Source organism: Janthinobacterium glycogeni (genome assembly GCF_051380725.1).
GTDB lineage: Bacteria > Pseudomonadota > Gammaproteobacteria > Burkholderiales > Burkholderiaceae_D > Janthinobacterium.
On record NZ_JBNYXP010000006.1, the window covers coordinates 1 to 57,671 of the forward strand.

42 protein-coding genes, 4 tRNA genes and 1 riboswitch (1 of these 47 running past the window's edge) are annotated in these 57,671 nt (G+C 61.8%); of the genes, 10 read left to right on the forward strand and 36 right to left on the reverse strand.

The genetic code is table 11. The features are described 5' to 3' along the window. Positions 1 to 543: 543 nt before the first annotated feature. The 17 genes from rpoC to ACQ4W4_RS15180 all read right to left on the reverse strand — a co-directional run bounded on the left by rpoC (position 544) and on the right by ACQ4W4_RS15180 (position 20,655). Entirely contained in the window at positions 544 to 4,785 is a 4,242-nt protein-coding gene (gene rpoC / locus ACQ4W4_RS15100) for a DNA-directed RNA polymerase subunit beta' (RefSeq protein WP_034753138.1), read from the reverse strand. A gap of 109 nt (positions 4,786 to 4,894) precedes the next feature. Then, positions 4,895 to 9,001, reverse strand: coding sequence for a DNA-directed RNA polymerase subunit beta (rpoB, locus tag ACQ4W4_RS15105; RefSeq protein ID WP_436542697.1), 4,107 nt, complete (start codon positions 8,999 to 9,001; stop codon positions 4,895 to 4,897). Between the two features lie 244 nt (positions 9,002 to 9,245). Then, entirely contained in the window at positions 9,246 to 9,617 is a 372-nt protein-coding gene (gene rplL, locus ACQ4W4_RS15110) for a 50S ribosomal protein L7/L12 (RefSeq protein WP_034753136.1), read from the reverse strand. A gap of 67 nt (positions 9,618 to 9,684) precedes the next feature. Further along, entirely contained in the window at positions 9,685 to 10,224 is a 540-nt protein-coding gene (gene rplJ, locus ACQ4W4_RS15115; protein WP_034753621.1) for a 50S ribosomal protein L10, read from the reverse strand. Between the two features lie 319 nt (positions 10,225 to 10,543). Beyond that, positions 10,544 to 11,239, reverse strand: coding sequence for a 50S ribosomal protein L1 (gene rplA / locus ACQ4W4_RS15120; RefSeq protein WP_034753134.1), 696 nt, complete (start codon positions 11,237 to 11,239; stop codon positions 10,544 to 10,546). Beyond that, the gene (gene rplK / locus ACQ4W4_RS15125; protein WP_034783246.1) at positions 11,239 to 11,673 is read right to left on the reverse strand and encodes a 50S ribosomal protein L11; all 435 of its coding nucleotides are present in this window, start codon (positions 11,671 to 11,673) and stop codon (positions 11,239 to 11,241) included. Before rplK ends, rplA begins: the two co-directional genes overlap by 1 nt. 115 nt (positions 11,674 to 11,788) lie before the next feature. After that, positions 11,789 to 12,415, reverse strand: a complete 627-nt coding sequence (nusG, locus tag ACQ4W4_RS15130) for a transcription termination/antitermination protein NusG (protein ID WP_010394310.1) — start codon at positions 12,413 to 12,415, stop codon at positions 11,789 to 11,791. Beyond that, complete coding sequence (secE, locus tag ACQ4W4_RS15135; protein ID WP_436543003.1) at positions 12,415 to 12,798, reverse strand: preprotein translocase subunit SecE; 384 nt, start codon at positions 12,796 to 12,798, stop codon at positions 12,415 to 12,417. The genes nusG and secE overlap by 1 nt, the downstream gene beginning before the upstream one ends. 32 nt (positions 12,799 to 12,830) lie before the next feature. Then, positions 12,831 to 12,906 (reverse strand) — tRNA-Trp (locus ACQ4W4_RS15140). Between the two features lie 66 nt (positions 12,907 to 12,972). Then, positions 12,973 to 14,163, reverse strand: a complete 1,191-nt coding sequence (gene tuf, locus ACQ4W4_RS15145) for an elongation factor Tu (RefSeq protein WP_034753125.1) — start codon at positions 14,161 to 14,163, stop codon at positions 12,973 to 12,975. Positions 14,164 to 14,251: 88 nt separating this feature from the next. Next, positions 14,252 to 14,326, reverse strand: a tRNA-Thr gene (locus tag ACQ4W4_RS15150). A gap of 43 nt (positions 14,327 to 14,369) precedes the next feature. Beyond that, positions 14,370 to 14,443, reverse strand: a tRNA-Gly gene (locus tag ACQ4W4_RS15155). Between the two features lie 63 nt (positions 14,444 to 14,506). Beyond that, positions 14,507 to 14,591, reverse strand: a tRNA-Tyr gene (locus ACQ4W4_RS15160). A gap of 232 nt (positions 14,592 to 14,823) precedes the next feature. Continuing rightward, positions 14,824 to 16,470, reverse strand: a complete 1,647-nt coding sequence (locus tag ACQ4W4_RS15165; RefSeq protein WP_436542698.1) for a response regulator — start codon at positions 16,468 to 16,470, stop codon at positions 14,824 to 14,826. Positions 16,471 to 16,603: 133 nt separating this feature from the next. After that, entirely contained in the window at positions 16,604 to 18,199 is a 1,596-nt protein-coding gene (locus tag ACQ4W4_RS15170; RefSeq protein WP_436542699.1) for a DUF3369 domain-containing protein, read from the reverse strand. Between the two features lie 63 nt (positions 18,200 to 18,262). After that, a complete protein-coding gene (locus ACQ4W4_RS15175) occupies positions 18,263 to 19,354 on the reverse strand; it encodes a J domain-containing protein (protein ID WP_436542700.1) in 1,092 nt (363 codons plus the stop codon). A 149-nt stretch (positions 19,355 to 19,503) separates the two neighbouring features. After that, positions 19,504 to 20,655, reverse strand: a complete 1,152-nt coding sequence (locus ACQ4W4_RS15180) for a class I SAM-dependent methyltransferase (protein ID WP_436542701.1) — start codon at positions 20,653 to 20,655, stop codon at positions 19,504 to 19,506. A 74-nt stretch (positions 20,656 to 20,729) separates the two neighbouring features. Here ACQ4W4_RS15180 and ACQ4W4_RS15185 point away from each other — a divergent pair, with 74 nt between their 5' ends. The 3 genes from ACQ4W4_RS15185 to ttcA are packed head-to-tail and all read left to right on the forward strand — an operon-like array spanning position 20,730 to position 22,925. Next, a complete protein-coding gene (locus tag ACQ4W4_RS15185; RefSeq protein ID WP_436542702.1) occupies positions 20,730 to 21,518 on the forward strand; it encodes an SDR family oxidoreductase in 789 nt (262 codons plus the stop codon). Positions 21,519 to 21,570: 52 nt separating this feature from the next. Continuing rightward, complete coding sequence (locus ACQ4W4_RS15190; RefSeq protein WP_436542703.1) at positions 21,571 to 21,969, forward strand: dihydroneopterin aldolase; 399 nt, start codon at positions 21,571 to 21,573, stop codon at positions 21,967 to 21,969. Then, positions 21,966 to 22,925 carry a tRNA 2-thiocytidine(32) synthetase TtcA gene (gene ttcA, locus ACQ4W4_RS15195; protein WP_436542704.1) on the forward strand — a complete coding sequence of 320 codons (960 nt, stop codon included), beginning with the start codon at positions 21,966 to 21,968 and terminating at the stop codon, positions 22,923 to 22,925. The genes ACQ4W4_RS15190 and ttcA overlap by 4 nt, the downstream gene beginning before the upstream one ends. A gap of 46 nt (positions 22,926 to 22,971) precedes the next feature. Here the strand turns inward: ttcA and ACQ4W4_RS15200 are convergent, their stop codons facing one another. Beyond that, entirely contained in the window at positions 22,972 to 24,669 is a 1,698-nt protein-coding gene (locus ACQ4W4_RS15200) for a methyl-accepting chemotaxis protein (RefSeq protein ID WP_436542705.1), read from the reverse strand. Between the two features lie 191 nt (positions 24,670 to 24,860). Between ACQ4W4_RS15200 and ACQ4W4_RS15205 the strand changes: the two genes are divergently transcribed. Both ACQ4W4_RS15205 and pepF read left to right on the forward strand, forming a co-directional pair. After that, positions 24,861 to 26,189 (forward strand): amidohydrolase, encoded by a 1,329-nt coding sequence (locus ACQ4W4_RS15205; RefSeq protein ID WP_436542706.1) that lies wholly within the window; start codon positions 24,861 to 24,863, stop codon positions 26,187 to 26,189. A 150-nt stretch (positions 26,190 to 26,339) separates the two neighbouring features. Continuing rightward, positions 26,340 to 28,220: an oligoendopeptidase F gene (gene pepF / locus ACQ4W4_RS15210; RefSeq protein WP_436542707.1), complete on the forward strand. Its 1,881-nt coding sequence runs from the start codon at positions 26,340 to 26,342 to the stop codon at positions 28,218 to 28,220. Between the two features lie 100 nt (positions 28,221 to 28,320). Here the strand turns inward: pepF and kefC are convergent, their stop codons facing one another. The 9 genes from kefC to hppD all read right to left on the reverse strand — a co-directional run bounded on the left by kefC (position 28,321) and on the right by hppD (position 43,941). Beyond that, positions 28,321 to 30,135: a glutathione-regulated potassium-efflux system protein KefC gene (kefC, locus tag ACQ4W4_RS15215; protein WP_436542708.1), complete on the reverse strand. Its 1,815-nt coding sequence runs from the start codon at positions 30,133 to 30,135 to the stop codon at positions 28,321 to 28,323. A gap of 63 nt (positions 30,136 to 30,198) precedes the next feature. Then, positions 30,199 to 30,783, reverse strand: a complete 585-nt coding sequence (locus ACQ4W4_RS15220; protein WP_436542709.1) for a dual specificity protein phosphatase family protein — start codon at positions 30,781 to 30,783, stop codon at positions 30,199 to 30,201. After that, positions 30,780 to 31,262: a hypothetical protein gene (locus tag ACQ4W4_RS15225; protein WP_436542710.1), complete on the reverse strand. Its 483-nt coding sequence runs from the start codon at positions 31,260 to 31,262 to the stop codon at positions 30,780 to 30,782. Before ACQ4W4_RS15225 ends, ACQ4W4_RS15220 begins: the two co-directional genes overlap by 4 nt. Further along, the gene (locus tag ACQ4W4_RS15230; RefSeq protein WP_436542711.1) at positions 31,259 to 32,410 is read right to left on the reverse strand and encodes an MGDG synthase family glycosyltransferase; all 1,152 of its coding nucleotides are present in this window, start codon (positions 32,408 to 32,410) and stop codon (positions 31,259 to 31,261) included. Before ACQ4W4_RS15230 ends, ACQ4W4_RS15225 begins: the two co-directional genes overlap by 4 nt. A gap of 98 nt (positions 32,411 to 32,508) precedes the next feature. After that, entirely contained in the window at positions 32,509 to 34,284 is a 1,776-nt protein-coding gene (locus ACQ4W4_RS15235; protein ID WP_436542712.1) for a M14 family metallopeptidase, read from the reverse strand. A gap of 125 nt (positions 34,285 to 34,409) precedes the next feature. After that, the gene (locus ACQ4W4_RS15240) at positions 34,410 to 37,133 is read right to left on the reverse strand and encodes a TonB-dependent receptor plug domain-containing protein (protein ID WP_436542713.1); all 2,724 of its coding nucleotides are present in this window, start codon (positions 37,131 to 37,133) and stop codon (positions 34,410 to 34,412) included. Positions 37,134 to 37,298: 165 nt separating this feature from the next. Continuing rightward, positions 37,299 to 38,747, reverse strand: a complete 1,449-nt coding sequence (locus tag ACQ4W4_RS15245) for a S41 family peptidase (protein ID WP_436543004.1) — start codon at positions 38,745 to 38,747, stop codon at positions 37,299 to 37,301. 169 nt (positions 38,748 to 38,916) lie between these two features. Continuing rightward, on the reverse strand, positions 38,917 to 42,513 hold the full coding sequence (locus ACQ4W4_RS15250; RefSeq protein ID WP_436542714.1) for an indolepyruvate ferredoxin oxidoreductase family protein: 3,597 nt from the start codon (positions 42,511 to 42,513) through the stop codon (positions 38,917 to 38,919). A 300-nt stretch (positions 42,514 to 42,813) separates the two neighbouring features. After that, on the reverse strand, positions 42,814 to 43,941 hold the full coding sequence (hppD, locus tag ACQ4W4_RS15255) for a 4-hydroxyphenylpyruvate dioxygenase (RefSeq protein ID WP_070313026.1): 1,128 nt from the start codon (positions 43,939 to 43,941) through the stop codon (positions 42,814 to 42,816). Between the two features lie 125 nt (positions 43,942 to 44,066). Here hppD and ACQ4W4_RS15260 point away from each other — a divergent pair, with 125 nt between their 5' ends. Beyond that, a complete protein-coding gene (locus ACQ4W4_RS15260; RefSeq protein ID WP_436542715.1) occupies positions 44,067 to 44,591 on the forward strand; it encodes an Lrp/AsnC family transcriptional regulator in 525 nt (174 codons plus the stop codon). On the opposite strand, the gene ACQ4W4_RS15265 is transcribed toward ACQ4W4_RS15260, so the two are convergent. The 4 genes from ACQ4W4_RS15265 to ACQ4W4_RS15280 all read right to left on the reverse strand — a co-directional run bounded on the left by ACQ4W4_RS15265 (position 44,592) and on the right by ACQ4W4_RS15280 (position 49,187). Continuing rightward, positions 44,592 to 45,305: a GNAT family N-acetyltransferase gene (locus ACQ4W4_RS15265; RefSeq protein ID WP_436542716.1), complete on the reverse strand. Its 714-nt coding sequence runs from the start codon at positions 45,303 to 45,305 to the stop codon at positions 44,592 to 44,594. A gap of 87 nt (positions 45,306 to 45,392) precedes the next feature. Beyond that, entirely contained in the window at positions 45,393 to 46,490 is a 1,098-nt protein-coding gene (locus tag ACQ4W4_RS15270; protein ID WP_436542717.1) for a multifunctional CCA addition/repair protein, read from the reverse strand. A gap of 12 nt (positions 46,491 to 46,502) precedes the next feature. Then, positions 46,503 to 47,219: a glutathione S-transferase family protein gene (locus ACQ4W4_RS15275; RefSeq protein WP_436542718.1), complete on the reverse strand. Its 717-nt coding sequence runs from the start codon at positions 47,217 to 47,219 to the stop codon at positions 46,503 to 46,505. Between the two features lie 12 nt (positions 47,220 to 47,231). Further along, entirely contained in the window at positions 47,232 to 49,187 is a 1,956-nt protein-coding gene (locus ACQ4W4_RS15280) for a lytic transglycosylase domain-containing protein (protein ID WP_436542719.1), read from the reverse strand. A gap of 65 nt (positions 49,188 to 49,252) precedes the next feature. On the opposite strand from ACQ4W4_RS15280, the gene ACQ4W4_RS15285 reads away from it, so the two are divergent. Then, positions 49,253 to 49,852 (forward strand): 5-formyltetrahydrofolate cyclo-ligase, encoded by a 600-nt coding sequence (locus tag ACQ4W4_RS15285; protein ID WP_495542791.1) that lies wholly within the window; start codon positions 49,253 to 49,255, stop codon positions 49,850 to 49,852. 135 nt (positions 49,853 to 49,987) lie between these two features. Here the strand turns inward: ACQ4W4_RS15285 and metF are convergent, their stop codons facing one another. From metF to metK, 4 genes are all read right to left on the reverse strand, one after another. Further along, a complete protein-coding gene (metF, locus tag ACQ4W4_RS15290; RefSeq protein ID WP_305050812.1) occupies positions 49,988 to 50,818 on the reverse strand; it encodes a methylenetetrahydrofolate reductase [NAD(P)H] in 831 nt (276 codons plus the stop codon). Continuing rightward, positions 50,805 to 51,161 (reverse strand): phage holin family protein, encoded by a 357-nt coding sequence (locus ACQ4W4_RS15295; RefSeq protein ID WP_436542721.1) that lies wholly within the window; start codon positions 51,159 to 51,161, stop codon positions 50,805 to 50,807. Before ACQ4W4_RS15295 ends, metF begins: the two co-directional genes overlap by 14 nt. A gap of 189 nt (positions 51,162 to 51,350) precedes the next feature. After that, positions 51,351 to 52,775, reverse strand: a complete 1,425-nt coding sequence (ahcY, locus tag ACQ4W4_RS15300; protein WP_436542722.1) for an adenosylhomocysteinase — start codon at positions 52,773 to 52,775, stop codon at positions 51,351 to 51,353. A gap of 27 nt (positions 52,776 to 52,802) precedes the next feature. Then, positions 52,803 to 52,871, reverse strand: a riboswitch (S-adenosyl-L-homocysteine riboswitch). A 123-nt stretch (positions 52,872 to 52,994) separates the two neighbouring features. Then, positions 52,995 to 54,161 carry a methionine adenosyltransferase gene (gene metK, locus ACQ4W4_RS15305; RefSeq protein WP_076565088.1) on the reverse strand — a complete coding sequence of 389 codons (1,167 nt, stop codon included), beginning with the start codon at positions 54,159 to 54,161 and terminating at the stop codon, positions 52,995 to 52,997. Between the two features lie 188 nt (positions 54,162 to 54,349). Here metK and ACQ4W4_RS15310 point away from each other — a divergent pair, with 188 nt between their 5' ends. From ACQ4W4_RS15310 to dapF, 3 genes are read left to right on the forward strand one after another with little or no spacing between them, the layout of a single operon-like run. Next, a complete protein-coding gene (locus ACQ4W4_RS15310; protein ID WP_436542723.1) occupies positions 54,350 to 55,219 on the forward strand; it encodes a lysophospholipid acyltransferase family protein in 870 nt (289 codons plus the stop codon). Beyond that, the gene (locus ACQ4W4_RS15315; RefSeq protein ID WP_436542724.1) at positions 55,216 to 56,091 is read left to right on the forward strand and encodes an LpxL/LpxP family acyltransferase; all 876 of its coding nucleotides are present in this window, start codon (positions 55,216 to 55,218) and stop codon (positions 56,089 to 56,091) included. The genes ACQ4W4_RS15310 and ACQ4W4_RS15315 overlap by 4 nt, the downstream gene beginning before the upstream one ends. An 11-nt stretch (positions 56,092 to 56,102) precedes the next feature. Continuing rightward, positions 56,103 to 56,966 carry a diaminopimelate epimerase gene (dapF, locus tag ACQ4W4_RS15320; protein WP_436542725.1) on the forward strand — a complete coding sequence of 288 codons (864 nt, stop codon included), beginning with the start codon at positions 56,103 to 56,105 and terminating at the stop codon, positions 56,964 to 56,966. Between the two features lie 7 nt (positions 56,967 to 56,973). Here the strand turns inward: dapF and ACQ4W4_RS15325 are convergent, their stop codons facing one another. Further along, positions 56,974 to 57,671: the 3' portion of a tetratricopeptide repeat protein gene (locus ACQ4W4_RS15325; protein WP_436542726.1), read on the reverse strand. 805 nt of this gene lie beyond the right edge of the window; only the last 698 of its 1,503 coding nucleotides appear in the window; the start codon falls outside the window, past its right edge; the stop codon is at positions 56,974 to 56,976.

A 57,671-nucleotide genomic window follows, 5' to 3' on the forward strand; every position in this document is an offset into this window, starting at 1 on the left:
AAGATTTCCGCGCCGTCGCAACTCGCTACGACAAACGCGGACACAACTATCTGGCAGTCGTGATTATCGCAACAATGATTCTATGGCTCATCTGAAATCAGTCAGACAGACCCTAGCAGCGCAGATTACGCTTCGTCGCCGTGGTGTTGCCGGGTTTCGATGGCCAGCAGATCTTCGGTGGCGTCACCGGCCAGGGTGGCTTTATCGGCCAGCAGCGGGGCTTGAAGCGCTACCGCTCCCACGCGGTCGTCTCTTTGCCTGTGCGGAAGGCTGCAATAACGAACATAAAAAAACGGCACCCGAAGGTGCCGTTTTTGTCAGCTAGCAGCGCAGATTACGCTTCGTCGCCGTGGTGTTGCTGGGTGTCGATGGCCAGCAGATCTTCGGTGGCGTCACCGGCCAGGGTGGCTTTATCGGCCAGCAGCGGGGCTTGAAGCGCTACCGCTCCCACGCGGTCGTCTCTTTGCCTGTGCGGAAGGCTGCAATAACGAACATAAAAAAACGGCACCCGAAGGTGCCGTTCTTGTCAGCTAACAGCGCAGATTACGCTTCGTCGCCGTGGTGTTGCTGAGTTTCGATGTCTTGCAGCGCTTCGGCAGCTTCGCCAGCCATCGAGGCTTTCTCGGCCAGCAGCAGTGCTTGACGCTCTTCCACTTCCCACGCTTCTTTCTCTTTGCGTGCGCGGTGGAAGGCCAGACCCGTACCGCCAGGAATCAGACGGCCGACGATGACGTTCTCTTTCAGGCCGCGCAGACCATCGCGCTTGCCCATGATCGCCGCTTCGGTCAGCACGCGAGTGGTTTCCTGGAACGATGCGGCCGAGATGAACGAATCGGTCGACAGCGATGCCTTGGTAATACCCAACAAGACGTTTTCGTAGGTCGCTGGAATCTTGTTCTCAACGGCCATGCGATCGTTCTCGTCCAGCAGTTCCGAACGTTCTACCTGCTCGCCAACGATGTAGTTGGTGTCGCCGGCATTGACGATCTGCACACGGCGCAGCATCTGACGCACGATCACTTCGATGTGCTTGTCATTGATCTTCACGCCTTGCAGACGGTACACGTCTTGCACTTCGTCGACGATGTAACGTGCCAGCGCTTCGATACCCAGCAGACGCAGGATGTCTTGCGGATCGGCCGGGCCGTCCACGATCATCTCGCCCTTGTTCACGACTTGGCCGTCATGCACCAGCACTTGCTTGTCCTTGGTGATCAAGAACTCATGCTTGTTGCCGTCCATGTCCGTGATTTCCAGACGCTGCTTGCCCTTGGTTTCTTTACCGAACGCAACCGTACCCGTGACTTCCGCCAGCATACCGGCGTCTTTCGGCGAGCGCGCTTCGAACAGTTCCGCCACGCGTGGCAGACCACCGGTAATATCGCGCGTTTTTTGCGATTCGGTCGGGATACGTGCCAGCACTTCACCCACCGATACCTGTTGACCGTCCTTGACCATGATCAGCGCGCCGACCTGGAAGCCGATCGCCACCGAGTGTTCGGTGCCGGCGATCTTGACTTCTTCGTTCGCGTCGTTGATCAGCTTGACTTGCGGACGCAACGTTTTCGTCAGCGAACCGCGACGTTTCGCATCGATCGCCACCAGGGTGGACAGACCGGTCACTTCGTCGACCTGACGGGCCACGGTGACGCCTTCTTCGACGTTCTCGAAACGCACTTGACCGGCGTATTCGGTAATGATCGGACGGGTCAGCGGATCCCACGTTGCCAGGGCCGTACCGGCCTTGATGACCATGCCGTCCTTGACGATCAGGGTCGCACCGTACGGTACTTTATGACGCTCACGCTCACGGCCGTGGTCGTCGGTGATCAGCACTTCGCCGGAACGGGAAATGACGATTTGCGCGCCCTTGCCGTTCGTCACGTAACGCATGGTTGCCGTGAAGCGGATGGTGCCGTTCGACTTGGCTTCGACCGACGATGCCACTGCCGCACGCGATGCCGCACCACCAATGTGGAACGTACGCATGGTCAGCTGGGTACCCGGCTCACCAATCGACTGCGCTGCCACCACACCGACGGCTTCGCCGGCGTTGACCAGCATGCCGCGGCCCAGGTCGCGGCCATAGCACTTGGCGCACAGGCCGAAGCGCGTGTCGCAAGTCAGTGGCGTGCGGACCTTGACTTCATCGATGGACAGACGCTCGATCTCTTCGACCATGTCTTCGTCCATCAGGGTGCCGGCTTCGTACAGCGTTTCCTGGGTTTCAGGATTGACGACGTCATGCACCACCACGCGGCCGAGGATACGGTCACGCAACGGTTCGATGACTTCACCACCTTCGACCAGTGCCTTCATGACGGCGCCGTTCATGGTGCCGCAATCGTCCTCGATCACCACCAAGTCTTGCGTCACGTCAACCAGACGACGCGTCAGGTAACCGGAGTTAGCCGTTTTCAGCGCCGTATCGGCCAGACCTTTACGAGCGCCGTGGGTCGAAATGAAGTACTGCAACACGTTCAGACCTTCGCGGAAGTTCGCGGTAATCGGCGTTTCGATAATCGAACCATCCGGTTTGGCCATCAGACCACGCATACCGGCCAACTGGCGAATCTGGGCTGCGGAACCGCGCGCGCCGGAGTCGGCCATCATGTAAATGGCGTTAAACGATTCTTGCGTCGACTTGGTGCCGTCGCGGCGGATCACGTCTTCGACTTTGAGCTGGTCCATCATGGCCTTGCCGACTTCATCGGAGGTTTTGCCCCAGATATCGACTACCTTGTTGTAACGCTCGCCGGCGGTCACGAGACCCGAGGCGTATTGCTGTTCGATCTGCTTGACTTCCGATTCGGCCGTCGCGATCAGCGTGACTTTTTGAGGCGGTACCAGCATGTCGTCGACGCAGATCGAGATACCGGCGCGTGTCGCCAGGCGGAAACCCGATTGCATCAGTTTGTCTGCGAACACCACGGTGGCGCGCAGGCCGCACTTGCGGAACGACGTGTTGATCAGCTTGGAAATTTCTTTCTTTTTCAGCGCGCGGTTCAGCACCGAGAAAGGCAGGCCTTTTGGCAGAATTTCCGACAGGATCGCACGGCCGATCGTCGTTTCGTAACGCGTTACCGTTTTCTCGAATTCGCCCGTTTCGGCGTTTTTCGGGTATTCGGTAATACGCACGGTGACGCGGGTCGTCAGTTCGACTTCCTTGTTGTCGTAGGCACGGATCACTTCCGATACGTCAGGGAACATCATCCCTTCGTTCTTCGCATTGATCGCTTCGCGGGTCGCGTAGTACAGACCCAGCACGATATCCTGCGATGGCACGATCGACGGTTCGCCGTTCGATGGGAACAAGATGTTGTTCGATGCCAGCATCAGGGTGCGTGCTTCCATCTGCGCTTCGATCGACAGAGGAACGTGGACCGCCATTTGGTCACCGTCAAAGTCGGCATTGAATGCGGCGCAGACGAGCGGGTGCAACTGGATCGCCTTGCCTTCAATCAGGACCGGCTCGAACGCCTGGATACCCAGACGGTGCAAGGTCGGTGCGCGGTTCAACATGATCGGATGTTCACGGATCACGTCTTCCAGGATGTCCCATACGACCGGCTCTTGAATCTCGACCAGCTTCTTCGCCGCCTTGATCGTGGTCGCCAGACCCATCAGTTCCAGTTTATTGAAAATGAATGGCTTGAACAGTTCCAGCGCCATCAGTTTCGGCAAGCCGCACTGATGCAGTTTCAATTGCGGGCCCACGACGATGACCGAACGACCGGAGTAATCGACGCGTTTGCCCAGCAAGTTTTGACGGAAACGGCCGCCCTTGCCCTTGATCATCTCAGCCAAGGACTTCAGCGGACGCTTGTTGGCGCCGGTCATCGCTTTGCCGCGACGGCCGTTGTCCAGCAGCGAATCGACCGCTTCTTGCAGCATGCGCTTTTCGTTGCGCGTGATGATCTCTGGAGCGCGCAGCTCCATCAGGCGTTTCAGACGGTTGTTACGGTTGATGACGCGGCGATACAGATCGTTCAGATCCGAGGTCGCGAAACGGCCACCGTCCAGCGGTACCAGCGGGCGCAGTTCCGGCGGCAGCACTGGCAGCACTTCCATGATCATCCAGTCAGGCTTGATGCCCGAACGTTGGAACGCCTCTAACACCTTAAGGCGTTTGGCGTATTTCTTGATCTTGGCTTCGGATTTCGATTCCTTCAGTTCCACGCGCAGGGTTTCGGCATCGCGGTGGATGTCGATCGAGCGCAGCAGTTCACGGATACCTTCGGCACCCATGAAGGCGGTGAAGTCGTCGCCGTATTCTTCGTACTTGGCGGCGTAGTCGTCTTCCGACATGATCTGGCACTTTTTCAGCGGAGTCATGCCTGGATCGGTCACGACGTATGCCTCAAAGTACAGCACGCGTTCGATGTCCCGCAGGGTCATGTCCAGGACCATGCCCAGACGCGACGGCAGCGACTTCAGGAACCAGATGTGCGCGGTCGGCGAGGCCAGCTCGATGTGGCCCATGCGCTCGCGGCGCACTTTGGCCAGGGTGACTTCGACGCCGCACTTTTCGCAGATCACGCCGCGGTGTTTCAGGCGCTTGTACTTGCCGCACAGGCATTCGTAATCCTTGATCGGGCCAAAGATCTTGGCGCAGAACAGGCCGTCGCGCTCAGGCTTGAAGGTACGGTAGTTGATGGTTTCCGGCTTCTTGACTTCGCCGTAGGACCACGAACGGATTTTCTCAGGCGAAGCGAGACCGATCTTGATTGCATCGAAGGTCTCGTTGGTCTGTACTTGCTTGAATAGATCGAGCAGTGCTTTCATGTATCACTCCAGAGGTGATTAAATTTCTATATTCCTGAGACTACATTGCCCGGCGTGGTTTCCCAGCCGGGCTTTGTGTTTCCCAAACCAAATGACAGGGTGCTGTCGTTTAGTTGCGTTCGAGGTCGATATCGATACCCAGCGAACGGATTTCCTTGACCAGCACGTTGAACGATTCCGGCATGCCGGCGTCGATCACGTGATCGCCCTTGACGAGGTTCTCGTACACTTTGGTACGGCCATTCACGTCATCGGACTTGACGGTCAACATCTCTTGCAAGACATACGACGCGCCATACGCTTCCAGTGCCCAGACTTCCATCTCACCGAAACGCTGACCACCGAACTGGGCTTTACCACCCAGCGGCTGTTGCGTCACCAGCGAGTAAGGACCGGTCGAACGCGCATGCATCTTGTCATCGACCAAGTGATGCAGTTTCAGCATGTGCATGACGCCGACAGTGACCTTGCGCTCGAACGCTTCACCGGTGCGACCGTCATACATGGTCACCTGGTTTTTCGAAGCGGTCATGCCCAGGTTCTTGGCGATGTCGTCCGGATACGCCAGGTCCAGCATGCGGCGGATCTCTTCTTCATTGGCGCCGTCGAACACTGGCGTGGCGAATGGAACACCTTTTTTCAGGTTTTCCGCCAGCTTCATGATCTCTTCATCGTCGAAGTCGTTCAGATCTTCCGCGCGGCCGTTGTCGTTGTAGATCGTCGTCAGGTACTTGCGCACTTGCTCGACCTTGGTTTGCGCCTTCAGCATTTCGCCGATGCGGATACCCAGACCCTTGGCAGCCCAGCCCAAGTGCGTCTCGAGAATCTGACCAACGTTCATCCGCGAAGGAACGCCCAGCGGGTTCAGCACAACGTCGGCTGGCGTGCCGTCGGCCATGTATGGCATGTCTTCCACAGGAACAATACGGGAAACCACACCCTTGTTACCGTGGCGACCTGCCATCTTGTCGCCCGACTGCAGGCGGCGTTTCACGGCCAGGTAGACCTTGACCATTTTTTGCACGCCTGGTTGCAGCTCATCGCCTTGCGTCAGTTTCTTGCGCTTCTCTTCGAAGGCCAGATCGAACTGGTGACGCTTCTCGTTGATCGATTCCTTGATCGCTTCCAGCGCTACCGCGGCATCGTCGTCCGCAGGACGGATGTCGAACCAGTGGTATTTGTCCAGATCGGCCAGGTATTCCTTGGTGATCTTGGCGCCTTTGGCCAGCTTTTTCGGGCCGCCGTTGACAACTTTGCCGATCAGCATTTTTTCCAGACGCTGGAAGGCATCGCCTTCCACGATACGCATCTGGTCGTTCAGATCCAGACGGAAGCGTTTCAGTTCGTCATCGATAATTTGCTGGGCACGCTTGTCGCGCACGATGCCTTCACGGGTGAAGACTTGCACGTCGATCACGGTACCGATCATGCCCGAAGGCACGCGCAGCGAGGTGTCTTTCACGTCCGAGGCTTTTTCGCCGAAGATCGCGCGCAGCAGCTTCTCTTCCGGGGTCAGCTGGGTTTCGCCTTTTGGCGTCACTTTACCGACCAGGGTGTCGCCGGCTTGTACTTCCGCGCCGATGTAGACGATACCGGATTCATCCAGACGTGCCAGCTGATTTTCAGCCAGGTTCGAGATGTCGCGCGTAATTTCTTCCGCGCCCAGTTTCGTGTCACGGGCCACCACCGACAACTCTTCGATATGAATCGAGGTGTAGCGGTCGTCCTTGACGACGTTTTCCGAGATCAGGATCGAATCTTCGAAGTTCAGACCATTCCATGGCATGAAGGCCACGGTCATGTTCTGGCCCAGTGCCAATTCACCCAGGTCGGTCGATGCGCCGTCGGCGATCACGTCGCGCTTGGCGACGCGGTCGCCCACTTGCACGATAGGACGCTGGTTGATGTTGGTGTTCTGGTTCGAACGGGTGTACTTGATCAGGTTGTAGATGTCGACGCCCACTTCACCAGCTTGCGCTTCGTCATCGTTCACACGAATCACGACACGGCCCGCATCGATGTAATCGACGATACCGCCACGCAAGGCTTGCACGGTGGTGCCCGAGTCGACCGCAACGGTGCGTTCGATACCGGTACCGACCAGCGCTTTTTCCGGACGCAAGCAAGGCACGGCCTGGCGTTGCATGTTGGCGCCCATCAATGCACGGTTCGCATCATCGTGTTCGAGGAACGGAATCAGCGAGGCAGCGACGGAAACGATCTGGCCTGGCGCCACGTCCATGTACTGGATGCGCTCTGGAGAGACCAGGATGGTTTCGCCGGCTTCACGGGCCGAGACCAGTTCATCGGACAGCATGCCTTCGTCGTTGATGGTCGCATTCGCCTGAGCGATGATGTAGCGGCCTTCTTCGATGGCGGACAGGTAGTCGATCTGATCGGTAATCTTGGAGCCTTCGACCTTGCGGTACGGGGTTTCCAGGAAGCCGTATTCATTCAGGCGGGCATACAGAGCCAGCGAGTTGATCAGACCAATGTTCGGACCTTCCGGTGTCTCGATCGGGCAGACGCGGCCGTAGTGGGTCGGATGCACGTCGCGCACTTCAAAGCCGGCGCGTTCGCGTGTCAGACCGCCGGGTCCCAGAGCCGATACGCGGCGCTTGTGGGTAATTTCCGACAGAGGATTGGTTTGGTCCATGAACTGCGACAGCTGGGACGAACCGAAGAACTCGCGAATCGCGGCCGAAATCGGCTTCGAGTTGATCAGGTCGTGCGGCATCAGGTTGTCCGCTTCGGCTTGGCCGAGGCGTTCCTTGACGGCGCGCTCAACACGCACCAGGCCGGCGCGGAATTGATTCTCGGCCAGTTCGCCCACGCAACGTACGCGACGGTTACCCAGGTGATCGATATCGTCGACTTCGCCGCGGCCATTGCGCAGTTCCACCAGGATCTTGATCACGGCCAGCACGTCTTCGTTCGACAGGGTCATGGCGCCGGTCAGTTCATCGCGGCCAATGCGGCGGTTGAACTTCATGCGGCCCACGGCCGACAGGTCGTAGCGGTCCGAGTTGTAGAACAGGCCATTGAACAGCGCTTCAACGGAGTCTTCCGTTGGCGGTTCGCCTGGACGCATCATGCGGTAGATCGCCACTTTCGCCGCCATCTGGTCGGCGGTGTCGTCGATACGCAGGGTTTGCGAGATGTAGGCGCCCTGGTCCAGGTCGTTCGTGTACAAGGTCTGGATTTCGGAAATGTTAGCGTCGCGCAAGCGGCCCAACAGATCTTCGGTCAGCTCATCGTTCGCGGAAGCGACGACTTCACCGGTGTCGCCATCGACGATGTTCTTCGCCAATACGCGACCCAGCAGGTAGTCTTCCGGTACGGAAATGTGCTTGATGCCGGCAGCTTCGATATCACGCACGTGTTTCGCGTTGATACGCTTGTCTTTCAGCACCAGGGTCTTGCCCGACTTGTCGACGATGTCGAAACGCGCCACTTCGCCGCGCAGACGCTCGGCGACGAATTCCATTTCCGCGCCTTCGGAGCGCAGGTTGAAATTGTCGAAGACAAAGAAATTGGCCAGGATTTGCTCATGCGACATGCCGATGGCTTTGAGCAGGATCGTCACTGGCATCTTGCGGCGGCGGTCGACGCGGAAGAACAGGATGTCTTTCGGGTCGAACTCGAAGTCCAGCCACGAACCGCGGTAAGGAATGATACGCGCGGAGAACAGCAGCTTGCCGGACGAGTGGGTCTTGCCGCGGTCGTGCTCGAAAAACACGCCAGGCGAACGGTGCAACTGGGAAACGATAACCCGCTCCGTGCCGTTGATCACGAACGAACCGGTGGTCGTCATGAGCGGCAATTCGCCCATGTAGACTTCCTGTTCCTTCATCTCTTTGACGACGGGCTTGGTTGGCGATTCCTTGTCCAGGATCACCAGGCGCACTTTCGCGCGCAGCGGCGACGCGAACGTCAGGCCACGTTGTTGACATTCTTTGACGTCAAAGGCAGGATCGCCCAGAACGTACGACAAGAATTCGAGACGCGCAAAACCATTGTGCGACACGATAGGGAAAATCGAAGTGAAAGCCGACTGCAGGCCATCATTCTTGCGGCCGGACGGTGCTATGTCCTCTTGCAAGAAGCTATGATAAGACTCGAGCTGGGTCGCCAGCAGGAACGGAACGTGGTGAACGTTGGCGCGCTTCGCGAATGATTTGCGAATGCGTTTCTTCTCAGTAAATGAGTAGTGCATGGACACTCCGTGAGTGACAGAAAGGATAGAAAATTCAGGTTTTGCAAGTGTTCGTTTGCACCGCTGCGTGTGACACAGACGAAACCTCAAGGCTCTGCTTTCCGGCTTGAATCGAATAAAAACTGCTGCTACAACTACATGACAAATACGATGCAGACGACAAAGGAGCCAAAGTCGGATTTCCCCCCTTGCGAGGGGAAACCTCAGACTTTGACTCGGGCGCTAACTGCCGCCGGTACAGATATTACTTGATCGAAGCGGTTGCGCCGGCTTCTACCAGTTTCTTCTGTGCAGCTTCAGCGTCAGCTTTCGACACTGCTTCTTTCACAGTTTTTGGTGCGCCATCGACCAGGTCTTTAGCTTCTTTCAAGCCCAGGCCGGTGATTTCGCGAACTGCTTTAATAACGCCAACTTTGTTTGCGCCGAAGGTGTCAAGGATGACGTTGAATTCGGTTTGCTCTTCAGCAGCTGCTGCTGGGCCTGCTGCAGGACCGGCCGAAGCCATCGCTGCTGCGGATACGCCGAATTTTTCTTCGAATGCTTTAACCAGGTCGTTCAGGTCCATTACGGACATGGCGCTAACTGCTTCCAGGATATCGTCTTTGCTAATTGCCATTTTGAAACTCCTAAATTTATTACGTTAGTTACATCAGATTGGTACTGAGAGAAAAAAGCGCGCGCAATTAAGCGGCTGCTGGGGCTTCTTCTGCTGCTGCTTCTGCAGGAGCTTCGGCGCCTTCGCCTTTTTTCGCTGCCAGGGCAGCCAGACCACGTGCAAAGCCCGAAACCGGAGCCAGCATAACGCCCAACAACTGCGAAATGAGGACTTCACGGCTAGGAATGCTCGCCAACGCGGTGACAGCAGCTGTATCCAGCGGCTTGCCTGCGTAGTTACCTGCTTTGATGACCAGTTTGTCGTTGGTTTTAGCGAAGTCAGCGATGACTTTAGCTGCTGCAACGGCATCGGCCGAGATCGAGTAGATCAACGGGCCGGTCATGGCATCTGCCAGGCTGGCGAATGCGGTACCTTCAACGGAGCGACGAGCCAGAGTGTTTTTCAACACACGCAGGTACACGCCTTGGGCACGCGCTTTAGCACGCAGTTGCGTCAAGTGACCAACCTGGATGCCACGATATTCGGCCACGACGATCGTTTGCGCATTTGCTACTTGTGCGGAAACTTCGGCGACGACGGCCTTTTTGTCATTCAGATTGAGACTCACGGTCAACCTCCTTAAATGATGTTCAGCGATCACAACCGAGTGGTTGAGCGCCTTGCATCGGTTCGAACACGGCGTCCGAAGTCAAGAAGTACTAAACTGAGCGGATGGATTCACGCAGCATGAGGACTACAAAACTTGTTCGGGTACACCATCTGCGTTGGGCACTTGCCGTTGCCGGCAAGCCTATTAACCTTCTGCATGTGCGATCGCAGTCGGCCCAACGGTCTTTGATTGTCTGCCGGCCTGGTGCGAACACCGGGCCGACAGCCCAAAGATGCGCCCGCAGCGCCCGAAGGCGCCACAGGACTTGATTCTTTACTTAAGCTGCCAGGCTAGCCTGGTCAACACGGACGCCAGCGCCCATGGTCGACGACAGCGAAACTTTGCGCAGGTACACGCCTTTGCTCGATGCTGGCTTGGCTTTGTTCAGTGCGTCGATCAGTGCGACCAGATTCGACTTCAGATCTGCGTCAGCGAACGATTTACGGCCGATGGTAGCGTGGATGATACCGGATTTGTCGGTACGGTACTGAACTTGACCGGCTTTCGCGTTTTTCACGGCGGTAGCGACGTCAGGAGTAACAGTGCCAACTTTCGGGTTAGGCATCATGCCGCGTGGGCCCAGGATCTGACCCAGGGTACCAACGATACGCATGGTATCTGGCGAAGCGATAACGATATCGAAAGGCATGTCGCCGGCTTTGATCTGCTCAGCCAGGTCTTCCATACCAACGATGTCGGCGCCAGCTGCTTTGGCAGCTTCCGCTTTTTCGCCCGACGCGAATACTGCCACGCGTACGGTCTTGCCGGTACCAGCTGGCAGCACGACGGAGCCGCGCACCACTTGGTCGGATTTCTTAGGATCAACACCCAGTTGTACCGATACGTCGATCGATTCATTGAACTTGGCCGTTGCGCACTCTTTGATCAGAGCGACAGCGTTGTCGAAAGCGTACACTTTGGTACGGTCGACTTTGGCTTTCAAAGCCTTGATACGTTTGGATAACTTAGCCATTATACAACACCTTCCACCGTGATACCAATCGAACGAGCGGAACCAGCGATGGTGCGTACAGCAGCATCCATGTCGGCAGCGGTCAGATCAGGGGTTTTCAATTTAGCGATTTCTTCAGCTTGTGCGCGGGTCAGCGTACCGACTTTGTCGGTATGTGGCTTCGGCGAACCTTTGGTGATCGCAGCAGCTTTTTTGATCAGGTAGGTTGCTGGAGGCGTCTTCATCACGAACGTGAAGGACTTGTCCGCAAACGCGGTGATCACGACCGGGATCGGCATGCCTGGTTCCATACCTTGGGTCTGCGCGTTGAACGCTTTGCAGAATTCCATGATGTTCAGACCGCGTTGACCCAGAGCTGGACCGATTGGTGGGGATGGGTTTGCTTTACCAGCTGGCACTTGCAGCTTGATAAAACCAATGATTTTCTTTGCCATGATGGCTCCTATCTTGGATTGAGTAGTAGCGCCCCGCCGATCCTACCCTGGCGGGGCTCCTCTGACCGGATTTCGCTGAGACTGCCGCGACGCTCCTGGTGGCGCTTGATAATACTTAGACTTTTTCGACCTGGCCGAATTCGAGTTCCACCGGAGTGGCGCGACCGAAAATGGTGACCGAGACGCGCACTTTGGATTTCTCGTAGTTGACTTCTTCGACATTGCCGTTGAAATCGGTGAACGGACCATCCTTGATGCGGACCTGCTCGCCCACCTCGTACAAGGTTTTTGGACGGGGCTTCTCGACACCCTCTTGCATCTGCTTCATGATGCCGTCGATTTCGCGCGCGGAGATCGGCGTCGGCTTGTTCGACTTGCCACCAATGAAACCGGTAACCTTGCTGGTGTTCTTGACCAAGTGCCAGCTCTCGTCCGTCATTTCCATTTCAACCAGCACATAGCCAGGATAGAAACGACGTTCGGTGACGGACTTCACACCATTCTTGACTTCAACCACTTCTTCGATCGGCACCAGGATCTGGCCGAACTGGTCTTGCATGCCCGCGCGCTCGATGCGCTCGGTCAGTGCGCGCATGACGCTTTTTTCCATGCCGGAATAAGCATGCACGACATACCAGCGCTTGCTGCTCACTGGCACGCTCAGCGCTGCACCAGTGTCCGCTACCGGAGCGTCGCCCGGAACGGACTCGCCCGCCGCTTCATCATGCACATTTTCGCTCATTATTTTTTCCAACCTAGAATTACGTCATACAACAAAAACTCGAGCAATTTATCCGTGCCCCACAGGAAAATCGCCATGACCAGCACAAAGGCAAACACGATCGCAGTAATCTGCGTGGCTTCTTTGCGGGTAGGCCAAACGACTTTCTTGGTTTCGCGCACAGCTTCTTTGGCGAAATTGAGAAATTCACGGCCGGTCGTCGAGACATACAAGAGCGCAATAGCAATAACCAAACCAGCCACAAGCGCGCTTGCACGCACCAGAGCTGGTTGGCCTGCCAGGTAATAAAACCCGACTACTCCTGCAATCGCAGCCACTATTGCCAGCGCGACTTTTATCTTGTCACTCGACGTGCTAACGGTTTGCACGGATTGATTTGACATTTTTCTACTTTCGGTGCCCTGCACCTTGACGGTGGCAGGGACGGAGGGCATCGAACCCCCAACCTTCGGTTTTGGAGACCGACGCTCTGCCAATTGAGCTACGTCCCTACGTAAAACTTTCGAGGAGTGCTATTTTACCACCCAGGACGCCCCGGGTGGAAGCATAACATTTCCTTATGCGAGGATTTTTGCAACCACGCCGGCGCCGACGGTACGACCGCCTTCACGGATAGCGAAGCGCAGACCTTCTTCCATCGCGATCGGGTTGATCAGCTTGACGGTGATCGACACGTTATCGCCTGGCATGACCATTTCTTTGTCTGCTGGCAACTCGATCGAACCAGTCACGTCCGTCGTGCGGAAGTAGAACTGTGGACGATAGTTGTTGAAGAATGGCGTATGACGGCCGCCTTCGTCTTTCGACAGAACATAGATCTCGCCGGTGAAGTGGGCGTGCGGCTTGATCGAGCCTGGCTTTGCCAGAACTTGACCACGTTGCACGTCTTCACGCTTGGTGCCGCGCAGCAGCAGACCAACGTTGTCGCCTGCTTGACCTTGGTCCAGCAGCTTGCGGAACATTTCCACGCCGGTGCAAGTCGTTTTGACGGTATCGGTGATGCCGACGATTTCGATCTCTTCGCCGACTTTGACGATGCCGCGCTCGATACGACCCGTTACCACGGTACCGCGACCCGAGATCGAGAACACGTCTTCCACTGGCATCAGGAAGGCGCCGTCAACAGCGCGCTCTGGCGTTGGGATGTAGGCATCCAGCGCATCGGCCAGACGCAGCACTGCGTCAACGCCCATTTCGCCTTCTTTGCCTTCCAGCGCCATACGTGCCGAACCTTTGATGATAGGCAGGTCGTCGCCTGGGAATTCGTACTTCGACAACAGTTCGCGCACTTCCATTTCAACCAGTTCCAGCAGCTCTGCGTCGTCGACCAGGTCGCACTTGTTCAGGAACACGATGATGTATGGAACGCCAACTTGGCGGGCCAGCAGGATGTGTTCGCGGGTCTGTGGCATTGGGCCGTCAGCTGCGGAGCACACCAGGATCGCGCCGTCCATCTGGGCAGCACCGGTAATCATGTTTTTGATGTAATCGGCGTGGCCTGGGCAGTCGACGTGCGCGTAGTGACGCGTTTCCGTTTCGTACTCGACGTGGGCGGTGTTAATCGTGATACCGCGCGCTTTTTCTTCTGGAGCCGCATCGATCTGGTCGTATGCTTTAGCTTCGCCGCCGAATTTCTTCGACAGAACCGTTGCGATTGCAGCGGTCAGCGTGGTTTTACCGTGGTCGACGTGGCCGATGGTGCCGACGTTGACGTGCGGCTTGGTCCGTTCGAATTTACCTTTTGCCATTTTGAACTCCTAATGATTTGATTAGATTGCTCAGGCACACGCCCGACGGTCTGGTTTGAATTGCTTCTGTGCTGCCTGCTGCGAATTCTGGTGCCCTTGACGTGGATCGAACACGTGGCCTCTCCCTTACCAAGGGAGTGCTCTACCACTGAGCTACAAGGGCTGTAATTTGTTGCATGCGATGCATCAAGCATCTGAACGGAAACTGGAGCGGGTGAAGGGAATCGAACCCTCGTCGTAAGCTTGGAAGGCTTCTGCTCTACCATTGAGCTACACCCGCGAGGTATCGTTCACTTTATCTTCACTTGCTTTTTGCTACTACCCAGTTTTCCTTGCAAAAACTTGGTGGAGGGGGCTGGATTCGAACCAGCGTACTCATAGAGAACAGATTTACAGTCTGTCGCCTTTAACCACTCGGCCACCCCTCCGCGGGAACCGCAGAGTATGAAGCACCTACTCACAACTGTCAACCTTATTTACTGATGCCTGACTGCTGCATTTGCGTATAAAGAAGAAGTTGGCTGCTTCGGGGCGTGATTATAAGCTCCCGATTTGAGAAAGTGCAAGGGTTGGCGCGAAAAAGTCAGCTTTTTTCGTATTTTTTTTATCGCCCCTGCCTGCAAGCCGCATTTTCCCGTCATCCACCCCGCATTTCTCCGTTTACCGGGGGTCAGGCGGATGCATCCAGGCATTGCCCAAGGGCTTGTATTTACGCAACAACTGCTGATGCAGGCCCGACAGCACGGGCAATTTGGGGTTGCGCGGGTCCAGGCGGCGCACGCCGGCGATAAAGGTCAACGCCTGCTGCCCCATGCGCTCATCCCAGCCCTCGTGCTCCAGGCATTTCAGCACGGCCACGGCCGCATTGAAGACCACTTGGGGATTGTCGGGCAGGCGCGTGACGGCTTCGCCCATCAGATCGACGGCGCCGCGGAAATCGCCCTCGCCCGCCCGGGCTGCCCCGGCCGCCACCATATCGGCCACTTCCTGGCGGCTTTGCCGCGCCAATGCCTTGGCCAGTTCCTCGCGCCCCGCCTGTTCGAACACGGCCATGGCGCGCGTCATGGCGGCGCTGTCGGGCGCATTGCGCATGACTTCGCGCATCACCTCGGCCGCGCCGTCTTCGCGCCCGTGCGCCAGGCAGTGGCGCGCCAGCTCTGTTTTCAGCGTATTCGAGCTGCCCACGCTGTGCCGGTTGGCGGCCAGGGCCGCGTCCAGCGATTGCTGCAGGCGTTCCTCGTTGCCCGTATGCGCATGCAGCATGGCGCTGCACAGGGCGCTGCACAGTTCCGCATTCTTTTGCCCGCCCATCGACTTGTCGAGGTCGCGGATCACGGCGCCCGCCTGCAAGGGATCACCCTTGCGCACCAGGGTCTGCACCAGGCGCACATGGTCTTCCGGATCGCGGAATTCCGAATATTTGGCCTTGCTGACCACCAGTTTGAGGGATTTTTCCGCCATGTCGATATCGTCGGCCGCCAGGGCCGCCTCGCCCAGGCGGCGCAAGCGGCGCACGGCATGCGGCGACAGGGCGACCGCTTCGCTCAGGGCCGCCTGCGCCAGTTCCGGCTTGCCTTGCGCCATATGCGTGCGGGCCAGCCAGTCATAGGCGTCGAGAAAACGCTTGTTGTTTTCCAGCAGCCCTTCCAAGGTACCCTGCGCCGCTGCGTACTCGCCCAGCAGGAACTGCGTCTTGGCCTGCCCCAGGCGCGCCCAACCGATGGACTTGCTCTCGTATAAAGCGGTGTAGATCGGTTCGGCATCGGCCGCCTCGCCCAGCAGCAAATGCAGCTCCGCACGCAGGCGCAGGAAATCCGTGGCGTAACGGGGATACAGGCTGGCGCCCTCGGTGCAGGCGGCGATCGCCGCGCGCTCATTGCCCACGTCGATCAGTTCGTACACGGGCACGAAGGCATTGCGTTTGTCGAGCGCGCGGGCTATGCGCTCGAGCATGTTGTCAGCGGTGAACGGCTTGAGGATGTAATCGGTGGGCAACAACTCGACGGCGCTGACCACCTTGGCGAAGCTGCCTTCGCCCGTGACCATGAAGAACATGGTCGACGCGTGCATCAATTTATGGTGGCGCAAGTCTTCCAGCATCTGCTGACCATCCTGCCCGCCGCCGAGGTCGTATTCGCACAGGATCAGATCATACGATTTGCTGCCCAGCATGCGGATCGCCTGGCCCGAGCTGGCCGCGTCGTCGATCTTCGCCAGGCCGCACAGGTTGAGCATATTGTGCAGGCTGGCGCGCATGCCCGGATGCGGCTCGATGATCAGTGCGCTAAGGCCCTTGAGTTCTTTCATGTCGTGATGTCCGAAAACTCCGCGGCGCGCCACACCGGTGCGTGGCGCCGGCCAGCATGAGGCTGCCGAGTATATGACGGCGCCGTGCGCAAGGGAATGGGGCCGTGCCGAAAAGCGCCGGGGAAGTTGCTGCTCAAGCGGTGGCGCGCTCCGGATGCCACAGTTGCGGCTCGTTGTCGATCAGGTCCAGCAGCGCCGCCACCACTTCCGGATCAAACTGGCTGCCGCTGCGCTGTTCGATGTATTCGCGCACCTGCGGATACGGCCACGGCTCCTTGTAAGGCCGCTCATGCAGCAAGGCATCGAAGACGTCGACTACGGCAACGATGCGCGCGGCCAAGGGAATGTCGCGTCCCTTCAGGCCGTTCGGATAGCCGGCGCCGTCGAAATGTTCATGGTGGCCGCCGGCGATCTGCGCGCCATACGTGAGGTAGCTGACGCCGTCGACCATGTTGGCGGCCCGCTCGAGGATGGTGCGCCCGACGCTGGCGTGCAGCTGCATCTGCACCCGCTCCTCGTCCGTATGCCGGCCCGGTTTGAGCAGCACGGCGTCCGGCGTGGCCACCTTGCCCACGTCGTGCAGGATGCTGGCCAGGCCGATCATGTCGAGCAGCTGCGGCGTGAGCTCGTCGGCATACACCCCGCGCTGCTGCATGCGCACGGCGATGGCGTCGGACAATTGCTGCACGCGCCGCACGTGGCCGCCCGTGTCGCTGTCGCGGAACTCGGCCAGGTCGGCCAGCGCCACCACGGTCGCTTCCTGCGCCTTGCGCAGCTGGCCGAACATGTACAGGTTATCGAAGGCGGCGGCGATGCGCTGGCAAAACACTTCCAGCAAGTCGCGCTGGATCTGCGCCAGCGGCCAAGGCGGCGTGACGGAAATGGCCAGCTCGCGGTTGCCTTCCGTATGGATGAACAGCACATTGGCCGGATGCTCGAACTGGCTGCGTTTTTCCGCGAAGGCCTTGTCGATGGTGGACGTGAGCGCGTGGTCGGCCGGCATGGCTTCGGACTCGGCCAGCACGGCATACGTGCCCGTGGCGGCGACCACTTCGGGCCGCCCGGCGCCGCCCTGCATCAGGCACAGCACGCCGTCGGCGCCCACGTCGAGGATGGCGCTGACCTGGTTGAGTACGCCGGAAGCGAATTCGCGCAGGGAATGGATCTGGTACAGATTGGTGGCGCCGGCGAGGATCTTGCCCAGGCCGATGCGGCTGCGCTCGAGCATCATCAGGCTCTCGTAGGCGCGCAAGGCCGAGATGACGGTGGTAAACAGCTTTTGCGTCGTCAGCTCCGTCTTGGCCTTGTAATCGTTGATGTCATATTCGATGATGACGCGCTGCTCGGGCGCCTGGCCCGGCTGGCCCGTGCGCAGCACGACGCGCACGATGGAGTTGTTCAGGTCGGCGCGGATGCGCTTGGCCAGGATCAGGCCGGCATCATCCGTTTCCATCACCACGTCGAGCAGCACCAGCGCGATATCGGGCGTGTCGCGCAGGATCTCGTACCCCTCGCGGCCGCTGTAGGCGGAAAACAGTTCCAGTTCGCGGCCCTTGAAGCTGACATTGCGCAGCGCCAGCCGCGTGACCGCATGCACATCGACGTCGTCATCGACGATCAGCACACGCCACAGGCGCTGGTCGGGCGCGGCCAGCCCGGCTGGACTGGCCACCGGCTCATCTTCGTCGAGCAGCCAGTTATCATCTGCATCGGCTTTGAGGTCGGTCATGAATACTCCTAAGGGATAAGTTCGATGTGGACGCTGCGTTGACGCATATCAAGCATAATCAGATTAGATGCTGCTTACAACAGGATTCTGCGTACCCCCCTCACCCGCGGCAGGCGCCGGCGCCGGTATCGAGGCACCGCTGCGCGTGGCGCCGCCGCAATTGTCCTGGCCGGGCCCGACGGCCTGGTAGCGCACTTCGTACTTGCCCGCGCTGAGCTGCTCCACGGTCAGCTTGTCATTGGCCAGGATGTACAGATAGCGCACATTCGAGCGCCGCTCCTGGTCATACAGCTTGACGAAGACGGGCGCCGTGTTGCCGCTGTTATCGATGGTCAAGCTCAGTTCGTCGCCCTTGTTACTGATCGGGAAGCCATCGACATAGCCGGACCGCGCCGGCCAAGGCTCGCCATTCGGCGCCACCAGCGCCGCCGACTCGGCCTGGCTGGCGCCGTCGCAGGCGGGCCGGCTGGCTTTCAGACTCAGTTGCGCCACGGCCAGCACGCGGATCTCGGGGGCCTTCGCTTGCGCGGGCTCGGCCGCATACGGCTTGCCCACGGCCCAGCTATCGATGGCCACCGCCTCGTTTTTTGCCGGCGGCGTGGCTGCGCTCTCCGCCATTGCCGTGTCCGGGTGCACCCTGGCGCCATCGCGGGCCAGCCCGCTCCAGGCCGACGCCAGCGCGGCAGGCACGGGCGGCGAGGTATCGAGCATCAGCAAGGCGCCCAGCCAGCCCAGCAGCAGGCAGACAAGCAAACTCAGCCACCAGCGCCAGTTGCGCCAGATGGGCAGCGCCCCACTCCGCGGCTTGCCCTTCGGCGGCGGCATGTCCTGCGCCCAGGTGTGCTCATGCGATTGGGCATGGCCTTTCGCGCGGCCATCGCGGCTCTTGCCTTCTTCGTGGTGGGTGCTTTCCAGCCATTCGATTTCCCACTCCTCGGCGGCGATCCACTCGTCGTGTTCCTTGCGGCGTTGCGGATCGGACAAGGTGCCATAGGCGCTGTTGAGGATGGCCATGATGCGGGCGGCCTTTTCGTCGCCGGGATTCTTGTCGGGGTGGTATTTCTGGCTGAGGGCTTTGTACGCGGCACGTATGACTTCCTGCGGCGCCAGGCGCGCCACTTTCAGGTTGTCATAGTGTGTATGTATCTTTCCCATCGTTCTATCTTGAAATCGGTGCGCGGCGACGGGTTCTTGCAGGATGGAACCGTGCTGTGTCGGTCATCATATACGATATGACAAGATAATAACCACCGGCGGACAGGAAATTGCAGGGCGGTGCGGCCCTGCCTTGATATTGACAACGCTTACAGGCGGTGACTGCGGTCACTGGACAACAGCGCTTCCGGCAACGCCACCTGGTGCCCCACCGCCAGCACCTTGAACAATTCGCCCATCTCGGCCGGCGACACCAGCTTGTGCACGGCGCTGGCCTGCGGCAGGTAGGTCTTGACCTGTTCGGGGTCGGTACGCAGCAGCAAGTCGCCGATACCGGAGCCCAGCAGAAAGGATGCCTGGTTCATGTAGGCGAGCACATCGAGGCCCGCATCCTGCGCCGCCACCGCCATGGCCGTAAAATCGACGTGAGCCGTGATGTCCTGCAAGCCGGGCAGATAAAACGGTTCCGCGTGGGCATGGTGGCGGTAGTGGCACATCAGGGTGCCCGTGGCGCGCAGGTCCAGGTAATACTCGTGCGCAGGAAAACCGTAATCGAACAGCACGGCCGCGCCGCCCTTGCCATTGGTCAGCATGCGCGCCAGCGAGCGCATGAAGCCGCAGGCCACGCCATGAATTTCTGTGACATAGCCGACCGGCAAGGCATCGGCGTCCGGTACCTGCGCGGCGATCTGCGCGGCCACATCGGCGCCGGCCGGGCGCTCGACAAACACGAACTGGCCGTCGGCAATGCTGACGTCGAGTTCGCACCAGCCGGCGGGCGTCTTGCTGATCAGGTTGACGGGCATGGCGTCGAGCACTTCATTGCCGAACACGGCGCCCTCGAAACTGTCGGGGAAGCCGTCGAGCCACACCACTTGCGGGAAGGCGGCCAGCGCCAGCTCCTGGCGCGCGCGCAATTCGCCGGACAATTCGACGATCGCATACTGTTCCACATGGATGCCGGCATTCGCCGCTTCCGTCAGGATGTCCAGGGCCAGCTTGCCCGTGCCGGCGCCGAATTCGAGGATGCGCGGAGCCGTTTGCGCCATAATAGCGGCTGCCACATGGGCCAGCGTGGCGCCGAACAGGGGAGAGATCTCCGGCGCGGTTGTAAAATCGCCATCTTTGCCCAGCTTGGCGGCGCCGCCGCTGTAATAGCCGAGGTCAGGCGCGTACAGCGCCAGCTCCATGAAGCGGACAAAGGGAATGGCGCCGTCATTGCGCGCGATTTCGGCGGCAATCTGGTGCTGCAAGGCATGGGACGCGGCCAGCGCGTCGCTATCGGGTGCGGGAAGAGACATTCCCGCATTGTAGCGAATCGGCGGCGCATGCCGCCAGTGTGGCGTCCACCGAATATCTCAACCATAGCAAAGACATGACAGAAGCAACGACAACGCCATTCGACAGCACTCCCCGCGTCGCCCTTGTCACGGGCGCGGCGCGCCGCATCGGCCGCGCCATCGCGCTGGGCCTGGCGCGCGACGGCTGGGATATCGCCGTCCATTACCGCGACTCGCGCGACGAAGCGCTCAGCCTCGTCGCAGAAATTATCGCGCTGGGCCGGCGCGCCCACGCCTTCCCTTGCGACCTGGCGCAGGAAGACGCCGTGCGCCAGCTGTTGCCGCAGGCACAGGCAGCGCTGGGACCCGTCACTTGCGTCGTCAACAACGCATCGTTGTTTGCATACGACAATGCGGGCGATTTTTCCTTCGGTGCGCTCGACGCCCACATGCACGCCAACCTGGCCGCCCCCATCCTGCTGGCGCAAGCGCTGTACCATGCCACCCCGGCAGGCGGGCAAGCCGTGGTCATCAACTTGCTGGATCAAAAACTGTACAATCTCAATCCTGATTTTTTGTCGTACACCCTGTCCAAGGCGGCGCTGCTGTCGGCGACCACCATGCTGGCCCAGGCGCTGGCGCCGAAAGTGCGCGTGGTGGGCATCGCCCCCGGCATCACCATGGTCTCCGGCGAGCAGACGGCAGCGAACTTTGCCAAGGCGCATGAAAACACGCCGCTGGGACGCTCCAGCACGCCCGAGGACGTGGCCGACAGCGTCTGTTACGTGGCCGGCGCGCGCGCGCTGACGGGCACAACCCTGCTGGTCGATGGCGGCCAGCATTTGATCGGCTTGCCGCGCGACGTCATGTTTTTGACCAAATAATCAGCAGCCCTGCCAAACAACCCGCATTCAGCATTCCCGAAAAGGTAAAACTATGTCGTCCGCCCTGTCCCACCCTCGCCTGCTTGACTGCCGCCGGCTGTTCCTGCGCAATTACGAAGTCCTCATCAACATCGGCGTCTACGACTTCGAAAAAAAGGGCGAGCAGCGCGTCCTCATCAACGTTGACCTGTACATTCCCCTGGCCCTGTCGACGCCCAAGGATGACCAGCTGGAAGAGGTGGTCGACTACGACTTCATGCGCGAAACCATCGCCAAGCGCATGGCCCAAGGCCACGTGCAGCTGCAGGAAAGCCTGGTGGACGACGTGCTGGAAGCCATGCTGGCGCACCCGCGCGTGCGCGCCGCGCGCGTGTCGAGCATGAAACCGGACGTGTATCCCGACTGCGAAGGCGTGGGCGTGGAAGTATTCAAGATCAAGGATGAAGTATGAACGAGGCAGTGATGGAAACGACGACAACGGCCGTGGAATTTCCGGCCAATGTGGAAGCGCAGAAACTGGCGCGCAAGAAGGCGGAAAAGATCGCCCTGGAAAACAACAAACTGCACAAGCGCCTGTGCCGCCTGGTGGGGCAAGCCATCGGCGACTTCAATATGATCGAAGACGGCGACAAGGTGATGGTGTGCCTGTCGGGCGGCAAGGACAGCTATGCGCTGCTCGATATCCTGATGACCTTGCGCGAACGCGCGCCGATTCACTTCGATATCGTCGCCGTCAACCTGGACCAGAAGCAGCCGAACTTCCCGCCGGAAATCCTGCCCGCCTACCTGACGGAACTGGGCGTGGCCTTCCATATCGAAAACCAGGATACCTACAGCATCGTCAAGCGCCTGATCCCGGAAGGCAAGACGACCTGCTCGCTGTGCTCGCGCCTGCGCCGCGGCATCCTGTACCGCGTGGCCGACGAGCTGGGCGCCAACAAGATCGCCCTGGGCCACCATCGCGACGACATCCTGGAAACGTTCTTTCTGAATATGTTCTTCGGTGGGAAATTGAAAGGCATGCCGGCCAAGCTGCAATCGGACGACGGCAAGCACATCGTCATCCGCCCGATGGCGTACGTGAAGGAAGAAGACACGCAGCGCTATGCGGAAGTCAAGGGCTTCCCCATCATCCCATGCGACCTGTGCGGTTCGCAGGAAAACCTGCAGCGCAAGCAGATCAAGGGCCTGATGCGCGAATGGGACAAGAAATTCCCCGGCCGCGTGGAAAGCATCTTCTCGGCGCTGTCGAACGTGGCGCCGTCGCACCTGATGGACCCGAAACTGTTCGGCTTCAAGGACTTGAAGGCGGACGGCGTGGCCAACCCGATGGGCGACATCGCCTTCGACGAAGAGCCGTGTTCGACACCGACCACCTTCGGCACCATTCCGCTGCAGCAAGCCTGACCTCGATGCACGGCGCCATCATGGCGATGGCGCCGCCTGTTTCAATTTAAAACTCTTCCCAGTCGTCGCCGGCCGGCGCTTTTGCGGGCGCGGGCGGCTTCGCCTTGACGGCGATGCTGCGCGCGGCAACACGGGGGGCCGGCGCAGGACGCGCGACGGCCTGCTGCGGCGCCGGACGGCGCAGCAGGCCAGGCTGTTCGCGCAGCTTGAACACGCTGACCACTTGCGCCAGGCCATGCGCCTGCTCTTGCAGCGAACCGGCCGCGGCCGCCGCCTCTTCCACCAGCGCCGCATTCTGCTGCGTCACCTGGTCCATCTGGGTAATCGCCTGGTTGACCTGCCCGATGCCGTGCGTCTGCTCCTGGCTGGCACTGGAAATCTCGCCGATGATGTCGGTCACGCGCTTGACGCTGGAGACCACTTCATCCATCGTCGCGCCGGCCTGGTCGACCAGCTTGGCGCCCGCGCCCACCTTGCTCACCGAATCGTCGATCAAGCCCTTGATTTCCTTGGCCGCCGCCGCCGAGCGCTGCGCCAGATTGCGCACTTCGCCGGCCACGACCGCGAAACCGCGCCCCTGCTCGCCCGCGCGCGCCGCTTCCACGGCCGCATTGAGCGCCAGGATATTCGTCTGGAAGGCGATGCCGTCGATCACGCTGATGATGTCGACGATCTTGCGCGACGACTCATTGATCGAACCCATGGTCGCCACCACTTCGGCCACCACCGAGCCGCCGCGGCTGGCGATGCCGGCCGCCGTGATCGCCAGCTGGTTGGCCTGGCGCGCATTGTCGGCATTCTGCTTGACGGTGCTGGTCAGCTCTTCCATCGACGAGGCCGTTTCTTCCAGCGAACCGGCCTGCTGTTCCGTGCGCGATGACAGGTCCAGGTTGCCGGCGGCGATTTCCGACGAGGCCGTGGCGATGCTGTCCGTGCCGCTGCGCACCTGGCTGACAATGCCGACCAGGTTGTTGTTCATATTGCCCAGGGCCGTGAGCAGCGCGCCCGTTTCATCCTTCGCCGTCGTGGCGACGGTCTGCGTCAGGTCGCCGGCGGCCACCGTTTCGGCCAGCGCCAGCGCCTGGCGCAGCGGACGCGTGATGCCCGTCGTCAGCAGCCACGAGCACAACACGCCGAATGCCACGGCGAACACGGTCAGCAGGCTGATGACGGTGGTGTCATGCACGGCGGAAGCGTCGATCTGCTTGGCCGTCGCATCGATGCTTTCGCGCTGCATGGTCACCAGTTCCTGCAGCAAATCCTGGTAGACCTTGGCGGCCGGGGTGAACGCGCTGTCGAGGATTTTCGCCGCGCCTTCCACGTCGCCATCGGCCTTGGCCTTGACGGCGCCATCGCGCGAGGCGCTGTAGACCTTGCGCTGCTCGAGGATCTTGGCGAACAGGGCTTTTTCCTTGTCGCCCGCGACCAGCGGTTCGATCTGCTTGAGCAATTCCGCCGCCTTCTTCACGGACGCGGCCGAGTCTTCCTTGAAATACGGTCCCAGCGCCGGGTCGCTGCTCTTGACGATGGCGGCCGTACGGCGGATCGAGGCAAAGTTCAAGCCATACCAGTCCGTAATCAGGCGTTCCTTGGTCAGCGGTTCGGCCATCATGGCGCGCGTGGATGTCGCCACCTCATTGAGGCGCCACACGCCCACGGTAGCGATCAGAACGGTCATTGCCAGGATCAGGACAAAGCCGATGCTCAGGCGCTTGCCGATCTTGATATTTGCGATAAAGCCCATGGTGTCTTTTCTCTAAGTAAGTGCATCGAAGATATATTTAATTCCATATGGAATTTATTGCAGATTATACATTGTTGAAATATATGCAGATGATTTATTGATTTTGAGAAATGTTTCTGTTAAGTTAAAAGTCTCCTCAGCAACCACAGGCGCGCCACGTATGTCCGGCCACCTGCTTCTCAAAGAAACCCATGAAATTTTCCGCATTGCCCCTGACACCAATCACCTTCGCCGCCGCCCTCGCCTGTGCCGCCAGCGCCCACGGCGCGGCCCTGCCGCCTGCCATCGCGGCCCAGCTCGCAGCCAATTACCCGGCCGTGGAAAGCCTGTACCTGGACCTGCACCGCCATCCGGAGCTGGCGTTCCAGGAAGTCGAAACGGCCAAGAAGCTGGCCGCCAGGGTCAAGGCGCTCGGTTTTGACGTGACCACCGGCGTCGGCGGCACGGGCGTCGTCGCCATCCTGCGCAACGGCCCTGGCCCCGTCGTCATGCTGCGCACGGAAATCGACGCGCTGCCCGTGCTGGAAAAGACCGGCCTGCCGTTTGCCAGCAGCGCCGTGACGAAAAACGCGGCCGGCGAAAGCGTGCCCGTGATGCATGCCTGCGGCCACGACGTGCACATGTCGGCCTGGTATGGCAGCGCCAAGCTGATGGCCGACAACCGCCAGCAATGGAGCGGCACCCTGATGCTGGTGGGCCAGCCGGCCGAGGAACCGCTGCTGGGCGCGGCCGCCATGCTGAAGGACGGCTTGTTTACGCGCTTCCCGAAACCGGACTACGCGCTGTCCTTCCACGATGAAGCCACGCTGCCATCGGGCACGGTCGGCTACCACGCAGGCTACTTCCGCGCGGCCGCCGACACCATCAGCATCACCGTGTACGGCCAGGGCGGCCACGGCGCCGCGCCGCACGACACGCGCGACCCCGTCGTCATGGCCGCGCGCATCGTGCTGGCCTTGCAGACCCTGGTTTCGCGCGAAAACAATCCGATGGATCCCGTCGTCATCACGGTGGGCAGCATCCATGGCGGCACGCAGGCCAACATCGTGCCCGACCAGGTCACCATGCAGCTGACGGTGCGCACCTTCAAGGATGCCGTGCGCAAGCGCGTGCTGGCCAGCATCGCGCGGGAAGTCAAGGGCGAAGCGTTTGCCGCCGGCGCGCCGAAAGAGCCGCTGGTGGAGATCCGTCCCGGCACGGACGCCGTCTACAACGACCCGGACCTGACCCTGCGCATGGTGTCCACCTTGCAAAAATCGCTGGGCGCGGCCAACGTGACGGAGATGCCGGCCAAGATGACGTCGGAGGACTTCGCCAACTATGGCCAGGCCGGCGTGAAAGCCGTGCTGCTGCATATCGGCGCGGTGGAGCCAAGCAAGCTGGCGGCGGCCAAGGCCAGCGGCAAACCGCTGGCCGGCCCGCACTCGCCGCAATGGGCGCCCGAGTACCAGCCGACCATCAAGGCGGCGATCACGGCGGAAACGTCGATCCTGCTCGATTTGCTGGGCAAGAAACAGTAATCGCATAGTGCGCGGGGAAGCCGGCCTTCCCCGCTCCCGCCCGCCCTCCGTCCGAAGTGCTTTCCTTCGCCCCCATGCTGCGATAAGCTCGGTGTCTGCCGCCACGCCTGTGCCGGTATCCCTTGCAACCAGACCATGAACGGACACTGTATGCCGACAACCGCGCTCAAACGCCCCGTACTGACCCTGCTGGCCCTCGGATTTTCCCTCTCCACCGCCTTTGCCGCGCCCGTGCCAGCCGACCGCCAGGCCGACCGCTGGGATTTGACGGCGCTGTATCAAAACGACGCCGCATTCGACGCCGACGCGAAAAAGCTGTCGGCCCAGCTGCAGCAACTGGGCGCCTGCAAGGGGCAGCTGAAAGCCTCGCCGGCCCGCCTGAAAAGCTGCCTGGACCTGGTCGCCGATGCGCGCAAGCGCGTCAACACGCTGTATACCTATGCGGCGCAGTATTACGACCAGGATACGGGCGACAGCAAGGGCAACCAGCTAAACCAGCGCGCCGCCCTGCTGGGCAACGAGTTCACCCAGGCGACGACTTTTCTGCAGCCGGAAGTCCTCGCCCTGGGCAGCAAGCGCATCGATGCCATGCTGGCGAAAGACAAGGGTTTGCAGCTGTACCGCTTTCAATTGAGCAACATGCTGCGCAGCGCGCCGCACACGCTCGACGCGGCAGGCGAACAGTTGGTGGCGCAGTTCGGCCTGGCGACGGGCTCGGCCGCCAGCGTCTACCGCACCCTGGCCAATGCGGAAATTCCGTGGCCGACCGTCAGATTATCGGACGGCAAGGAAGTACGGCTCGACCAGGCGGCGTATACGAAATACCGGGGCGATGACAATCGCGCCGACCGCAAGCTGGTGTTCGACGCCTTCTTCGGCAAGTGGAAAGAGTACGAACGCACGTTCGGCGAAACCCTGTACGGGCAGCTGAAAACGGATGCCGCGTATGCGAAGGTGCGCCGTTACGCCGATTCGCAAAGCGCCGCGCTCGACTCGGACAACTTGCCGCCGGCCGTCTACCAGACCCTGATCGCGCAAACCAACGCCACCCTGCCCACCCTGCATCGCTACTTCAAGCTGCGCGCGCGCATGCTGGGCGTCAAGGATCTCGCGTACTACGACGTGTATGCGCCGCTGCTGAAAAGCGAGCGCACCTTCCCGCTGGCCGAAGGCAAGCAGATGATGCTCGCTTCCGCCGCGCCGCTGGGCCCCGACTACGTCAAGGCGCTGACGGCCGCCGTGGACGCGCGCTGGATGGATGTGTACCCGCGCCCGCGCAAGGTGGCGGGCGCCTACATGAATGGCGACGCGTATGACGTGCACCCCTTCGTGCTGCTCAACTACACGGACAATTACGAAGCCGTCAGCACCCTGACGCACGAATGGGGCCACGCCATGCACTCGGTGCTGGCCAACAAGGCGCAGCCGTCAATCTATGCGCCATACAGCATCTTTGTCGCGGAAATCGCCTCGACCACGAACGAGGCGCTGCTGCTCGACGCGCGCCTGAAACAGGCCAAGGATGACGACGAGCGCCTGCTGTACCTGGGCGCGGCGCTGGAAAACCTGCGCGGCACCTTCTTCCGCCAATCCATGTTCGCCGAATTCGAGGCGGCCATCCACGGCAAGGTGGACAAGGGAGAATCGCTGACGGGCGAACAGATCACGGCCATCTATGCCGGCATCCTCAAGCGCTACCACGGCGAAGCGCAGGGCGTCATGACCATCGATCCCGCCTACGCGCTGGAATGGGCCTACGTACCGCATTTCTATCACGGCTTCTATGTGTTCCAGTACGCCACCTCGATCGCGGCGGCGCAGGATTTCGCGCAGCGCATCCTCGACAAGGAACCGGGCGCGCTGGACGCCTACCTGAAGATGCTCAGTGCGGGCGGCTCGGCCTACCCCTACGATCTGGTGAAGACGGCCGGCGTCGACCTGGCCTCGCCGAAACCGTACCAGGCGCTGGTGGCGCGCATGAACGGCATCATGGACCAGATCGAGGCGATTGAAGCGAAGCGGGGGAAGTAAAGCCGCGACGAGGCGCAGGAGGCGTAGGTCGGCTTAGCGCACAGCGCGTAAGCCGACACCACCAACAACGCCAACAAGGTGTCGGATTACGCGGTCCCCGCTAATCCGACCTAGCGTTTTCCACTTCCGCCGCCGCGAACGCGGCCGCATCGCTCTCGAACATGTCTTCCAGCTCCTCGCGCGCCTGGCGCGTGAGCGACATGACCTTTTGCTGGTCCTGGAAGTGCGGCGCCACTTCCAGCAAGGTTTTCAGGTTATGCCGGCCGAAGATGCCGGCCGCGCGCTGCGCCCGCTCCGCGCTGAAACCCACCTGCTGCAAGGTCTGCTCGCCCAGCAGCAACGCCGCGGCGAAGGTCTCGCGCTCGATCAGGGTCACGCCCCGCTTCATCAATTCATAGTAATGGGTGACATTGCGCGCACGCGCCAGGATCGTCAGTTCCGGCAGGCGCAGGCGCACGGCGTCGACCAGGGCCAGGCTGTCGTCCACGTTGTCGATGGCGATCACCAGCGCCTTCGCCTTCTCGATGCCGGCCGCCACCAGCAGATCCACGCGCGTGGCGTCGCCATAAAACACCTTGAAGCCGAACTTGCGCAGCAGCTCGATCTGGTCCGGGTCGTGGTCGAGCACCGTCACGCCGATCTTGTTGGCCGCCAGCAGGCGGCCGATGATCTGGCCGAAACGGCCGAAGCCGGCGATGACGATGGGGTTGTCCTGCGCCTCGATATGGTCGTCGGGACGGCGCTTCTTGTCGCCTTGCAGGCGCGGCGCGACGAATTTGTCGTGCGCCAGCAGCAGCAAGGGCGTGGCCACCATCGACAGGGTCACCACCACGACCAGCAGCGCGGCCGTCTGCGGCGCAAACACATGCGCGGCCTCGGCGGCGGCAAACACGACGAAGGCGAATTCGCCCCCTTGCGACAGCAGCAGCGCGAAGAACAGCTGCTGGCCGCGGGGAATGTCGACAAACTTCGACAGCACATACAGCAAGCCGATCTTGACCACCAGCAGGCCCGCCACCAAGGCCAGGATCAGCAAGGGCTGGGCGCGCAGCACGCCGAAATCGACGGACATGCCCACGGCGATGAAGAACAGGCCCAGCAGCAAACCCTTGAACGGCTCCAGGTCGGAAATGAGCTCATGGCGGTATTCGGAATCGGCCAGCAGCACGCCCGCCATGAAGGTGCCCAGCGCCATCGACAAGCCCACCGATTCCATCAGCACGCAAATGGCGATCACCAGCAGCAGGGCGAAGGCCGTGAAGATTTCGCGCAAGTCCGTCTTGGCGATGAAGCGCAGGATGGGGTTCACCAGGAAGCGCCCGCCGATCACCAGGGCCGCCAGCACGGCGGCCAGCTTGGCCACGCGCAGCCAGCCCGGTTCGCCGCTATGCGTGACGAGTCCGCCCAGCAGCGGCACCAGCGCGATCATGGGAATGGCGGCGATATCCTGGAACAGCAAGATGGAAAAGCCGGCGGAACCGGCCGGCGTACTCATCAGCTTGCGTTCGCCCAGGGTGGCCAGCACGATGGCCGTCGACGACAGCGACAGCCCCAGCGCGCCGACCAGCGCCGTGCGCCAGTCCACGCCGAAGGCCATGGCCACGGCGCACAGCCCCGCGCTGACGACGCCCACCTGCGCCCCGCCCCAGCCGAAAATCGGGCGGCGCAGCAGCCACAGGCGCTTCGGCTCGAGCTCCAGGCCGATCAAAAACAGCAGCAGCACCACGCCGAACTCGGAAAAGCTGAGAATCACCTCGACATTCTTGATCAGGCCCAGGCCCCACGGTCCGATGACGACGCCGGCCACCAGATAGCCCAGCACGGCGCCCATGCCCAGGCGCTTGGCCAGCGGCACCATGATGATGGCGGCGACCAGGTAAAACAGTATGTTGATGAGAAAGCTGTGGTGTTCCATGCGGATTCCGGAAAAACGTGATTGGAATCGCAATCATGCCTGAAGTGGCGCGCCAGCGGGGTATCAGGCTGGCGGCGCCTCGATGCGCGCGCGTAGTTGGTCGACATTCACGCGTTTAAGATAGCTTTCGATATTTTTCCACACAGCGTGATAGCCGTAACCGCCATTTTTCAGCTCGTCGATCGCCTTCTCGCGCGGCCAGCCCTGGTACAGCATGCGGTACATGGCGGCCATCAGGCCCGTGCGGTCGGCGCCGTGCAGGCAGTGCAGCAGCACGGGTCCCTGCTGTTCGGCGGCGCGGATGCTGCGCATGGTCTCGATCACATGCTTGTCGCGGATGGCCCAGGTATTGATGGGGATGCGGACAGCGCGGATGCCGCTGCCATCGAGCACCTGCGTGTCGGAGTGGAAGGAGCGCAGGCTGATCACCGTCTTCACGCCCAGCGTCTGCAACTGGGCCACGTCGGCACTGTCCAGCTTTGCGCTGCGGTACAGGACGGGGGTGACCTGGTGCAGGTTCGACACGTGCGGCAGCGGCATGGCCCATTCGGCATTGCGCTCGGGCGCCCCGGGCGCTTGCGCGCCGGCGGAACCGGCCGCCAGGGCCAGGAATAGCAGCAGAAGATACGACGAGGGCGGCAAGATCATGACTTCCTTTTGTATGAAAACCACAGCAACACGCCAGCGAGCAGCAGCGATACCCAGTAATCGGTCGGCGCCCACCACAGCCAGTGCTTGTGCCAGGCGATGTGGGCCGGATTGAAGTGCGCCACGCCATAGGCGGGATTGAGCACGAACCACAGATAATCCTCGATGATCCAGAACAGCATGATGCAGCCGATGGCACGGCACTCGAGGCGCAGCGACCATTGCGCCAGGAAGAGCATGGGGAAATGGAAGAACAGGGCGATGAAGGGAAAGACCCAGGCATGGTAGCCGGTCATCGGTCGCCCGCCCCAGAAGATATCGAGCAGCCAATGGCTTTCGATGCGCCAGGTCGGCAGGTTGGCTGCCCAGCCGGCCGCCCCTTCGATCTGGATTTCCACCTGAGCAAAAAACAGTCCCAGCAGGGCCACCCAGGCCAGCGTCAGGCCGATCTGCCAGGGTTTTGCGACGGCGCCCGTCATGCAGGCTCCGTGGCCAGCACTTGCGCCAGCACGTCCAGCGCGGCGCGCGGACGGCCCAGGGCCAGCGCTTTCGCGCGCATCGCTTGCAACTGCTCAGGATGATCGAGCAACAGGCGCACGCGGTATTCGAGGGTGACGGCATCGAATGCCTTCAGGGCCACGCCCTGTTCCAGCAGATAGTCGGCATTGCGCTCTTCCTGCCCGGGAATCGGCGAGTTGACGATCATGGGCAAGCCCAGGGCCAGGCATTCCGAGGTGGTCAGCCCGCCCGGCTTGGTGATCACCAGGTCGGCGCACGCCATCAGGCGCTCGACCTCGCTGGTAAATCCTTGCGCCAGCAGGCGGCCCGGATACTGGCCGGCCAACGCTTGCAGCGCCGCCAGCGCGGCGGCATTTTTCCCCGCCAGCACGATCAGCTGGAAGTCGCCCGGCAGCGCAAGCAGGCGCGCGGCGACCGTTTCGAGGCTGCCCAGTCCCGCTCCGCCGCCCATCAGCAAAATCGTCGTGCGGCGCGGGTCGAGGCCACACGCCTGCGCGCACTGCACGCGGTCGGGCGCCTGCGCGAACGCGGGCATGATGGGGATGCCCGTCACGTGAATGCGGTCGGCGGGAATGCCTTCGTGGCGCATGCGGAACGCCACTTCGTCGGTGGCGGCGAAATAGCCGCGCATCTGTTCGTGCACCCACATGCGGTGCAGGTCGAAATCGGTGACCTGCACCCACACAGGACAGGCCAGCTGCCCCTGGCGCAGCGCGCGCGACAGCAGTTCGGCCGGCAGGAAATGCGTGCAGATGATCGCATCGGGCTGGAAGGCGGCGATCTGCGCCATCAGCGCGCGCGTGTTGAGGCGCTCGACGCCGCGGCGCAATCGCTGCATCGAACTGTCGCGCGGCGCGTCATGCGTGGCGTGATACAGATAGCCCCACAGCGCGGGCGCCTTGTTGACCAGCTTGATATAAAAATCCGTGTACAGCTTGCGGAATGCGGGCGTGACGAAATCCATCACGTCCAGATGCAGGGCCTGCGCCGCAGGGCCGGCGCCGCCATCGCGCGCCGCATATGCCTCGATGGCTTGCGCCGCGCGCATGTGGCCGGCGCCGGCCGAGACGCTCAGGAGAAGAATTTTTTTCGCTGTTTGCTGCGGCATGCGCTGGTGCTCCATTGAAAGCCCTGATCGGGGAAGCAGGCACAATAACATTATCCGCGCCGCGCACATTTCAAATTAGCAAGACCGCGCGGCTTCCCTTACTTCAGTGCCGGCGCGGCATCCGTGCGCAGCACCGGATACAGGTTCAGGCGCTCATCCCACGAGGCGTGGCGGCGGGCGAAGAATTCCAGGCGCGCGGCCGGATTCCTGGCAAACGCGGGATCGTCGGCCAGCTTCTGCTGGAATTGCGCCGCCAGCGCCGGGTCGGCTGCCAGCTGCGCGCGCGCCACGTCTTCGGCCACGTATTCTTCCATGTACTCCTTGCGCTCGAAGGCCGTATTGAAACTGCCCCAGGCCAGCAGGGAATCGGGGGCGCGCGGCTCGAGCAGGGCCACGACCAGGCGCGCCTTGGCCTGGTTGACGGGCACGTACAGCGCGCCCGCGCCGACCGGGCGCTCCTCTTTCTGCCACTCGCCCTGCACGGCCGCCGTCTGGCGTCCTTCGAACGACTGCGCGCCGAATTTTACCTGCGTGGCGCGGAAGGTTTCGACGGGCAGCTTGCCGGGCGCGGTGGCCAGCACCTGGTACGACACGCCATGCTGGCGCAGCTTGGCGGCCACCATCTGCGCCTGCGCGGCAGGCACGAGGTAGCCGGCCTTGGGCGCAGCCTGCTGCAGGTCCGGCACGATCTCGTCGCGCAGGGGCACGTTCCAGATCTGCGGCGTGCTTTCGTCGTAGCGCGTCATCAGCGCGCCCGACACCTCGGATGGCGTGCGCGTGTAGGCGTAGCCGCGAAACGCGATCATGCGGCTCTTGTCCGTCGTTTTATATGTAAGCGGCAAGGTGGCGCCGGCCAGCTGCGCGGCGCGCGCGTCCGCCTCGAGCGCCGTTTGCCGCCACTGCGCGCCATGCTGCGCCACTTGCGACAGCAGCGAGACGATGGTGTTGCGCGTGATGCGCACGCGGGTCGGATAGTCTTTCCACGAATGGGTTTCCACCAGCATGCCGAAGCGGTTGCGCAGCTGGAAATAGCCATGCGAGAAGCGCGGATTCGGCGCCGAATCGACAAAGCCCGATTGCGGATTGTCGTTCTCGGCAAACGAAATATAGAACGGTTTCGGGTCCGAACCGTGCTTCGCCAAGTCGGCCAGGACCTGATCGCGCAAGGCCGTGCCGGCCACGCGCAGGGCAGCGTCGCCCGCATGCACGGGTTCGACCTGGATCGAGATATCGGGTTCGAACTGGGCGCCATCGGTGACGTGCAGGTCGACATAGGCCAGCGGATCCCAGGCGTTCACCAGCGCCAGCATGTGCTGCATCTCGGGCGTATCGGCCTTCATGTATTCGCGGTTCAGATTGTAGTTTTGCGCCGTGCTGCGCCAGCCCATTTCCACGGGACCGCGCTGGTTCGGACGGTTCCACTGGCCGAAGCGCTCATGGCCGTCGACATTGAAGACGGGCACGAACAGCAGCACCTGCTTGTCGAGCGCGCCGGGCGCCGCCTTGCCCTCCAATACTTCGCGCAAGGCCAGGAAGCCCGCATCCTTGCCATCGATTTCGCCCGCATGGATGCCGCCCTGCACCAGCAGCACGGGCAGCTTGCGGCGCGCCGCCTCGGCCGGCGTCAGCGCGCCCGTGTTGGAGACGGCCAGCGCCAGCATGGGTCGGTTTTCCGGCGTGCGGCCAAATTCCACGCAGCGCACCCGCTTCGGATAGCGCGCCTGGAACTGGCGGCACAGGGCTTCCACTTCCGCATAGCGGCCCGTCTGCTGGAAAGCGGAACGCTCGGCCACCGTCGTCAGGGCGGGAGCGGCGTGCGCGCTGGCGACAAACACGGTGAACAGGGCGGTGGACAGCAGGGCGTGGCGTAGCATGGGTCAAACTCCATCGAGAGAGGACAAGCGGGCAATTATAGAGTGGCGGTCGGTTAAAAACGCAGCGGAAAATAAAAAAGCCGGAACAGCGTCAGCTGCTCCGGCCTTGCTCAGGCAAGCGTGAATTACGAACCGAAGTGGTAATTGAATTCGACCCATCCCTGGCGTCCCTGCGGGCTGTAGCTGCCCACCGGGTAGTACGGCCAGCCGCCGCTGTCGTCGCGCTTGATCTTGTCGAATACGTTGTTGACGATCAGCGACAAGGTGGCGCGGTCGTTGATGCGGTACACGGTGCTGATGTTGGCCAGCGCCGTCGGCGTCAGATAGGCCTTGCCGGCGGCGTTCGGGATCTTGCTGTAGCGGCTGACCAGCAAGGTGTTCGACCAGTCGCCAGCGCTCCAGTTCACGCTCAGGTTGAGCTTGTCGCGCCAGTCCGAATTGTTCAGCGATTTGAGCTCGTCGATCTCTTCGTCGCCGACGAATTGCTGCGATTTATTGCTCAGCACCTTGGCGTAGTTGGCCTTGAAGGCGAAGCGGCCATAGTCCGTCGTGCGCAGCAAATACTTGACACTGATGTCGATGCCGCTGCTGCTTTGCCTGGCCGCGTTGATCGGATTGACGGTGATGGTCTTGATCTCGCCGGCGCGGTTCAGCGCATTGGCGGCAAAGCGCTCGACGCGGCCCAGGGTATCGACGCAGGTCGGCGAGTTGATGTCGGTCTTGCCCAGGCGGCAATCGGCTTCATCGCGCAGTATCTTGTCGGAGCTCAGGTTCGTTACCAGGTCGTCGATCTTGATATTCCAGTAGTCGACCGAGACGTCGAAATTGGATGTCGGCGACCAGACGGCGCCCACGCCGAACGACTTGCCCTTCTCCGACTGCAGATCCTTGCTGCCGTTCTGCACATAGTCGGCGCCCGGCGATTTGTTCGCGTAGTCGCAATCATCGATGGCCTGCCCGGCGACGCCGCAGCGGTAGTAGTCGGTGGTGCTCGAGTAGTAACCGGTGCCGCGCGCCTTGTAGATATAGTTCATGTCCGGCGCGCGGAAGCTGGTGGCGTAGTTGGCGCGGAACAGCAGCTCCGGCGCGGGGCGCAGCTCCAGGCCGCCGTTATAGGTGAACTTGCCGTCATGGCGGCCGGCAAAGCTGTAGCGGTCATAACGGCCGGCCAGGGTGGCGGTCAGCTTTTCATGCAGCGGCAGATTCACTTCCGCCCCCAGCGCATAGCGGGTGCGGGTGCCCGCCGTGATGTCGGACTTGGTGGCGACGTTGAAGTAACCTTCGTTCAGGCGCGCGTCGGGCACGTTGCTGAAGCCCTGCTTGCCCACTTCGGCGATGGTGGCGATCTTCGCCACGCCAGCGGGCAGCTGGAACAGATCGCCGTTGGTGGCCAGGCTCAGGGTATTCGTCCAGGCCTTGTCATCGCTGTCGGAATTGCCCGTGATGCTGTCGAATTCGGCCGCCGTCACGCGGCGCGACAGGCGGGCCGGATCCGGCGCGTAGATCGGCACGCCGGCAGTATCGGTGCCCAGTTTCGGCCCCAGGAAGAAGCTGTCGATATTGGCCAGTGCGCGCGGCGTGTGGCTTTCGCTCTTGTACACCGAGGCATTGTAGTTGGCTTCGTATTGCCAGCTGCTGGTGCCCGGCACGCGGCCCTTGGCGCCCAGCGAGATGGCCGTGGCCAGGTCGTCCCATTTGCGGTTATAACGGTCCACGCCGCCGATTTCCTCGGGCGAGATATAGCGCGTCCACGCTTCGTAGCGATCGGTATTCTGGTTGCGGAAATAGCTGCTGCCCGTCGACGATGACGTCCACGACGGCCCGCGCGTGTTGTTCTCGGTCGAGTTCTTGCCGATCAGGAAGTCGGCGAACAAGGTCGTTTCCGGCGACAGCTCATAGTTGGCGCTGCCGAACACGTTCTGGCTGCGGTTCTTGGTTTGCGTGGTCCAGTAAGTGGGGCCGACTTTCGGGCTGGCGCAATAGCTGCCGTTCTTCGCCTGGTACTTGACGGTGCTGCCGCCGAACAGGTCGCCGAACTGGTTGCAGGTGTCGCCCAGATCCACGTAGGTGCCGGAAGTACCCGCCTTTACCACGCGACGCGACGCGATATTCGTCGGCGTGCCCGAGCGGGTGGCCATGAAGTCGCGCTGCAGGCTCGACAGCGGATCGCGCTGGCTCAGCTCCACGCTGAACAAGGTATGCAGCTTGTCGAAATTGCCGCCGCCCGTCAGCTGCACGCGCTGGTTGCCGGCGCCGCCGCGCGTGGTGCCGCCCGCCTTGACGTTGATATCGAAACCTTCCGTCTGCTTTTTCAGGATGACGTTGACCACGCCGGCGATCGCGTCGGAACCATAGATGGCCGAGGCGCCGCCGTTGAGGATCTCGATGCGGTCGACAATGCTCGACGGGATATTCGCCAGGTTGGTGAAGTTGACCGTGCCTTCGTAGGCGACGGGGAAGTCGGCCAGGCGACGGCCATTGAGCAGGATCAGGGTGTGGTTCGGACCGAGGCCGCGCAAGCTGATGGTATTGGCCGACGGCGTAAACGTGTTGCCGAAGTCCTCGCCTTGCGTAAAGCCGCTGTTCTGTACCTGGTTGGTCAGCGCATCGAAGACGTTCTTGTACCCTTGCTTGGTGATTTCATCACCCGTCAGGATGGTGACGGACGATGGTCCCTCCAGGCTGGCGCGGGGAATCCGCGAACCGGTGACCACGACGGCTGGCGGGGTAGCCGCCGGCTGCAGATCCGCTGCGGGCGCTTGCGTCTGCGCGTGCGCCTGCCATGCGGAACCGCCAAGGATGGCCAGTACGGCTACGGTAAGCGGTGGTAACTTGAATTGTATAGGCATCGTTGCGCTTCTCAAGGTTAGGGAGAAGGCAAAAGATATCAAGATGCCAGCAATTGCAGAACGAATGGATTCGTTCTTCCATATACCAAAATTGTTATATGGAAATATTTCTGAGCATAATTGTGCCCCTCCGTCACCGAGGAAGGGGGGCACAATCGGGTTTTATCATTTCAACACAGCAATTTCCTTGTAGGCCGGGCGCAGCAGCCGCGCCGCCGTGTCGGCCGGACTCGCCATCGAACTCGACAGCCTGACCGCACCCGTGGCCGGGATACAGCGGCCGCTGCTGCGGTAGCGCAACGCCGCCGCCAGCATGGCTTCGGCAGGATCGCCCAGCGCGTACTGGTAATCGTCCGTCACGTCGCACGTTGGCGCCATGCCATCGGCAAAGTCGCCAAAGCCCTTGGCGTTGACACCCTGGAACTGCACGGCGAAATAGGTGGTGCCGCAATTCGGCGTGGGATAAAAACCATAGGGCTTGCCGCACGTCGTGCCGCCGATCAGGTTGACCTGCACGTCGACGCCGCGCAAGCCGTTGATGATGGCTTCGCTGGCCGAACAGGTATTGCCCGTTGTCAGCAAGGTCACGCGCTTGAGGCCCAGCGAAGGCAACGGCGTGCCCTTGGGCAGAGGATTCGGCCCGGCAAAACCCTGGCTTTGCGTGTGAAATGGCACGGGCGCTTCCGGCCGCGTCTTGTCATTGGCCAGCACCTGCTCGAAGGTCTTGCCGGTGGTAACTTGCGGACCGGCAATCATGTAGGCAAGCTCGCTGGCGACATCGAGATAGCCGCCGCCGTTGTAGCGCACATCAAGCACCAGGTCGCTGATGCCGGCCGCCTGAAAGCGGCGCATGGTCTCGACCAGCTGGCGTTCGGCCACGTTGTTGTGGGTGTTGAAAGTCAGGTAGCCCACCTTGCCCGTTGGCGTGTCGATGATGCGCTCGTTTTGCACGGCGCTCGTGCTCACGTCCACCGCCTGCAGGTTCGCCGAGAGGAGCGAGCCATTGCGGCTGAATGCCAGCGTGTGCGTGCCTTGCGCTGCAGGGAACAGGCCGGCGTTAATGATCTTCACGCTGGCAGCGTCGGGGGCATTGACGAAATCGGTGCCATCGACGGTTTGCAGCTCATCGCCGCGGCGCAAGCCCGCCAGGTCGGCCGGCGAGCCTGGCTCGACGATCGAGATCACGGCCTTGCGCGGCGGCGTGGTGCGCGTCTGCGCCAGCAACATGCCGTAACCGAGCTCCACGCCGTTGAGCGAGGCTTCCCATTCGGCCGTCGTATACGTGAAGTGGAACTGGTCCTTCGGCTTGCCGGACGCCGTCGTGGCCGTTGTTTTGAGCACATCGAAATACGCCTTGGCCGTGGCAAAGCTTTGCGGCAGGTAGGTGGTCGGCACTTCGCGGTACCACAGATACGTTTCATCGATCCAGCTGCGCACCCACGTCTGCTCATCGAGCAAGCTGCCCTGCTTGTCGATGCTGCTGCCGCTGCGCGGCGCCTCGCAACGGTTCTCCACCGAGGAGGAAACGACCAGCGCCGTCGGGCCCGTCGGTGTCACGGGCGGGACGACGGGCGCGCTGTCGCTGCCGCCGCCTCCGCCGCAGGCACTCAACACACATACGAGGGAAACAGCAAGGGAGCCAAGTCGCAGGGAATACATGAGAAACTTTCCATAAAGAAATTATCGAAAAATTATAATGCGTTTCGCCTGCAAGCGTTGTTTTCTTTGACACAAAAGAAATGGCGCCCGCAGGCGCCATTGCTACAGCGAGGAACTCACCCCATCACGCCACGGTGGCCGCCACGGGTGCTGCCACGACGGGCGGCAGGGGCGTTGGCGCATTGAAGGCGATCAGCAGACTGGCTTCCTTCTCTTTCGCCGCCTTCAAATGACGCTCTTTCACGTGGCCATAGCCGCGGATGTCTTCCGGAATGCTGGCGATCGCCACGGCTTGCGCCAGCTTGGCCGTCGTCAGCTTCGGCAACAAGCCGCCCACCGTCGCGCGGTACTCAAGAATCAGCGCGCGCTCCATCTTGCGCTCTGCCGTATGGCCGAACACATCGAAGGCCGTGCCGCGCAAGCCCTTGAACTTGGCCAGCACGCCGAACGCCTTCAGCATCCACGGGCCATATTCCTTCTTGATCAGATGGCCCTGGGCATCCGTTTTCGCCATGATCGGCGGCGCCAGGTGGAACTTGAGCTTGATGTCGCCTTCGAACATGGACGCAATCTTCGCCTGGAAGGCGCCGTCCGTGTACAGGCGCGCCACTTCGTACTCGTCCTTGTACGCCATCAGTTTGTAGAAGTAGCGTGCCACGGCTTCCGTCAGGCGCAAGTGCGGGCCGTTCAGGGCGCTTTCGGCGGCGCGCACCTGGCCGACGAAGTCCAGATACTGCTGCGCATATGCGCGGTCCTGGTAAGCCGTCAGCAGGGCCACGCGTTTTTCGATGATGTCGTCAAGCGTGTCGATGCGCTTGAATTCCACCACCTTGGCTGGCGTGGTCATGCGCACCAGGCTGGCCGCATCGTGGGCGCCCGCGCGGCCCCAGTTGAAGGCCGCCTTGTTGAACGCCACCGAGACGTTGTTCAAGTCGATGGCCTTCATGATGGACGCTTCGCTGAGTGGCACCTTGCCCTTTTGCCACGCGTAGCCGAGCATGAACATATTCGTGGCGATGGAGTCGCCCATCAGCGCCGTGGCGATCTGGCCCGCGTCGATGAAATCGACGTGGTCGCTGCCGCAGGCCTTCTCGATTTCCATGCGCGCGGAAGCGCCGGGGAATTGCCAGTCCGGGTTTTTCACGAAGGCGGCCGTCGACGAGCTGGTCGAGTTGATCATGGCCCAGCTGCGGCCCTCTCCCATGCGCGACAGGGCGTCGCGGCTGGCCGTGACGATCAAATCGCAGCCGATCACCAGGTCAGCCGCACCGGTGCCGACGCGCGTCGAGTGGATGTCTTCCTGGCGGTCCGCCAGGCGCACGTGCGACATCACGGGGCCGCCCTTCTGGGCCAGGCCGCTCATGTCCAGCACGGAACAGCCCTTGCCTTCCACGTGGGCGGCCATGGCCAGGATCTGGCCGACGGTGACGACGCCCGTGCCGCCAATGCCGGTGACGAGGATGCCGAACGGCTCGGCCGTCGACGGAATGGCCGGCGTCGGCAAGGCCGGCACGGCTGGCGCATCCTTGTCGGCGGCAGCCGCTTTCTTCGGCTTTTTCAGGCCGCCGCCTTCCACCGTCACGAAACTGGGGCAGAAACCCGTCGTGCATGAGAAATCCTTGTTGCAGGACGACTGGTTGATCTGGCGCTTGCGCCCCAGTTCCGTTTCCAGCGGTTCCACCGACAGGCAGTTCGATTGCACGGAGCAGTCGCCGCAGCCTTCGCAGACGGCTTCGTTGATGACGGCGCGCTTGGCCGGGTCCGGGTATTCATTGCGTTTCCGGCGGCGGCGTTTTTCCGAGGCGCAGGTCTGGTCGTAGATCATGGCCGACACGCCGGGCATGTCGCGCAGTTCGCGCTGCACGTCCATCAGTTCCGAACGGTGGCGCACGGTGACGCCTTCGGCCCAGGCGTAATCGTCCGGGTATTTTTCCGGTTCATCCGTGACGACGATGATCGGGCCCACGCCTTCGGCGGCGATCTGGCGCGAAATGATGGCCGGAGACAGAGGCCCGTCGAATTCCTGGCCGCCCGTCATGGCCACCGCATCGTTGAACAGAATCTTGTAGGTGATATTCACCTTGGCCGAGACGGCCGCGCGGATGGCCAGGATGCCCGAGTGGAAATACGTGCCGTCGCCGAGGTTGGTAAACACGTGTTTTTCATTCGTGAACGGCGCCTGCCCCACCCACGTGACGCCTTCGGCGCCCATGTGGGTAAACGTCGACGTTTCGCGGTCCATCCACAGCACCATGTAGTGGCAGCCGATGCCGGCCAGCGCGCGCGAGCCTTCCGGCACCTTGGTCGAGGTGTTGTGCGGGCAGCCGGAGCAGAAGAACGGCGTGCGGTCCTTTTGCGGATCGGGCTTCACGCTGATGGCCTTGAGGACGTTTTCCTTCGCTTCCAGGTAGGCGATGCGTTCCTTCACGCGCTGCTCGACGGGGTGGCCCGCGTAGTAGCGCGAGATGCGGCTGGCGATGGCGCGGGCGATCATGGCCGGGTTCAGTTCATACGTGGCCGGCAGCAGCCAGTCGCCGTGACCGGTACCCTTCTGGTTGCTCCACTCGCCCGTGTCGTCGAACTTGCCGACCACGCGCGGACGCTCGCCGTCCTTCAGGTTGTACAGTTCTTCCTTCAGCGCGTATTCGAGGATTTGCCGCTTTTCTTCCACCACGAGGATTTCGTCGAGGCCCTTGGCAAATTCATGCACGCCGTCCGCTTCCAGCGGCCAGGTCATGCCGATCTTGTACAGGCGGATGCCGATGTCGGACGCCGTCTGCTCGTCGATGCCGAGATCGGCCAGCGCCTGGCGGGTGTCCAGATACGATTTGCCGGCCGTGATGATGCCGATGCGCGCCTTCGGGCTGTCCCAGATGATCTTATTGAGCTTGTTGGCACGCGCATACGCCAGCGCCGCATACCATTTGTAGCTGTTCATGCGCACTTCTTGTTCCAGCACCGTGTCGGGCCAGCGGATGTTCAAGCCGCCGGCCGGCATCTCGAAGTCCGTCGGCAGCACGATCTGCACGCGGTCCGGGTCGAAATCGACGGCGGCGCCCGACTCGATGATGTCGGTCACGCATTTCATCGACACCCATAGCCCCGTGTAGCGGCTCATGGCCCAGGCGTGCAAGCCGTAGTCGATGTATTCCTGCACCGACGAGGGATACAGCACGGGGATGCCGCAGGCGTTCAGGATATGGTCGGACTGGTGCGCCGTGGACGAGGATTTCGCCGCATGGTCGTCGCCGGCCAGCACCAGCACGCCGCCGTGCTTGGCGGAACCGGCGTTGTTCGCGTGCTTGAAGACGTCGCCGCAGCGGTCGACGCCGGGGCCCTTGCCGTACCACATGCCGAACACGCCGTCGTATTTCGCGTCTTCGAACAGATTCGTTTGCTGCGTGCCCCAGACGGCCGTGGCGGCCAGGTCTTCGTTCAGGCCCGGGTGGAATTTGACGTGGTGTTCATCGAGGTATTTCTTGGCCTTGATCGCCGTCATGTCGACGGACGTCACAGGCGAACCGCGGTAACCGGTGATGTAGCCGGCCGTATTCAGGCCAGCCTTCAAATCGCGCTCGCGCTGCAGCATAGGCAGGCGGATCAGCGCTTGCGTGCCCGTCATGAAGGCGCGGCCACGCTCGAGCGTGTATTTGTCGTTCAGGGAAATTTCGGACGCGTGCGCGCCCGGCTCAAGACTCGAGCCCTTGATTGGTGCATTCATTACTTGTCTCCATTATTCTCTGTGCTACGCGTGCAGGTCGGTTGAACTCACACGTACCGGCTGTGCCTTGTGGACAATGCCGGTGCGGAAAAATGACTTGTTTGTCGTAGACTACCACAGGAAGGCGCGCAGTTCTTTGCTGCGCTGCGCTCCCGTGTTCTTACCTTTTTGCGGCTTTTGAGTGCTTCTTTTTGCGGGCATGTCGGGTTACGCCATTCTGGCTAACCCGACCTACATTACTGGCCCCAGCTGTAGGTCGGATTAGCGCAGCGTAATCCGACATTCCGGGCATGGGTCGCCTTACGCCGCGTTCGTATCTTTCAGCACGCCGCGCTTGATCTGGTCCAGCTCGATCGACTCGAACAGCGCGCGGAAATTGCCTTCGCCGAAGCCCTGGTCGCCCTTGCGCTGGATGATCTCGAAGAAGATCGGGCCGATCACCGTCTGCGTGAAGATCTGCAGCAGCAGTTCGCGTTCGTTTTCCGTGCTGTGGCCGTCGATCAGGATGCGCAGGCGGCGCAGTTCTTCCAGCTGCTCGCCGTGGTTCGGCAGGCGGCGGTTGACCAGCTCATAGTAGGTTTCAATCGTGTCCTGGAAATCGATACCCGTATCGCGCATGCCTTGCACGGAGGCATAGATATTGTCCGTGCCCAGGGCGATGTGCTGGATGCCTTCGCCGTGGTACTGGTCCAGGTATTCGGCGATCTGCGACTTGTCGTCCGACGATTCGTTGATCGGGATGCGGATCTTGCCGCACGGCGAAGTCATCGCCTTCGATTTGAGGCCCGTCAGCTTGCCTTCGATGTCGAAGTAGCGCACTTCGCGGAAGTTGAACAGGTTTTCATAGAAGCTCGCCCATTCCTTCATGCGGCCGCGGTGCACATTGTGCGTCAGGTGGTCGATATAGGTCAGGCCATGGCCGACGGGGTTGGCGACGGCGCCGGGAATGGCGACGAAGTCGACGTCATAGATGCTGATGTCGCCGATGCCGCCTGGTGCGGCCGCGTCCGGCTTGTCGGCGCCCTTGCCGCGCCAGCGGTCGACGAAGTACAGCAGGGAATCGCCCACGCCCTTGATGGCGGGGATATTCAGCTCCATCGGGCCCGTTTTATTGTCGAAACCCCAGGCGCCCAGTTCCAGCGCGCGGCGGTAGACGAAAGCCGCGTCGTCGACGCGGATGGCGATGGCGCACACGGACGGGCCGTGGTGACGGGCAAAACGCTGCGCGAACGAATCTTGTTCGGCATTGATGATGAAATTGATGTCGCCCTGACGGTACAGGGTCACATCCTTGTGGCGGTGGCGCGCGATGGCCGTGAAGCCCATGTTCTCGAACAGCTTGCCCAATGCTTTTGGGTCTGGTGCTGCATACTCGACGAACTCGAAACCATCGGTACCCATCGGGTTATCCCAAGGCTGAAATTGCATGATGTCTCCTCCAAGAAGTAGCGCACAGTATAGGCGTGGGTCACGGGCATTAAATGCCAAAGATCTCCCGAACAATCATGATTTGCGCAATAATATTGCGTGAAACAAGAACCACCGGAGGAAGCATGAGCAAAATTACGCTGGATAAAACGGATCGCAAGATCCTCGCCGTCCTGCAGGCCGATGGCCGCCTGTCGAATCAGGACGTGGCCGAGCAGGTCAGCCTGTCGCCGTCGCCATGCTTGCGCCGCGTCAAACGGCTGGAAGAAGCGGGCGTCATCCGCCAGTATGTGGCCCTGCTGGACCCGGAAAAGATCGGCCTGGGCTTGCTGGCCTACGTGAACGTGCGGCTGGAAAAGCACAGCGAGGCCACGGCCCACAGCACGGCGCGCGTGCTGGCACCGAATCTGGTGACGAATACCTCGCCGCGCGCCGACTTCGCCGTGGCTGTGGCGCAATGGCCGGAAGTGGTGGCCTGCTACGCGATGACGGGCGAAATGGATTATCTGTTGCGCGTGCACGTGGAAGACATGGAGCACTTTTCGCGCTTCATGATGGCGACCCTGCTGCGGCACCCGGCCGTGCTGGACGTCAAATCGAGCTTTGCCTTGCAGCGCATCAAGGATACGACGGCCCTGCCCCTGCTGTAATCACTGGGCGGGCGGCGGTGCCGGCGGCGCCGGCTTCTTGCGCCCCGGCAAGCGCTCGAACAGTTTATAGGCGGCGCGCGCGTTGGCCTTGAACGTGTAGTCGAACATGGCAAACTGCTCCTGCACGGCTTCCTGCAGCATGCTGGTCGGGTTCGGCGGCAACAGTTTTAGATATGCATCGGCTTCGCCATAGTCGCGCTGGATTTCCATGCCCGCCTTCTTGGCGATATGCATCATCGTCTTGTTCGACGACAAACAATGCATGTACAGGGTATCGACATCGTTGTTACGACAGTGAATCGCCGCCCGCTCGAACAGTTTCGACCCGACCCCCATGCCGCGCATCGATTTCGACACGGATACGCCGAACTCGGCCACCTGTTCCTTGTCCGTGACGACACTTTTCGCCGGCGACTGGTCTTTCGGCGCGAACGCCAGATGCCCCACGCCCACCAGCTTGAACAGGCTGTTGTAGACGCCGTAAATCATGTCGCGCGAGAAATCCATCTTTTGCACGTACTGCGCGACGAGTTCATCGGGCAAGGCGCTGCCGAAACGCAGCAAACGGTCGCTTTTCTCCAGATTCAGGAAATGCTTCATCATGCGGCGCCGGTCGCGCTCATGCAATTGCTTGACGAGCACGGTCGGACGCCCGCCGCCGCTACGGCTGAGCCAGCGGCGAAACGGGTTTTGAAACAGCTTGGGTAAGGTCACGACGACTCCTGGGGGCGGTGCTGCGGCACGTCAGGCCGGCATTGTGCGGTGCAACATTGTGGCGCCATTGTAGCCTATTCCCGCCATTCAAGCCTGGGCCAGGAACGCTTGCACGGCCGCCACCCGCGCCGCATGGATGACTTCGGGAATGCGTTTCGGCTCCGCGCAGCCTTGCGCCAGCGCACCCGCATTCACACCGCGCGCCGCGTCCAGCCCGCCCTGCAGTCGTACCGCCTGAGGGAAATCGCCGGCGACCAGCCCGTCGCACGCCACCGCTTGCAGCAGTTGCGCAAAGCGCTGCGGCTTGCGCCAGCCGTCGCAGCGTTCGCACAGGCTGACGATGGCTTCGGCGTTCAAGGCCAGCGCGCCGTTGATGTTGTCGCGCTCGCGCGCCGCCATGACGGCCAGCTCGCGGCACTCGTTGGGCACGCGCAGGCGCTCGCTCAGCTGCTCGATGGCCTCCTTGCTCAAATGCAGCATCAAGGCGGCAAAGCGCACGGGCAAGTCATGACCTTGCGCGGCGGCATGGTCGATCACTTGCAGCAAGCGCTCACTCAGCTGGATTTCCCCCATGATGCGCGCCAGGGCGCCGCACTCGTGCAGCACCGTCAGCATGCGCGAGGGATGGCTTTCCATCAGTCCCTTGGCCACTTCCTGCCACACGCGCTCGGCCACCAGGGCGTCGACTTCGCCGTTGGCCACCATCCGGCGCATCAGTTCCATGGTGGCGGGCGCCACAGTGAACTGATGGAAACGGGCGGCAAAGCGGGCCAGGCGCAGGATGCGCACGGGGTCTTCGCCGAACGCGTCGGAAACGTGGCGAAAGATTTTGTTCTGGATATCCGCGATGCCGCCAAACGGATCGGTCAACGTTCCGTCCTCGGCTTGCGCGATGGCGTTGATGGTGAGATCGCGCCGCACCAGGTCGTCTTCCAGCGTGACGTCGGGCGCCGTGTGGAAGACGAAGCCCCGGTAGCCGGGCGCCGTCTTGCGCTCCGTGCGGGCCAGCGCGTATTCTTCCTGCGTCTTCGGGTGCAAAAACACGGGGAAATCCTTGCCGACGGGCCGGAAGCCCTGGCGCAGCATGTCTTTCGGCGTGGCGCCGACGACGACGTGGTCGTGGTCCTTCACGGGCAAGCCCAGCAGTTGGTCGCGCACCGCGCCACCGACCGTGTAAATCTTCATAACACTCTTTTCTTATTCAGGTAATTCCGCGTCATGCTTGGCAGCGACTTCCGTCTCCGCCAGCGCTTCCGTGATCCAGCGGGCGACGGCCGGGTGCGCCTGCACGCGCTCGCAATAGGCGTTCAGCGCCGGCGCCAGCGACACGCCATACGTGCGGAAACGCATGACGACGGGGGCAAAGTAGGCGTCGGCGATGGAAAACTCGCCAAACAGGAACTGGTGGTGGCCAAAGCGCGACAGGCACTCTTCCCATATTTCGCTGATGCGGCCGATGTCGGCCTGCGCGGCGGCCGTGCGGCCCCGTCCCGGCAACTTCGCCTTGATATTCATCGACATATCCGTGCGCAAGCCGGCGAAACCGGAATGCATTTCCGCGCAGACACAACGCGCCATGGCGCGCGCGGCCACGTCTTGCGGCCACATGTGTTTATCGGGAAACTGCTCGGCCAGGTATTCGCAGATGGCCAGGCTGTCCCAGATCGTGATCTCGCCCGCCAGCAGCACGGGCACCCGGCCGCAAGCCGAATACTCGGCGATTTTGGTGGCCGTGTCGCTCTGGTCGAGCAGCACGCGCACTTCCTGGAACGGGATGCCGAAGGCCGTCATGGCCACCCACGGGCGCATCGACCACGACGAGTAATTCTTGTTGCCGATGATGAGGGTCAGGCCCGGCTCGCGGGCGGCGGCCAGGGTTTGCGTCAGGCTGGGGTCAAGGATGGTCGTTTGCATGCTCGGCTAACTTTAGTTGGATGATGGCAAATCGGCGGAAACGGCGCTGTTTTTCGGTCCCACGGTACCCAGGCGCGCCTTCAGCGACTGCGGGCGCTTCTCGAACAGGGCCGCGTAATAGGTGGCGTTGGCCATCACGTTCTTCACGTAGCCGCGCGTTTCCGTGTACGGAATGATCTCGGCAAAGACCGCGCCTTCCAGCGGACGCGTCATGGTGGCGCGCCAGATGCGCAAGCGCCCCGGCCCAGCGTTGTAGGCGGCGCTGGCCAGCACTTGCGAACCGTCCAGGCCGCCGAGCACCATGTTCAGGTAATTCGTGCCCAGCAAGACGTTGGTGCGCACGTCGCTCAAGGTTTCCGTGACGAAATCGGTGAGGCCGATCTTCTTGGCCACATAACGGGCCGTCGACGGCATCACCTGCATCAAACCGGACGCGCCCACGTGCGACTGCGCATCCATGATGAAGCGCGATTCCTGGCGGATCAAGCCATACACCCAGGCCTTGTCCAGGCCCAGGGTTTGCGTGGCCGGGTGCATGACGTCGTCGTGCGGCGTCGGATAGCGCTGCGTATAGTCCACTTCCAGGCGCGTGCGGTCCGAGGTGTTGACCATGCGGTCGAGCACATTGTTCTGGCGCGCAAATTCCGCGGCCGCCAGGTGCTGGCGGTCCGTCATCGAACGCAATTCCCAGTTCCACTCGCGCGTGCCTTCGAAACGCAGGCGCATGTTGAAGAACTTCAAGGCACGCTGCAAGCCCGGATTGGCGGCCATGGCGGCGATTTCCGTCGGGCTGACGGGCTGGCCCGGCGGCGGCAGCACCAGATGGTTGCCCAGCTCTTCATTGGCCAGCAAGCCGTAGAAATTCGATTGATCGCTGATCGTGCGGTACAGGGCATCGGCCTGCGCGTTCGGGCGGCCCGGCGTTTCCGCCTGCTGCGCGCGCGCCAGCCAGTACACCCAGGTCGGGTCGGTGCGCAGGGAGGCCGGCATGGCCTGGATCGCCGCCTTCACCAGCGGCCAGTTGCCTTCACGCAAGGCGATACGCGCCTTCCATTGCATCTGCTCCTGGGTCAAGGGCGCGCCATTGGTCTTTTGCCAATATTCGAATGCTTCCGGCGCCAGCGAGTACGACGCCTGCAGGGCCAGGCTGGCCCAGCCGATGGCCTGTTCCTGCGCCGTCAACTGCGCACTCGCCTTTTGCAGCGCCACGACGCCCAGTTTCAACGTGCTTTTCGCCATGCGGCCGACGGCCACCAGGTACATCTCGTGGTCGGCACGGCTGGCGCCCGGTCCCTTGGCCAGCACCAGCGCGGGCAAGTCGATCGCTTGCGCCATCTTCGCGTCGGACGCGCCCAGCAGCAGCGCAATGCGGCGCGCCGGGCCCGTGGCATTGGTCTGGCCCGCCAGGCGGATCTGCGCCCACAGGTCGTTCGTGTCGAACTGGCCGTTTTGCGCCAGTGCCGCGATCAGGCTGCCGCACGCTTCGCCATAGCCGGGCGGCGAGACGAGCAGGTTGCGCGCCTCGGACGCCACGTTCTGGCCCTTGGCCGCGCGCGACATCAGCGCATAGCACTTGAGCTGGGTATCGTCGTCGAGGGCGAATTGCGGGTATTGCTCGTCGAACACGACCCAGTCGCGCTTGCGGCCCAGCTCCAGCAGCCAGTCGTTGCGGAAGCGGTCGGCGATGGCGCTGCCCTTGTAGCGGTTCAGGTAATCGCGAAATTGCGCCTCGGTCAACTGTTTGATGCGCGGTTTCAGCCGATAATAGTCGACATACGATGGAATCTGGTAATTCGTCAGGCGCCCCGCATAAAAGTCGGCTTTCTCGACGTCATCCTTGCGCGCGGCGTCGCGCAGCAGCAAAAAGGCATCGTCCTCGCTGCGCGTGTCGGGGGCGGCTGGGGATACGGTGGTCGATACCTGGGCCAGGGCGGCCAGGGGAGACAAGGCCGATGCAACACACAGCATCGTGCCGGCAATCCATTTCAGTGGGGAAATCAATGTACGACTCTCAATCTTAACTTGATGGTGATATGAATAGCGACCCTAGAATAACATGCGATCCTGCTACACGGCCACCCATTGCGCCACAGGAAAAAGCCGGCTTGCGCAAAGCCTTGCTGGCGGCCCGGCGCGCCCTGCCCGACGCCACGCGCGCGCAGTGGGATGCGGCCATCGCGCAGCGCCTGCTGGACTGGTGCGCGCAGGAAAACGTCAAGGAACTGGGCGTGTACTGGCCCCTGCATGGCGAGCCGGACTTGCACGGCGCCTACGCCCAGCTGGCCGCGCGCGGCGTGCAATTAAGCTTGCCCGTAGTGCTGGAAAAGCACGCGCCGCTGGCATTTTCCGACTGGACGCCGGGCGAACCCATGGTCAAGGATGGCATGGGCGTGGCCGTGCCGGCCCAATTGCGCCTGCGCCCGGCGCCCGCCAGCCTGCTGGTGCCCTGCCTGGGGTTTAACGAGGAACGTTACCGGCTCGGCTATGGCGGCGGCTATTACGACCGCACCCTGGAACACGCGCCACGCCCCCGCACCCTCGGTGTGGCATACGGCTGTCTGAAGGCGTCATTTGCCAGCGGCACATACGACATCGCCCTCGATCACATCGTGACCGAGGGCGATCTGCTCTGACAGCACCTAACATAACCTACTGCGCGTCGCGATTTGCGGCCTCCGATGCTCACTGTGCTATAGCACAGCTCCGCTTCTCGGCCGCAACTCGCTGCCGCTCGCGACGGTTTTGTTAGGCGCTATAACTGCAAGGAATTACTTGACCAGGCGCTGCCACAAGGCGGTCGTGGGCGCCGCCTGGTTCATGCTATAGAAATGCAAGCCTGGCGCGCCGCCTTCCAGCAGGCGTTCGCACAGACCCGTCACCACGTCCAGGCCAAAAGCCTTGATGGACGCGCTGTCGTCGCCGAAACTGGCCAGCTTCAGACGCACCCAGCGTGGAATTTCCGCGCCGCACATGTCCGAAAAACGCATCAACTGCGTGTAGTTCGTGATCGGCATGATGCCGGCCACGATGGGCACGTTGATGCCCATCTTCTGCGTCTGCTCGACAAACTGGAAATACGCGTCGGCATTGTAGAAGTACTGGGTGATGGCCGCATCGGCGCCCGCCTGCACCTTGCGCGCGAATGCGTTCAGGTCGTCCTGCGGCGAACGGGCTTGCGGGTGCACTTCCGGATAAGCGGCCACTTCGATATGGAAATGGTCGCCCGTCTCGGCGCGGATGAATTCCACCAGCTCGTTGGCATAGCGAAACTCGCCCGAGGCGCCGTAGCCGCTCGGCAAGTCGCCGCGCAAGGCCACGATACGGCTCACGCCGGCCGCCTTGAAGTCGGCCAGCACGGCGCGGATCGATTCGCGCGAACCGCCGACGCAAGACAGATGGGGTGCGGCCTGTTCGCCGGCCGCCAGGATCTCGCGCACGGTGTCCAGGGTGCCCTGCTGCGTGGTGCCGCCGGCGCCGAATGTCACCGAGAAATACTTCGGATGCAACTCGGACAACTTGACACGCGTGGCACGCAGCTTTTCCGCCCCTTCCGGGGTTTTCGGCGGGAAAAACTCAATACTGAAATTATGCTTTTCCATCATCGTGACTCAAAAGTAAGGTCGACAAGGCCCAGGAAATGATGCTGTACAGAATGGCACCGCCCACGGCAGACCAGAAACTGGCGACATGGAAACCATCGATCACCTGCGCCACCAGCCAGAACAGGAAGCCATTGATGATCAGAATGAACAGGCCCAGCGACAAAAACGTCACGGGCAGGGTCAGCAGGATCAGCAAAGGACGGATCAGCGCATTGACCAGCCCCAGCACGGCAGCGGCCAGCAGCGCGGTCCAGCCGCTGCTCATCGTCACCGAGTGCATCAGGTAGGGGACGGCAAACAGGGCCGCCGCATTGATAAACCAAATCAGTAGCAAGCGCATTTCTCTAGCCTGTCAAAAGTGATAATCGACCGGCGACGGCCGGACTTTTAAATGACACAAGTGAGCCTTGTTGCCTCGCGAACCGTAGCGAGCGGATGCGCGGCGTGGCCGAGAAGCGCAGCTGTACGAAGGTACAGCGAGCATCGCCGGCCGCGCCCCGCGCCGTAGGTTCCCGAGGCAAGCAACCGATTAGTAGCGGTAGTGGTCAGGCTTGTATGGACCTTCCGTGCGCACGCCGATGTAGTCGGCTTGCTCTTGCGTCAGTTCCGTCAGCTGCGCATTCAACTTTTTGAGTTGCAGGCGAGCGACTTTTTCGTCCAGGTGCTTAGGCAAGGTGTACACGCCGACCGGGTAGTTGGCCGTGTTCGCGTACAGCTCGATCTGGGCGATCGTCTGGTTGGCGAACGACGAGCTCATCACGTACGACGGGTGGCCCGTGCCGCAACCGAGGTTGACCAGGCGGCCTTCGGCCAGCAGGATGATGCGGCGGCCCGACGGGAAGATGATGTGGTCGACTTGCGGCTTGATATTTTCCCACTCGTATTGCTTCAACGAAGCAACGTCGATTTCATTGTCGAAGTGACCAATGTTGCAGACGATGGCCTGGTCTTTCATACGCGTCAGGTGATCGTGCGTCAGGATGTGGTAGTTGCCGGTGCAGGTGACGAAGATGTCGCCGTGTTCGCAGGCGTAATCCATCGTGACCACGCGGTAGCCTTCCATCGCCGCCTGCAGCGCGCAGATCGGATCGACTTCCGTCACCCATACTTGCGCCGACAGGGCGCGCATGGCTTGCGCCGAACCCTTGCCGACATCACCGTAACCGGCGATGACGGCGACCTTGCCGGCGATCATCACGTCGGTGGCGCGCTTGATGCCGTCGACCAGGGACTCGCGGCAGCCATACAGGTTGTCGAATTTCGATTTCGTGACGGAATCGTTGACGTTAATCGCAGGGAAAGCCAGCTTGCCTTCCTTGTGCATCTGGTACAAACGGTGCACGCCGGTCGTCGTTTCTTCCGTCACGCCGAGGATTTCCGGCAGACGCTTCGAATACCAGGTCGGGTCGGCCAGCAAGTGTTTCTTGATCGAATTGAACAGGCAGATTTCTTCGTCCGAACCCGGATTGGCCAGCACCGACAGGTCGGTTTCCGCGCGCACGCCCAGGTGCAGCAGCAAGGTCGCGTCGCCGCCATCATCGAGGATCATGTTCGAGTAGACAGCCTTGCCATCCGCGTCCGGCCATTCGAAGATGCGGTGCGTGTATTCCCAGTAGTCGTCCAGCGACTCGCCCTTGACGGCGAAGACCGGCGTGCCGGCGGCGGCGATGGCGGCGGCGGCGTGGTCTTGCGTCGAGTAAATGTTGCAAGATGCCCAACGCACTTGCGCGCCCAGCGCTTCCAGGGTCTGGATCAGCACGGCGGTCTGGATGGTCATGTGGATGGAACCGGTGATGCGCGCGCCCTTCAAAGGCTGCGCTGCCGCGAATTCTTCGCGGATGGCCATCAGGCCAGGCATTTCCGTTTCAGCAATCTTGATTTCTTTGTCGCCCCATGCGGCCAAGGTGATATCGGCGATGGTGTAGTCGTGTTGCGATTTGAGTACGGCGTTCATCACGCCCTCCTTTCAGTTGTTGAAAAAGGTACGTGAGCGCGGTTGCAGGATATTCCGAGCCTGGCGAATTTCTTCGTCGCAACGCTCCTCGGACGGTGGATTTTAACATTGTCAAGGCCGCCGCGCCAGCTTGTTTGCGCTGCATTGCCACGGAACAACACATAAAAAAAGCGCCCGCGGCCAGTTGGCCGGAGCGCTTTTCTTGTGAAGCTGACTAGATTACTTCAGGCCGGCAGCGTCGCGCAACAGGGCGACCTTGTCCGTGCGTTCCCACGTGAATTCCGGCTCTTCGCGGCCGAAATGACCGTAGGCGGCGCTCTTCTGGTAGATCGGGCGCAGCAGGTCGAGCATTTGCACGATGCCTTTTGGACGCAAATCAAAGTGCGCCAGCACCAGCTTGGCGATTTCCGTGTCGGGAATCACGCCCGTGCCTTCCGTGTAGACGGTGATGTTGATCGGCTTGGCCACGCCGATGGCGTAGCTGACCTGCACCTGGCATTGGCGCGCCAGACCGGCCGCGACGATGTTTTTCGCCACGTAGCGGGCCGCATACGCTGCCGAACGGTCGACTTTCGATGGGTCCTTGCCCGAGAACGCGCCGCCGCCGTGCGGGGCTGCGCCACCGTAGGTGTCGACGATGATCTTGCGGCCGGTCAAGCCGCAATCGCCTTGCGGACCGCCGATGACGAAACGGCCCGTCGGGTTGACGAGGAATTTGGTCTCCGTCAGCCATTCGCGCGGCAGGATGGGCTTGATGATTTCTTCGATGACGGCTTCTTCGATCTGCTTGTGCGAGATTTCCGGCGCATGCTGGGTCGACAGCACGACGGTGTGCACGCCGACGGGGCGGCCATCGACGTAGCGCAGCGTCACTTGCGATTTCGCATCCGGACGCAGCCATGGCAAACGGCCATCCTTGCGCAGCTGCGACTGGCGCTCGACCAGGCGGTGCGCGTAGTGGATGGCGGCGGGCATCAGCTCGGCCGTTTCATCGCAGGCATAGCCGAACATCAGGCCCTGATCGCCAGCGCCTTGATCCAGGTCAATGCCCGCACCTTCATCGACGCCTTGCGCGATGTCCGGCGACTGCTTGTCGTAGGCCACCAGCACGGCGCAACCCTTGTAGTCGATACCGTATTCCGTGTTGTCGTAGCCGATGCGTTTGATGGTTTCGCGCGCAACTTGAATATAATCCACATTGGCGTGCGTGGTAATCTCGCCAGCCAGTACCACCAGACCCGTGTTGCACAGGGTTTCGGCAGCCACGCGGGCGGCTGGATCCTGGGTCAGGATGGCGTCAAGGATGGCGTCGGAAATTTGATCGGCAACCTTGTCGGGATGGCCTTCCGAAACGGATTCGGAAGTGAAGAGATAGTCGTTTGACATTGCAAGCTCCTGATTACTATGTGAATGTTCTGTCGCAGTAAAGAGGATTTTGCCTGCGACGCTTTAGCGATATTTATATTCCGCTTCGCAAGTTGTCTATTAACTCAGCGGTTACTGCATACGTGGTATTTTACGCTTCTTAAAAAATTTTGGCACAGCAACACGCCATTCCTGGAAACCGCTTATACATGTTAGTCCCAATTTTCCGCTTCTTGTCCGTCTTTCCCCTGCCCGTCCTGCATGGCCTGGGCGCTGCGCTCGGCTGGGTGATTTACGCCATTTCCCCGTCCTATCGCCGCCGCATGCGCGAGAACATGCAGGGTGCGGGGTTTTCGCAACACTTGCACACGGCCGTGGCCGAAGCGGGCAAGAGCGTGCTGGAACTGCCCTTCATCTGGTGCGCTCCCGCCGAGCGCGTGGCGCGCCATGCGACGGTGGAAAACTGGGAACTGGTGGAAAAAGCGCTGCAGCACGGCCGCGGCATTGTCTTCCTGACACCACACCTGGGCTGCTTTGAAATCGTCGCCCAGCAAATCGCCCTGCGCACGCCGCTCACCGTGATGTACCGTCCGCCCAAGCGCGCCGCCCTGAAACCGCTGATCGAAGGGGCGCGCGCGCGCGAAAACCTGATGCTGGCGCCGGCGAACATGTCGGGCGTGCGCATCTTCGCCAAATGCCTGAAAAAGGGTCAACCGATCGGCCTGCTGCCCGACCAGGTGCCGCAGGAAGGCGAAGGCGTGTGGGCCGATTTCTTCGGCCGTCCCGCCTACACCATGACCTTGCCCGCCAAGCTGGCGCAGATGGGCGGCGCCGAAGTCATCATCACCTACGCGGAACGCCTGCCGGGCGGACGCGGCTATGTCGTGCATTTCGTGCCCTTCACCGAGTCGCTCGACAGCAGCTCGGCCGAGCAGGCGCGCACCATCAATGCCGCCATGGAGCAATTGATCGCGCGCAGCCCGGCGCAATACCTGTGGAGCTACAACCGCTATAAAGTGCCGCGCGGCGCGCCGCCGCCCACGCCCGCCACGCCCGATGCCGCCGGGGAGCAGGCATGAGACTGCTGATCGCCTTCATGTGGCTGCTGCACTGGCTGCCCTTGCCCATCCTCGGCCGCTTCGGCGTGGCCGTCGGCAGCGTGCTGTTCATCGCCATGCCCACGCGGCGCAGGATCGCCCTGACGAATCTGCGCCTGTGCATGCCGGAACTGACGGAAGCCCAGCGCGTGGCCTTGGCGCGCCAGCATTTCCAGGCGTATTCGCGCAGCGTGTGGGAGCGCAGCATCCTGTGGTGGTCGTCGGAAGCGCGCTTGAACCGCCTGATCAGGAAAGTGCCCGCCTTCCCGGGCCAGCAGATCGCGGCCAAGCCCACCATCCTGCTGTGCCCGCACTTTGTCTGCCTCGACGTGGCCGGCGCCGCCACGGCCATGGAAATTTCCGCCTCGTCAATGTACGTGCAGCAAAAGAACGCCGCCTTCGACCAGGCCTTGCGCAACGGCCGTTCGCGCTTCAAGCCGCCCAAGCTGTTTACGCGCCAGGACGGCATCAAGACGATCTTGCGCGCGCTGCGCGACGGCTTGCCGTATTTCATGCTGCCGGACATGGATTTCGGCGAGAAGGATGCGGAATTCGTGCCCTTCTTCGGCGTCCCCGCCGCCACCCTGACGGCCACGGCGCGCCTGGCGCTGGCGGCCAAGGCGCAAGTCATTCCCGTCATCGCCACCTTCCTGCCCGATTACCAGGGCTGGCAAGTGACGTATTACCCGGCGTGGGACGATTATCCGGGCGACGACATCACGGCCGCCACGCGCCGCATGAACGCATTCATCGAAGAGCGCGTGCGCGAAACGCCGGCCGAGTATTTCTGGACGCATAAACGCTTCAAGACGCGTCCGGAAGGCGAAGCGTCGTTCTATAACCAGCACAAGTGATACGGCACACCATGAAACTCCACTTTACCAAGATGCACGGCGCCGGCAATGACTTCATCGTCATCGACGCCATCAATCAGGACATCGATTTCACGCCGGCCCAGTGGCAGCGCCTGGCCGACCGCCGTTTCGGCATCGGCGCCGACCAGATCCTCGTGGTGGAAAAGCCGCGCCTGCCCGGCTGCGACTTCCGCTACCGCATCTATAACAACGATGGCGGCGAAGTCGAGCAATGCGGCAACGGCGCGCGCGCCTTCGTCAAGTTCGTCAGCGAAAAAGGCTTGTCAAGCAAGGCCAGCATCCGCGTGGAAACCATGGCCGGCGTCATCGCGCCGCGCCTGGAACTCGACGGCAGCATCACGGTCGACATGGGCGCGCCCGTGCTGGAACCCGCGCTGGTGCCGTTCGACGCAAACGGCCTGGACGGCGTCGCGCAAGGCAGCGACACGCTGTGGCCGCTGGACCTGGCCGTGCCGGGCCTCGCATCGCCCGTGCTGGTGTCCGTCGTCTCGATGGGCAATCCGCATGCCGTGCAAGTGGTCGACGATGTCGATGCGCAAGACCTGGAACAATCGGGTCCGCTGGTCGAGCACCACCCGCGCTTTCCCCGCCGGGTCAACGCCGGCTACATGCAGATCGTCAACCGCCAGCACGTGAAACTACGCGTGTACGAGCGGGGCGCGGGCGAAACGCTGGCGTGCGGCACGGGCGCCTGCGCCGCTGCCGTGGCAGGCATCCGTCGCGGCTTGCTCGACTCGCCCGTGCGCATCAGCGCGCGCGGCGGCGAACTGTCGATCGCCTGGCAAGGCCCCGGCCACCCGGTCCTGATGACGGGCCCGGCCGTGACCGTGTTCGAAGGCACGATCGAGCTGTAAGCGAAAGTCAGGCCGCCAGGAACTGCTGTTCCTGCGCGACATCAAGTTCCGCCAGATAGCACTTCAGGCGGTACAAGCGCTGCCGGTAATTGCCTTCCGGCCCCGCCACGCCGCAATCGACGCGCTCGAACAGGCGCACCACCTGATCGAGCAGCTGGCGCTCCTGCGCCGTGCGGATCAGCACGAGGCGCCGCTTGCCGCGGCCATGCGTGGCGCTGATATCGATCAACAGACAATGGCCCTGGTCGGCGGCGTGGATATCGAGCAGCAAGGCCTCGGCACGCGACAGATGAAAGCAGCGCGCCAGCGCCAGGCGCGCCGCCAGCAGCGGGTGGTTCTGGTCCAGCTGGCGCACGTGCCCATCGGCGTGCATGGCGGCGCACCGGCCCCAGTCGCCGGGCTCGCCTCGAGGCGCGATTTTCGCCAGCGCCGCTTCCGCTTCACGGCTGCCTTGCGCCTGCGCCTGCAGCAGCCAATACGCGGCGCGCACATCGTTGTTGACGCCGTCGCGGCGGTTACGCCAGGCATGCATGCCGCACTCGAGCTGGGCCGGGCCATGCCCCAGGTCGGCCGCGCGCTCCAGGCAGAAATGGGCTTCGACGACATTGCGCTGGGAAAATTCCGGTTTCGTATAGATGCGCGACAGCACGAACCAGGCTTCGGCCAGTCCCTGCTCGCCAGCCTGCGTCAGCCACCGCACGGCCC

Excerpts from the sequence above, each read along its gene's own strand:
- rpoC (WP_034753138.1), bottom strand. The coding sequence starts at position 4,785 with ATGAAAGCACTGCTCGATCTATTCAAGCAAGTACAGACCAACGAGACC.
- rpoB (WP_436542697.1), bottom strand. The coding sequence starts at position 9,001 with ATGCACTACTCATTTACTGAGAAGAAACGCATTCGCAAATCATTCGCG.
- rplL (WP_034753136.1), bottom strand. The coding sequence starts at position 9,617 with ATGGCAATTAGCAAAGACGATATCCTGGAAGCAGTTAGCGCCATGTCC.
- rplA (WP_034753134.1), bottom strand. The coding sequence starts at position 11,239 with ATGGCTAAGTTATCCAAACGTATCAAGGCTTTGAAAGCCAAAGTCGAC.
- rplK (WP_034783246.1), bottom strand. The coding sequence starts at position 11,673 with ATGGCAAAGAAAATCATTGGTTTTATCAAGCTGCAAGTGCCAGCTGGT.
- nusG (WP_010394310.1), bottom strand. The coding sequence starts at position 12,415 with ATGAGCGAAAATGTGCATGATGAAGCGGCGGGCGAGTCCGTTCCGGGC.
- secE (WP_436543003.1), bottom strand. The coding sequence starts at position 12,798 with ATGTCAAATCAATCCGTGCAAACCGTTAGCACGTCGAGTGACAAGATA.
- tuf (WP_034753125.1), bottom strand. The coding sequence starts at position 14,163 with ATGGCAAAAGGTAAATTCGAACGGACCAAGCCGCACGTCAACGTCGGC.
- ACQ4W4_RS15165 (WP_436542698.1), bottom strand. The coding sequence starts at position 16,470 with ATGAAAGAACTCAAGGGCCTTAGCGCACTGATCATCGAGCCGCATCCG.
- ACQ4W4_RS15170 (WP_436542699.1), bottom strand. The coding sequence starts at position 18,199 with ATGACCGACCTCAAAGCCGATGCAGATGATAACTGGCTGCTCGACGAA.
- ACQ4W4_RS15175 (WP_436542700.1), bottom strand. The coding sequence starts at position 19,354 with ATGGGAAAGATACATACACACTATGACAACCTGAAAGTGGCGCGCCTG.
- ACQ4W4_RS15180 (WP_436542701.1), bottom strand. The coding sequence starts at position 20,655 with ATGTCTCTTCCCGCACCCGATAGCGACGCGCTGGCCGCGTCCCATGCC.
- ACQ4W4_RS15185 (WP_436542702.1), top strand. The coding sequence starts at position 20,730 with ATGACAGAAGCAACGACAACGCCATTCGACAGCACTCCCCGCGTCGCC.
- ACQ4W4_RS15190 (WP_436542703.1), top strand. The coding sequence starts at position 21,571 with ATGTCGTCCGCCCTGTCCCACCCTCGCCTGCTTGACTGCCGCCGGCTG.
- ttcA (WP_436542704.1), top strand. The coding sequence starts at position 21,966 with ATGAACGAGGCAGTGATGGAAACGACGACAACGGCCGTGGAATTTCCG.
- ACQ4W4_RS15200 (WP_436542705.1), bottom strand. The coding sequence starts at position 24,669 with ATGGGCTTTATCGCAAATATCAAGATCGGCAAGCGCCTGAGCATCGGC.
- ACQ4W4_RS15205 (WP_436542706.1), top strand. The coding sequence starts at position 24,861 with ATGAAATTTTCCGCATTGCCCCTGACACCAATCACCTTCGCCGCCGCC.
- pepF (WP_436542707.1), top strand. The coding sequence starts at position 26,340 with ATGCCGACAACCGCGCTCAAACGCCCCGTACTGACCCTGCTGGCCCTC.
- kefC (WP_436542708.1), bottom strand. The coding sequence starts at position 30,135 with ATGGAACACCACAGCTTTCTCATCAACATACTGTTTTACCTGGTCGCC.
- ACQ4W4_RS15220 (WP_436542709.1), bottom strand. The coding sequence starts at position 30,783 with ATGATCTTGCCGCCCTCGTCGTATCTTCTGCTGCTATTCCTGGCCCTG.
- ACQ4W4_RS15225 (WP_436542710.1), bottom strand. The coding sequence starts at position 31,262 with ATGACGGGCGCCGTCGCAAAACCCTGGCAGATCGGCCTGACGCTGGCC.
- ACQ4W4_RS15230 (WP_436542711.1), bottom strand. The coding sequence starts at position 32,410 with ATGCCGCAGCAAACAGCGAAAAAAATTCTTCTCCTGAGCGTCTCGGCC.
- ACQ4W4_RS15235 (WP_436542712.1), bottom strand. The coding sequence starts at position 34,284 with ATGCTACGCCACGCCCTGCTGTCCACCGCCCTGTTCACCGTGTTTGTC.
- ACQ4W4_RS15240 (WP_436542713.1), bottom strand. The coding sequence starts at position 37,133 with ATGCCTATACAATTCAAGTTACCACCGCTTACCGTAGCCGTACTGGCC.
- ACQ4W4_RS15250 (WP_436542714.1), bottom strand. The coding sequence starts at position 42,513 with ATGAATGCACCAATCAAGGGCTCGAGTCTTGAGCCGGGCGCGCACGCG.
- hppD (WP_070313026.1), bottom strand. The coding sequence starts at position 43,941 with ATGCAATTTCAGCCTTGGGATAACCCGATGGGTACCGATGGTTTCGAG.
- ACQ4W4_RS15260 (WP_436542715.1), top strand. The coding sequence starts at position 44,067 with ATGAGCAAAATTACGCTGGATAAAACGGATCGCAAGATCCTCGCCGTC.
- ACQ4W4_RS15270 (WP_436542717.1), bottom strand. The coding sequence starts at position 46,490 with ATGAAGATTTACACGGTCGGTGGCGCGGTGCGCGACCAACTGCTGGGC.
- ACQ4W4_RS15275 (WP_436542718.1), bottom strand. The coding sequence starts at position 47,219 with ATGCAAACGACCATCCTTGACCCCAGCCTGACGCAAACCCTGGCCGCC.
- ACQ4W4_RS15280 (WP_436542719.1), bottom strand. The coding sequence starts at position 49,187 with ATGCTGTGTGTTGCATCGGCCTTGTCTCCCCTGGCCGCCCTGGCCCAG.
- ACQ4W4_RS15285 (WP_495542791.1), top strand. The coding sequence starts at position 49,253 with ATGAATAGCGACCCTAGAATAACATGCGATCCTGCTACACGGCCACCC.
- metF (WP_305050812.1), bottom strand. The coding sequence starts at position 50,818 with ATGGAAAAGCATAATTTCAGTATTGAGTTTTTCCCGCCGAAAACCCCG.
- ACQ4W4_RS15295 (WP_436542721.1), bottom strand. The coding sequence starts at position 51,161 with ATGCGCTTGCTACTGATTTGGTTTATCAATGCGGCGGCCCTGTTTGCC.
- ahcY (WP_436542722.1), bottom strand. The coding sequence starts at position 52,775 with ATGAACGCCGTACTCAAATCGCAACACGACTACACCATCGCCGATATC.
- metK (WP_076565088.1), bottom strand. The coding sequence starts at position 54,161 with ATGTCAAACGACTATCTCTTCACTTCCGAATCCGTTTCGGAAGGCCAT.
- ACQ4W4_RS15310 (WP_436542723.1), top strand. The coding sequence starts at position 54,350 with ATGTTAGTCCCAATTTTCCGCTTCTTGTCCGTCTTTCCCCTGCCCGTC.
- ACQ4W4_RS15315 (WP_436542724.1), top strand. The coding sequence starts at position 55,216 with ATGAGACTGCTGATCGCCTTCATGTGGCTGCTGCACTGGCTGCCCTTG.
- dapF (WP_436542725.1), top strand. The coding sequence starts at position 56,103 with ATGAAACTCCACTTTACCAAGATGCACGGCGCCGGCAATGACTTCATC.